The following is a 57,671-nucleotide window of genomic DNA, read 5'->3' on the forward strand; positions in this document are numbered from 1 at the left end:
ACGGGGGGTAGGGCGGGGGGGGGGGGCAGGGAAGTGGAGAAATCGCTGCGGGCAAAGAAGCTTCGAGCGTCCCGTGACAACTCGGCACGAGGGGCGGCGACGTATTCGTCGTAGGAGGTAATCCCTTTCATTGTGCCGTCGGGCAAACGGCTGACTTTGACATGGGTCTCCGGTTTGCCCATCGCCAGCTTCCTGAGGCTGTATCTGGCAGGTGCGTCGTATTTTGTGGCGGGTTTGCGCAGCGCGATTTGCGGCTGGGGTTGAGCGACCCCTGGCGACATTCCTTTCAGATTGTTGCCGCCACCCTTCAGGCCGGCGCGTGGTGCCAGCTCCCACTCACCTTGAGCGTTCAGGCGTACCGGCAATGAGCCTGAAAACGCGTTCGGGTTTTCAGGATCGATAATGGCCCACGTGCCGACACCGTTGGTGTCGGTTTCATAGCGCACGTACCAGGCCGTATCGTTGAGCATGATGGCTGTCGATGGATTGCCGTCGAGTCGATAGATGCCCTGGAATTTCCCGGGCGTTGTTTCCGGTGTTACCCCTTCCAGCAATTCGTTGGCTTGCCAGTGCTGGGGTAGGCTCGGCCGCTGGACTTCAGGTCGTACCCGGGCAAGCTCTTCGAGCTCCGATGCCGCACCCTCGGCCTCTCCAGCCACTGGCGGCCAACCCATCGGTTGCATGCCATTTTCAATCAGTGCCTGTTTCAGTTCTCCCAGGTTATCCACTGTCATGGAGTCATAGGCCGGCCCAAGCGGAGTATCCAGGTTGATCCTGCCACCGGGTGTCATTCTGATCACAGTGTCGGCCATTCGGTTCTCGGCATTGCGATAGACCACCAACAGGCTGCTTCTGTAGCGCTGAAAGGTGAACATCCCCGGTTCCGGCAACAGCGCTCGCAGCTCTTGTGGCGTCCGGTAGGCCCACGGGGTTTGCATTTGTACACGCCAGTCGCCCTGGATGCTGTCTCGGATGTGGTCGAAACCAGTGATACCGGACCCTTCCTCCTCGACAGGCGAGCCCGGATAGTCTGCATATTCCACCGCTAATCCCGGATCGGAACCAATGGGCAGTGCCTGGCCCGGTGTCACGTCTTCGATTCGTACACTCAAGGCGTCAGTCTGTTCACTGATGCCTTGATAGCCTCTGAAACTCGTCATGTGTTCCTGATCGACCAAGGCAATCCATTTGGCGGGTCCCTTCAATTCTTCATTGAGCTGAATGACCTCGCCAGCAAAGTAACTCCTCGCCATTTGGCTGTCCGGATGCCGGGAAAACGAGTCTTCGTTGATGTTGTAGGTCGTTGTCATATCGATGGCCTGCACCCGCACACGCTGGGTGTTGGCAGACCTCACCAGCGCCAGCAGGTTGAATCTGCCCTCGGGATCGTTGCCGGCCCTGATGTCGAGTTTTCTCAGGTAGGTCTCCAGCTCTTCGGGCATTTCGCCGGTTCTGGCAAACGTGTCCAGATCGAGCTGATTGACGTTGGCCAGCAGTTCCTGCAAGTACAACGTCTTCACGCCGCGGCGGGCCAGGGCGGGCATGTTTTCGATCAGGAACTGTTTACTGCCGATACTGCCGCGGCTCTCGCCAACGATCAGTCCCGGTTTTTCCGCGAATGCGACGTCGAGCAGTTCGGTCGATGCGTTTAACACTCGTGCAGGGACTGGAAGGCGAGGGGTTGGGGGATTGAGCTCGTAGTAGGCGTTTGCATCGCTGATCAGTTCATTGCGTGGCTCTTCCTGATCCAGCTGGAACTCGCTCAAGGACTCGGTGAATTCGTCGATAGGGGACATCAACTCACTGTGTACATCTATGCTGCCCATGGTCCGTAAACGTCTGTACAAATTACGTACATCGGGTCCACCGAGTGCCCAGGCCCTCATTTGCGGGTCTTCGAGGCCGGGCACATGAATGCCCGGTGTACGCGCCCATTCTTCGATGACGGGCTCGCTTGTCGCACCAGTGCTGGAAACCGGCGATACGATCATGCCGCCCCTCAGTCCCAGGCGCGGGGTGATTTCCCAGGTGCCAGCAGCATTTAAGCGCACGGGGATCGAACCGGAGAATGCATGGGGGTTGGCCGGGTCGATGATGGCCCAGGTGCCACGGCCATTGATATCGGATTCATAGCGCACGAAGTACGCGTTGTCGTTGAGCTTTATCGCGGACGAAGGGTTGGAAGCGAGCTGATAGGTGCCTTGAAACTTGCCCGGTTCGTGAACCAGTGTGTCGTCGCTGAGCGATACCTTGATCTTGAAAGATTCCGGCACCTTCACCGTAGGTCCGGCATTATCCGGTGTTCCAACGGCCACCTCGGTCGGTGCAGGTTTGGGGGCTTTGGGCGGTGGTGTTGTCTCCTTCAGCTCAGCCATTTCCTTCGCCTCGGCGGCGTCGATTTCGGGGCCGGCTTCCTCCAGCGAACCGGGACCTTTGAGGACGAGCAGGTTGAACAAGATGTCGATACCGCTGAGCACCGCGCCAAGCACACCGGCCTTGCGTTCCTCGGCGGTTTTGCCGTTGACCGCCTGATCGATGTTCAACCCCATGTTGGCGATGCTGGCGCCGATCACCGGCAGTGCGACCGGCCAGCCGACGACCGCCATCGGACCGAACACTTTCACGCCGGCGCTGAGGTAACCGATCCACAGTTTTTCCCGCAGATCGCCATTGGAGGTCAGTGACAGCGCGGCCTCGGCGGACATCGCGGCCCTGGTCGAGTCTCGCAACCAACTGAAAACGTCACCGTCAACGCCGCGGTTTTCCTGATTGATCAACTGATGGTCGTACGCACTCCAACTGCCCACCAGGCGGTTCATCAGGTCCGTGAGGTTGTCAGCGATGTCCTGGCGATCGGCCATGGAGAAGTGCGCCATGAATGCCTGGCGTCGCGCCTCGTCATTCATTTGCAGCAACACCCAGAAGTGCATGTCCGTTTCGGTTTCCAGCACCTTGAAGGCTTCGGCCTCTCCGGGAAGGTAGAGAATCTGCCGGCCTTTGGGCGCCTTGATGCGCACAATGTTGTTCGACAGGTAGCCGGCCACATCCAGCATTCGTACCTGGGCATGCGTATCGGCGTATTGCGTTTGCAACATCTGCAGGCTGACCGGCCAGGTGATGGGGCCCATGACGGCCGTGACGGCGACATTGAAGTCCGCGTCACTGAGCTTCTTACGGTCGCGGGCCCGCAAGGCGTTGATGAGAAAATTGCACTTGGCCAGGGTACGGAAGTCGGCGTCTGATTCGCTCCAGAAGCTCGTCAGCCGTTCGTTGTAGACCGCGCTGAAGTCGATGCTCCAGAAGTCTGTCAGCACGTCGTTGCCGTGCAGGCGCACTTCGTTGGTTTCATTGAAAGTCCCGGTGCGCGGTCCAGCGGTATAGAAACCCGCATACACATCCAGCAGATCGGCATTGTCCTGATCGGCGGCGCGGAAGCGGTGGATCACCAGTTGGGTCAGGGTCATGGACGACGTCGGGGTGGCGTTCACATGCTCCCATCCGGAGAAGGCCTTCGAGCTGCTTTGCGACGCGTCGAAGCGGTGGAAATACACCCGGTCCGGATCGAGGCCGGTGATGCCGTACTTCTTCAGCAGGTTAAGGGCGACGTCATGAGCGGTGTCTTGCAGGCTGGGGCAGGTCTTGATGATGCGGGTGGCGATGGCCTTGAGGGCGGCCTTGTCGTCTGCATTGGGCAGGGGCCGGTTTTGATTCGGATTCATGCAGTCTCACTCCTTGAGAAACGAGTATTGAGCATGACCCGTTCGTTCAGAGGAGGTGTACTACATAGTTATATGCATGGGCGATCCGGCATGCGTCACTGTATCGCCCTTACTGTTTCGCAGTTGCAGGTGTATCGTATTCGCCTTTTCCGGGTCGCTGGCCTGTCGTTGATTTGTGAGGTAGTTGAGTTCATGTCCTTTACCCGTCGCCAAATACTCGGTGGCCTGGCCGGTCTTGTTGTCGTTGGCGTGGGAGCCGGTGGTGCGTCGCGCTACTGGCTGGGCAAGATGGCCGATGCGGATGCCGGTCACGACTATGAGCTGATTGCGGCGCCGTTGGACGTGGAGTTGGTGGCCGGGCACAAGACCCAGGCCTGGGCCTTTGGCCCGTCGGCGCCGGGCACCGAGTTGCGGGTGCGCCAGGGTGAATGGCTGCGGGTGCGCTTCATCAATCACTTGCCGGTGGCGACCACCATTCACTGGCACGGCATCCGCCTGCCGCTGGAAATGGACGGCGTACCCTACGTCTCGCAATTGCCGGTGCTGCCGGGCGAGTACTTCGACTACAAATTCCGCGTACCGGATGCCGGCAGCTACTGGTACCACCCGCATGTGAACAGCAGCGAAGAACTCGGCCGTGGCCTGGTGGGCCCGCTGATCATCGAAGAGCGCGAGCCCACCGGTTTCATGTACGAAAAGACCTTGAGCCTCAAGAGCTGGCATGTCGACGAGGTCGGCAATTTCGTCGAGTTCAGCATCCCCCGGGAAGCGGCCCGTGGCGGCACGGCGGGACGCCTGGCGACCATCAACGGTGTGCCGCAGGCGGTGATCGACTTGCCGGCGGGGCAGATCACCCGGGTGCGCATTCTCAATCTCGATAACACCCTGACCTATCGCCTGAATATTCCCGGCGTCGAAGCGCAGATCTATGCGCTCGACGGCAACCCCGTCGAACCGCGCCCGCTGGGCAAGGAATACTGGCTCGGCCCCGGCATGCGCATCTGCCTGGCGATCAAGGCGCCGCCGGCCGGTGAAGAGTTGTCCTTGCGCAACGGCCCGGTGCGCCTGGGTACCTTGCGTTCAGTGGCCAATACCGACGCACCAAGCCAATGGCCGCCGGCACTGCCGGCCAACCCGATTGCCGAGCCGGACCTGGCTAATGCCGTGAAACTCAACTTCAATTTCGAATGGGTCGGCTCGGTGTCGGTCAACGTCGACAATGGCAAGCCGCCGAGCCTGTGGCAGATCAACGGCAAGGCCTGGGACATCACCGACAAGACCTGCGCCGACCGCCCGATTGCCAAGCTGGAAAAGGGCAAGAGCTACATTTTCGAATTGAAGAACATGACCCAGTATCAGCACCCGATTCACCTGCACGGCATGAGCTTCAAGGTCATCGCCTCGAACCGGCACAAGGTGATTCCGTACTTCACCGACACTTATCTGCTGGGCAAGAACGAGCGCGCGCAAGTGGCGCTGGTGGCGGATAATCCCGGGGTCTGGATGTTCCACTGCCATGTGATCGATCACATGGAAACCGGCCTGATGGCCGCCATCGAGGTGGCGTGATGCGTCAGATTCGTCCCGCCGCCATCATCGACCGCAGCCGTGATCGCGAATTCATGCGTGAAGCCCTGGCCCTGGCCGCCCAAGGCGCAGCCCTGGGCGAAGTGCCGGTGGGCGCGGTGCTGGTGCAGGACGGTGAAATCATCGGGCGTGGCTTCAATTGCCCGATCAGCACCAGCGATCCCAGTGCCCACGCCGAGATGGTCGCGATTCGCGCCGCCGCCGAGGCCGTCAGCAACTATCGCCTGCCCGGCAGTACGCTGTATGTGACGCTGGAGCCGTGCAGCATGTGCGCCGGGCTGATCGTGCATTCGCGGATAACGCGGGTGGTGTATGGCGCGCTGGAGCCCAAGGCGGGGATTGTGCAGAGCCAGGGGCAGTTCTTTACCCAGGGCTTTTTGAATCACCGGGTGTTGCATGAGGGTGGGGTGTTGGCGGAGGAGTGCGGGGCTGTTTTAAGTGAGTTCTTCAAGGCCCGAAGAGCAAAACCTTCCGACTAAACACTGACCCCCCTGTAGGAGCGAGCCTGCTCGCGATGGTCGTGAACGATTACGCGGGCAATCTGGTTCCCCGCGGTGTTCTTGAGTCCATCGCGAGCAGGCTCGCTCCTACAGGGGATCTTCAGTGGCTGTTATTTACGAGCCACAATCACCGCCCGCATCGGCGCCGGCAGCCCTTCAATCGTCTTGCTGTGATCTTCCGGATCGAGGAAGTCGCTCAGCGACTGATACTTCATCCACTCCGTCCCGCGCTGTTCTTCGACTGTGGTGGTGCTCACATCCACGCACTTCACATCAGTGAACCCGGCACGTCGCAACCACAACTCCAGCGCCGGCACCGACGGCAGGAACCACACGTTGCGCATCTGCGCGTAGCGGTCTTCCGGCACCAGCACCTGGTGCTTGTCGCCTTCGACCACCAGCGTTTCCAGCACCAGTTCACCGCCCTTGACCAGGCAGTCCTTCAGCGCCAGCAAATGCTCGATGGGCGAGCGGCGGTGGTAGAGCACGCCCATGGAAAACACCGTGTCGAAGCCTTCGAGGTTCGGCGGCAGGTCTTCGAACGGGAAGGGCAGGTGCCAGGCGTTCGGTTCGGACAGGTAGCGCTGCACCGCCTGGAACTGGCAGAAGAACAGCCAGTTCGGGTCGACACCGATCACGCTGTCGGCACCGGCGCCGAGCATGCGCCACATGTAATAGCCGTTGCCGCAGCCGACATCGAGGATGCGCTTGCCCGCAAGGTCCAGATGCGGGGCGACCCGCGACCACTTCCAGTCCGAGCGCCATTCGGTGTCGACGTGCACACCGAACAGGTCGAACGGGCCCTTGCGCCACGGCGACAGGCCCATCAACGCGGAACGCATTTGCGCGCGGGTCTCGTCGCTGCAATCGGTGTCCAGCTTCAGGCCGTTGAGCAAATCGACTTCGCTCGGCTGGATCCCTGGCAGGGCGTCCAGCGCGCTTTGCCAGCGCTCCAGGTCGCCATGGCCCTTTTCCATTTTCTTGTCGAGTTGCGCCTGCAGGGTGTTGGCCCATTCGGCCAGCGGCGTGCCGGCCAGACGGCGGGCGAGGGGAGACAGATCAATCATGGCAGGGCAATCAACGAGGCAAAGTTAAGACACTGGAACCACGGCACGACTTTCGAGAACCCGGCGGCCAGCAGGCGTTCGCGGTGTTCTTCGAGGCTGTCGGGCTTCATGACGTTTTCGATGGCGCTGCGCTTCTGGGCGATTTCCAGCTCGCTGTAGCCGTTGGCGCGTTTGAAGGCGATGTGCAGGTCGGTGAGCAACGCGTGTTCCTGCTCGTCTTCGAAGCGCAGTTTTTCCGAGAGGATCAGGGCACCGCCGGGCAACAGCGACTGACGGATACGCGTCAACAGCGCGGTGCGTTGGTCCGGGGCGATGAATTGCAGGGTGAAGTTCAACGCCACCACCGAAGCCGGCTGGAACTCCAGCGCCAGGATGTCGCCCTCGATCACCTCGACTGGCAGCAACTCCTGGAACATCGAGTTCTGGCCATTGAGGTATTCGCGGCAGCGCTCGACCATGGCCGCCGAGTTATCCACAGCGATCACCCGGCAACCATCGGTGCGCACATGCCGGCGCAGGGCCTGGGTCACGGCACCCAGCGACGAGCCCAGGTCGTAGAGCACGCTGCCCGGTTGGGCGAACTGCGCGGCGAGCACGCCGAGGTTTTCGACAATGGTCGGATAGCCCGGCACCGAGCGCTTGATCATGTCCGGGAACACCCGCACCACGTCCTCGTTGAAGGCGAAGTCAGGCACCTGGGCCAAAGGCTGGGCGAAAAGGCGATCGGGTTCTTTGCTCACGGCGGTTCCAGCGGTATCGGTGAAAAGGCCGGCATTTTAGCCAAGTTGGCGCGGGGATGCGCGGGTTGTCTGATAAAGCGGGTGGGTTGATGCAGTTCGAAAGCCGAGAGTGCTCTTGTGGCGAGGGGGCTTGCCCCCGTTCGGCGGCGCAGCCGTCGTAAATTCGGTTAGTCGGGTGTGTCTGAAACTACTCGGTTGAATGGTTTTGGGGCCGCTGCGCAGCCCAACGGGGGCAAGCCCCCTCGCCACAGGGGTCAGCGTTTGCTTTGGGAGAACGCCGATGCCGTGATACCCCACTGCCCCAGCCAATAGCTGAGGATGATCACATAGGGCGCCGCATCGAACGGCACCACAAAACGGCTGATGCCAATCACACTGTCCGAAAACACAAAGGCCACCGCACCACCGGCAGCCAGCAAGGCCGAACGCTTGGGCACATCACTGCCAAGCCGCGCCAGCGCGCGCCAGAGCATGGTGCTGATCGCCAGGCCGTAGACGATCACCGGAACCAGTAGTGGCCCCAGTCCATGAGACATCAGAATCCCCAACAGCACCGCACCCACGCCGAGGGCGATGATCAGGGGTAAAAGAGCCAGGCGCCGGCAATCGCTCAAGTAGGCTTTCAGATACGCCAGGTGGGCGACCAGAAATGCGCCGAGGCCGAACACGAACAAATCCCCCGGCCACGCCAGCAACACGTCGCCGAGCAAGGAGAAAATCAGGCCCAGGCTGATCCAGCGCCGGTATTCGCCGGGAGGTGCGTCGTGCAGCCAGCCGAGCAGGGCCAGTACCGGCAGCGGCTTGACCAGCAGGCACAGCAGCGAGGCATGCACGCTCAGGCCATAAAGGAAGGTCACTGCGCCCATCAGCGCCAGAATCAGCCAGCCCACGGTCAGTTAACCGAAATCGCGCAATCGAACGAGTCCACCGGCAGCACTTCCGGCGCCCACGGCTGTTGCGAGGTCAGGCGCAAACGTCCCGTGCCGGTCGCAAAAGCCTGGAAGCGCCAGGTCGAAACCCCGGCCGAACCGACGATGCCGGCATCTTCCGGATTTCGATACACCTCTGGCCCCAAGGCGTGCAGTACGCCGCCGGCCGAATCCTGGATCGCCCAGCGATAACCCGTGGTCGGATTGCTCGGCAGGGTCAGGATCAGGTTTTGTCCGTTGCTGAGCTGCACCGGGCATTCGCTCTGTTTTTCCACAGTCACGTTTTGCGCAGGTTGCGTGGCGCACGCGGCCAGCAAGGCGAGGGCGAGGGGGACAAACAGGCGAGTGGGGGACATGAGATCAGTGGCTCCGGCGTTGGCGACGAACGGCGAGCATAACTGAAGATGAGACAAAGTGTGACAGTCAGCCTGGACGGTGGTGTCAGGACTGACGCTTTCGCGGGCAAGCCCGCTCCCACAGGGATTGAGGGTGCACACAGGTTTTGTGACCGACTCAATTTCCTGTGGGAGCGGGCTTGCCCGCGAAGACGGCAGTACAGGCGCTACAAGAGCATCAGAACAACACCTTGGCCACATCCGCAAAGCGCTTGGCAAAGTGCACGGTAATGCCCTCCTTCAGGTACTCCGGCAGTTCTTCGAAATTACCCCGGTTGGCCTCCGGCAGGATCAGCTCGAAAATTTTCTGCCGCCGCGCTGCAATCACCTTCTCGCGCACCCCGCCAATCGGCAGTACATGCCCGGTCAACGTCAGTTCGCCAGTCATGGCCACGCCTTTTTTCGGTGGCTGGTTGCGTGCCAGCGACAGCAGGGCGCTGGCCATGGTCACGCCGGCGCTCGGGCCGTCCTTCGGCGTGGCGCCTTCCGGTACGTGCAGGTGGACGAAGGCTTCGTCGAAGAACTTCGGATCGCCGCCATAGGACTTCAGGTGCGAGCTGACGTAGCTGTAGGCGATCTCCGCCGACTCTTTCATCACGTCACCCAGTTGTCCGGTGAGCTTGAACCCGCGGTTGAGGGTGTGGATGCGCGTGGCTTCGATCGGCAGGGTTGCGCCGCCCATGCTGGTCCAGGCCAGGCCAGTGATCACGCCGACCCCCGCCAGCACCTGCTCGTTGCGGAACACCGGTTTGCCGAGCGACGCTTCGAGATCTTTCGGGCCGAGCTTGATCACCGCTTTCGGTTCGTCGAGCAGTTTCATCACCGCTTTGCGCACCAGTTTGCCGAGGTTTTTTTCCAGCTGGCGCACGCCGGCTTCACGGGCATAGCCGTCGACCAGCGCTTTGAGCGCGCTGTCGCTGATGCTCAGGCTGCCCTTGGACACGCCGGCTTTCTCAAGCTGCTTGGGCCACAGGTGACGCTTGGCGATGGCGACTTTTTCTTCGGTGATGTAGCCCGACAGGCGAATCACTTCCATGCGGTCGAGCAACGGGCCGGGGATCGAGTCCAGGGTGTTGGCGGTGCACACGAACAACACCTTGGACAGGTCCATCCGCAGGTCCAGATAGTGGTCGAGGAATTCGACGTTCTGTTCCGGATCGAGGGTTTCCAGCAAGGCCGAAGCCGGATCGCCCTGGTAGCTCTGGCCCATCTTGTCGATCTCGTCGAGCATGATCACCGGGTTCATCACTTCGACGTCTTTGAGTGCCTGCACCAGTTTGCCCGGCTGCGCGCCGATGTAGGTGCGGCGGTGGCCCTTGATCTCGGCTTCGTCGCGCATGCCGCCAAGGCTGAAACGGTAGAACGGCCGGCCCAGGGATTCGGCGATGGATTTGCCGACGCTGGTCTTGCCCACGCCCGGCGGGCCGACCAGCAGCACGATGGAGCCGCTGATCTCGCCTTTGTAGGCGCCGACTGCGAGAAATTCGAGGATGCGGTCCTTGATGTCGTCGAGGCCGGCGTGGTGTTTGTCCAGCACCTTGCGCGCGTGCTTGAGGTCGAGTTTGTCCTCGCCGTATACGCCCCACGGCACCGAGGTCGCCCAGTCGATGTAATTGCGGGTGACCGCATATTCCGGCGAACCGGTCTCGAGGATCGACAGCTTGTTCATTTCCTCTTCCAGGCGTTTCTGCACCTGCGCCGGCAGGACTTTGCCCACCAGCCGCTGTTCGAACTGTTCGAGGTCGGCGCTGCGGTCGTCCTTGGTCAGGCCCAGCTCCTGCTGGATGACCTTGAGTTGCTCCTTGAGGAAGAATTCACGCTGATGTTCACCGATCTTGCGGTTAACTTCGGCGGAAATCTCTTTTTGCAGGCGCGCGACCTCGACTTCCTTGCGCAGCATCGGCAGGACTTTTTCCATGCGCTTGAGCATTGGCACGCAGTCGAGCACTTCCTGCAGCTCACTACCGGTGGCCGAGGTGAGCGCGGCGGCGAAGTCGGTCAGCGGTGACGGGTCGTTGGGGCTGAAGCGGTTGAGGTAGTTCTTCAACTCTTCGCTGTACAGCGGGTTGAGCGGCAGCAGTTCCTTGATCGCATTGATCAGCGCCATGCCGTAGGCCTTGACCTCGTCGGTCGGCTCGGTGGGCTGGTGCGGGTATTCGACTTCCACCAGATACGGAGGGCGATGGTGCTTGAGCCAGGTTTTCAGACGCACACGGGTCAGGCCCTGGGCGACGAATTGCAGTTTGCCGTTTTCGCGGCTGGCGTGGTGCACCTTGACCAGGGTGCCGTAGAGCGGCAGGGCCGAGGTGTCGAAGTGGCGCGGATCTTCCTGGGGGCTGTCCATGTAGAACAGGGCCAGGGAGTGGTGTTCAGACTTGGCCACCAGGTCGAGGGTCTCGGCCCACGGCTCTTCGTTGACGATGACCGGCAGGACCTGGGCCGGGAAGAATGGCCGGTTGTGGATCGGGATGATGTAGACCTTGTCCGGCAGGTTCTGGCCGGGCAGGGCCAGGCCTTTGCCGGGTTTGTGCTGTGGAGCGCTTTGTGGATCGGCGTATTCGCTCGGGTCTTCGGGGAATTCTTGCTGGTCGCTCATGGGGGCACCTGCACAATGGGTATGGGTCTTAGATGGGGCAGGTTGGCGGTGGTTTCAACGGTCATTTTCTGCAACGCCGTGTTTCGAAGGCGTGTTCAGCGCAGAGACAGGTTAGCTGAACCATGGCAGTGCGAGGTCAATTGTGGGAGCGGGCTTGCTCGCGAAGAGGGCGTATCAGTCGATGTAAATGTTGCCTGACACACCGTATTCGCGAGCAAGCCCGCTCCCACAGGGGGCCTGTGGTGTTTTGAGATCTGCGGCCACAAAAAAGGCGACGTCCTCACGGGCGTCGCCTTTCGTTTTACTGCCGCTAAAACTTACTCGGACAGTTTGTACGCAATCACATAGTCACCCATTTTGGTGCCCAGTGAGCCGTGGCCACCGACGACCAACAGCACGTACTGCTTGCCGTCCTTGCCGGTGTAGGTCATCGGCGTAGCCTGACCGCCAGCCGGCAGGCGCGATTTCCAAAGCTCCTTGCCGGTATTGACGTCATAGGCGCGCAGGTACTGATCCAGCGTACCGCTGAGGAAGCCGACGCCGCCAGCGGTGACTATCGAACCGCCCATGCTTGGCACGCCGAGTGGCAGGCCGATAGGCAATGGCGAGCTGTCGCGGCTGGTGCCGTTCTTGCGTTTCCACACGACTTTGCCTGTGGTCAGGTCGATGCCGGCCACGTAGCCCCAGGCCGGCGCCTGGCACGGTACGCCGAGCGGCGACATGAACGGGTGCATGATCACCGCATAAGGTGCGCCGGTGTTCGGTTGCACGCCCGCTGTTTCGCTTTCGCGTTTGCTGTCGGCCGCGACTTCGGCGCGAGGCACCATTTTCGAGACGAAGGCCATGTAGTTCGGGCTGGTGAACAGCATCTGGCGAACCGGGTCGACCGAAACGCCGCCCCAGTTGAAGACGCCGACGTTACCCGGATAGATCAGGCTGCCTTGTTCCGACGGCGGGGTGTACTGGCCTTCGTAGCGCAACTCCTTGAACTGGATACGGCACAGCATCTGGTCGAACGGGCTGGCACCCCACATGGCTTTTTCGGTGAGTTCCGGGGCCAGCAGGTTCAGGTCCGAACGGGCCTGTGTCGGTGCGGTGTGGTCACCTTTCACGGCGCCTTGCGGAACCGGGATTTCCTTGATCGGGATGATCGGCGTGCCGTCACGACGGTCGAGGACGTACAGGCTGCCTTGCTTGGTCGGTTGGATCACCGCAGGCTTGATGCCGTCGGCGGTTTTCATGTCCAGCAAGGTTGGCTGGCTGCCGACGTCCATGTCCCACAGGTCATGGTGAGTGAACTGGTAGTTCCAGCGCACCTTGCCGGTAGCCAGGTCCAGCGCGACCAGGCCGGCACTGAACTTCTCGGCGCCCGGGGTGCGGTCTGCGCCCCACTGGTCAGGGGTCTGGTTGCCCAGTGGCAGGTAGACCATGCCGAGTTTTTCGTCGACGCTGGCCAGCGACCACATGTTCGCCGAGTTGCGGCTGTAGTGTTCGCCTTCTGGCAGCGGTTCGGTCGCGTCTGGATTGTTGCTGTCCCAGTTCCACACCAGGTGGCCGTCGTGTACGTCAAAGGCACGGATCACGCCGGATGGCTCGTTGGTCGACTCGTTGTCGGTGACGTGGCCGCCCATGATCACCAGGTCACGGGTGATCGCAGCCGGCGAGGTGGCGTAGTAGCCACCGGGGGTGAACGGGCCGATGCCCTGGGTCAGGTCAACCACACCGTTTTTACCGAAACCTTCGCAGACCTTGCCGGTGTCGGCGTTGAGTGCGATCAGGCGTGCATCGGCAGTTGGCAGGTACAGACGACGCGGGCAGGCCTGGGCGACGGCTTTGCCGGCTTCAGAGATGACGGCGGAGGCAGCGTTTTCAGACTGGGCGTAGGCCGCTTCGTCGTAGTACGACACGCCGCGGCAGGTCATGTGGGCGAAGCCCTTGAAGCCCACCGGGCTCTTGATCTGCGGGTCGAAACGCCACAGTTCCTTGCCGGTGTCCGGGTCCAGCGCCAGCACCTTGCTATGGGCGGTGCAGGCATAGAGCATGCCGTTGGCCTTGAGCGGGGTGTTTTCGTTGGTCAGTTCCACCGGGTCATCGGCGGTTGGCAGATCGCCGGTCTGGATACGCCAGGCTTCTTGCAGCTTGCCGACGTTGGCCGGGGTGATCTGCTTGAGTGGCGAGTAGCGGTCACCGAACTCGCTGCGGCCATAGGCCTGCCAGTCGCCTTCGGGCATCTGCGGCGCGGTGCTGGTCATGTCCGCGGTGTCGCGGCCCAGTTCGCCCAAGGTCTCGCCCGGGTGGGTGAACTGGCTGGCCACGGCGGTGACACCGGCCAGGACCACGGCCACGCTCAAGGCGCCAGTGCCCACAGGGGCAGGGCCGTTGATCAGCAATGGACGACGGAACCACGGCAGCAGCATCACCACACCGAGGGCGAACCACAGCGCCAGGCGCGGCACCAGTTGCCACCAGTCGAGGCCGACTTCCCACAGCGCCCAAACAGTACTGGCGAACAGCACCAGTGCGTACAGGCCCAGCGCCGCGCGGCGGGCGGCGATCAGCAACACGCCGCTCAGCACAATGCCAATGCCGGCCAGCAGGTAGTACAGCGAGCCGCCGAGCATGCTCAGCTTGATCCCCCCGGCCAGCATGGCCAGGCCCATTAGCAGAAGCAGTATGCCGAGCAGGGTCGGCAACAGACGGCTTCGACCCAAGGCACCATCAGTGCTCATAGTGTGATTCTCCGTGATGTTTCAAGTAGTCCCGCGCCAGTTCACTGTAGATGACGATCCGGCGCGGGCAGGGTTCATAAAACCGGTGTGGTTGACGCAATCCCTTGTGGGAGCGGGCTTGCTCGCGAAAGCGGTGGCTCAGGCAGCACAAATGTTGGCTGTGATGACGCCTTCGCGAGCAAGCCCGCTCCCACAGGTTTTTGTGTGGTTGCTCAGAACGACGACTGGACCTTGATCCCGCCGATCAGCGCGTCGTCGACCTCGTTCACGCCGCCGGGATGGCGGATGTATTGCAGGTTCGGGCGCACGGTCAGCCAGTTGGTCACGTGCACGCCGTAATAGAGTTCGGCGCTGTATTCGGTGTCCTGGGGTGGCAGGTAGGACGGATTGTCGTAGTCGAAAACGACATTGGCCTGGTTGGTCGCCTCGGCGTTCTTGCGATAGGCCGGGTTGACGTGGACGCGGGCCATGGAAAAACCGATGTCGTCCCTGGACCGGGCATCGAACAGACCTTTGTAGACGAGACCGGCCTGGACGTAGTTGTCGATGGCATTGGTCTTCTTGTCGTGCATCGTGCCGTTGGCAAACAGGCTCAGGCCGCGGGAATGATCGCTGGCCAGGCGGGTGACTTGCTGCTGGAGGCCCAGCCACATGCCGTGCTTGCTCGAGGCGCTGCGGTAGGCTTCGCCACTCAGGGCGGCAGGCTGGCCATTGCTGTCCTTGTAGACGTCGGTGGCGTTGGCGCTGCTGTAGTAGTAACCGGCGCGGTATTCACCCGGCAGGCCGTTGAGTTTAGGCGTCCACACCAGCTCCACCGGCAGGACTGCGCCCTGGGTGCCGCTGCCGCTGAGCTTGAAGCCATTGTCGCGATCCAGGTTCGACGGGTTCTGCTCGTACGCGCCGACCTGTGCATAAAGCTCTGGCGTCAGGTGATATTTGACCCGCAGTGCCCACTGGCTGACCGGCCAGTTGTACCAGATGTCGCCCGCCCAGTTGCCGACCTGGGAGCCGCAGAACGCCAGGTTCTGGAAGTCGCAAGGGAAGCTGTTGAAGTCTTCGCCTTCGCCGAAACGGCCGACCTTGATGTCGAGTTTTTCGTCGAAGAACTTCTGCTGATACCACATCTGCGTCAGGCGCCAGGTCTGGCCGCGGCCCCAGACTTCCTGGGCCGAGGTGAAGCCGCCGACACGCGGATCGTTGATGCGGTCGTTGCTGATGTTGTTGCCGCTGCGTTCGGTGATGGTCAGCTGGAACTCGGCGTCGTCCCAGCCGAGGATTTTCTGCAAGTCCAGATGGGTGCCCAGGCCGAACTGGTCGCTGTAGCGGGCGGTGCGGTCATGGTCGTAGCCGCCGTGCAGATTGCTGCCCATTTCACCGGTGTAATCGACTTTGAAGTCGTAGCCTTTTTCCGCAAGTTCGCTGCGAGTGCCGTTCCAGTCGCCGAGCATCCACGGCGAATCGCTATCGAAGGCCGGAGCCGAGTGAGCGCAAGTGGCAAGGCCCAAAGCGGTGAGTCCGCCTATCAGGTTCAAGGTGTTTCGGCAGGCAACAGGTTTGAAGACAGCGCTGTCTTTCGAAAGCTGGAAATCAGGCATAGAGAAGAAATTCTTGATCTTTTTCTGGGGATTAAACGGAAGAAATGGCTAGCAGAAGCGTTTCAGCTAAAGCGGGCGCAAGGATAATCATCTGTTACAAATAGAGAAAGGGCTTTTACTGACATGCAGCCTTTCGGATTTGGTAACAGTTGTAGGAGCGGGCTTGCTCGCGATGGTCGATAACGATAACGCGTTCATTCTGGGTTGACGCGTTTTCGTTCGAGTCCATCGCGAGCAAGCTCGCTCCTACATCAACAGATTCACCTACATTTGATAGATCGCTTCCACCCGACGAAACCCTCGGCTAAGGTGCGCGACTTCCAATTCCCACTCTGCTTGAAGGCCCGGCATGACCGAACACAACATCGACCCGCTGCACGGCGTGACGCTGGAGCAAATCCTCAACGCCCTGGTTGAACACTACGAATGGTCGGGGCTGGCCGAACGCATCGATATCCGCTGCTTCAAGAGCGACCCGAGCATCAAGTCGAGCCTGACGTTCCTGCGTAAAACCCCGTGGGCGCGGGAGAAGGTCGAACGTCTGTATGTGAAGTTGATGCGCACCAAACGACCGCTCTGAACATGGTCGATCCTTGCGCGATGCGCCGCCGTTTTGTAGTCGTGGCTGCCATGCTCGGCTGGGCGGGATTGAGCATCCAGATGTACCTGATTTTCTATTCGCGCTGGACGCTGGGGGCCAGTCTGATCGGTGGGCTGGTGAGTTTTTTCAGCTATTTCACCGTGCTGAGCAACACCCTGGTGGCGACGGTGCTGACCTGTGAACTGACGTCCCGCGAGTCCGCCGCTCGACGCTGGTTCTTGCAGCCCTGGGTCATTAGTGGGGTTGCTGTGAGCATCACTGTCGTCGGCCTGGCGTACAGCGTATTGCTTCGCCATCTATGGCATCCCGAAGGCTGGCAATGGCTGGCCGATGAGCTGATGCATGACGTCATGCCGCTGCTGTTCCTGGGGTACTGGTGGTTCTGTGTACCGAAAGGCTCGTTGCGCTGGGGGCATATCGCGTTGTGGGTGATTTATCCGTTGGTGTACTTCGCTTACTCGTTGCTGCGCGGGCATGTGCTGGCGACTTATCCGTACCCGTTCATTGACGTGGACAAACTGGGTTATCCACAGGTGTTCATCAACGCCGGGGGATTGTTGGCGGGGTTTGTGGTGATTGCATTGTGGGTGGTGGCGCTGGACCGGTGGCGCGCTCGGATGTAGGCACTTTTGTGGCGAGGGAGCTTGCTCCCGCTGCACTGCGCAGCAGTGCTGAAACCTGCAACCGGGTTGTGTCTGGATAACTTCGGTTGCTGATTTTGCGACTGCTTCGCAGCCGAGCGGGAGCAAGCTCCCTCGCCACAGGTACGGTGGTCACTCCTCGTCGCTGTCATCCAACCGCCAATAGCCCACCGCCTTGACGAACTGCTCGTTCAGCCCATGCTCATCGAGCAACACCCGACGAATCCGCCGCGACACCTTGCTCTCGGTCGCGACCCACGCGTACAGGCTGCCGCCGGGCACCTGGATCTGGCGCACGGTGGTCAGCAGATTGTCCTTGCCACCTTCGCGCAGCACCCAGATCACATTGACCTCGGCAGCGCTTTCCAGCACTTGCTGCTCCTTGCCGTTCTCCACTTCCACGATCACCAGCGCACGGCGGTTGGCCGCCAGGCTTTCGAGCCGCCGGGCGATGGCGGGCAGGGCGGTTTCGTCACCGATCAGCAAGTAGCTGTCGAACATGTCCGGCACGATCATCGAACCCCGCGGCCCGCCGATGTGCAGGAACTGCCCCGGTTTGGCCTGTTCGGCCCAGGTCGAGGCCGGGCCGTCGCCGTGCAGCACGAAGTCGATGTCCAGTTCCAGGGTGTTCAGGTCATAGCGGCGCGGCGTGTAGTCGCGCATCTCGGGCAGCGGGCCGTTGTCCTTGCCGGCGCCCAGCACCAGGGTTTCCAGTGCCGCAGCCTGCTCGGCGTTCTGCGGGAACAACAGTTTGACGTGATCGTCCGTACCCAGGCTGACGAACCCCGCCAACTCCGGCCCGCCCAGGGTAATCCGGCGCATGCGCGGGGTCAGGTCGACCACGCGCAACACCTCCAGGCGACGGCGTTTGATTTCGTGCATGACACGGTAAATGGTTTGCGCGATCACTTCAGTCATTCGTTTTTCTCCTGAATGGGTTGAACGGCAGGGCCGTCGACGATGGCTTTGGCGGTGTCGTTGAGCAGGGCCGCGACGCGCTGGATTTCTTCCGCGCTCCAGCGGCCGTGGTGCAATTGCAGGGCGTGGCGCAGGTTGTGCACTGCCTCGTGGATTTCGGCCGGGCGATCATGGCCGCGCAACGAACGCTTGCTGACATCGATGCGCACCCGCACACCTTCAAGGGCGACGGCTTGCTCGGTCAGGGACTGGCGTCCGGCGTCGGTCACGCTGTAGCGTTTTTTCCCGCCTTCGGCGTCGCCGGTAATCAATTCGCTTTCTTCAAGAAACGTCAGGGTCGGGTAGATCACGCCGGGGCTGGGACTGTAGGCGCCGTCGAACATGCCTTCGATCTGGCGGATCAGGTCGTAGCCGTGGCACGGCTGTTCGGCGATCAACGCCAGCAGCAGCAGTTTCAGGTCGCCGGGGGCAAATACTCGCGGGCCACGCCCACCGCGTTCGCGGCCAGGGCGTTTCTCGAAGCCATCGCGACCGTCGCCGTGTTCGCGGTGGGGGGAATGATGGTCTCTCATTTTTTGCGTTCTCTTTCGTCGTGTTTAGATACAACTTAAGATATATCTTAAGAGGTCCGCAAGCCCCCCCGACCAACGGCTGATCACCACGCCAGGCGAAACCGCCACTGAAAATGGCGTTTTTGCAGCTCCGAAAAAGGCTTTCAAGACGCGCGAACAAGTTGAAATTAGTGTTAACTCTCTAAATTGACGATTCACGCCTTAATACATTGGATTTGTAATATCCCTCCTACAGAAGTTACTGTGTCGTTGTCGACCTTAATGGCCTGTGTATTGGCTTTATGTAGTCTGGATCTGACAGCTGAACAGTGATTTTATAAATATTAAAGTATTTTTCATGCCACGGTCGTGGCCCTTTGGCTACGCGCTTTGAGGAACTTGCCTGCTTACTTTCCGGATTGTTTGAACGATCATCTTTCGGCGTTGAGAGTTGCGCTGGAACATCACTGCTCGTGACTGTTTTGCTTCAGCGAAACTTTCAATACTTAGATCCTTTTTTTAAACGACAGGTACTGAAAGATGTTCAAGAAAATCGCGTTCGCTGCTCCTCTGGCTGTTCTGGCACTGAGTTCCTCGATGGCGTTTGCCGCCACCGAAGCCAAACACTCCATCAGCATTGTGGCCCATGTTCCATCCGACGATTTCTACGCGGTGCCGGTTGATGCGGACCTGGTCAACAAAGACCAGGACATGAGCTACAACCCGGGCACTGACTCCATGAAGACCGTCGACGGGCACTTTGATGTGCTGCACACCGCCGGTAAAGTGAACGCCCGCCTGGAAGGCGTGCCGAAACTGATCGCCGGGAACAAGACCATCGACCTGAAAGTCGAGCTCAACGGTAAAACCCTGACCACCACTTCGCAGGAAGTTGTTGGCGAAGCTGAGTCCAATGTCCGCTATCGCGCACCGTTCAAGATCAGTGCGCTGGGCGGTAAACCTGATGCGGGTGATTACACCGGTGTCGTCATGCTGGTCGTTGAACCTTCCGTATAAGTAACAACTGCGACGGTAAGCGTTTACTTGCTCAAAGTAACGTAACCGGTCGGCAAACTATCAAGTTTGCCGACCGGGCTTTGACTTCCTTGTAATCAGAGTATTTGTTCATGTTCCCGATGACGCCCATCGCGGCAACGCTTGCGTTGCTGTTATGTAGCAGCGCATTTGCGGCGCCGACTTCCGTTGATAATACGCCTCGAAGTTTACTGGCCCAGGCCAAGGGGCTGCCGGCCGATTTCGAGGAACATTTCTTCGATGTGCCATTGGCCGTGCGGGTCGAGCTTGATCAACAACCCCTCGGCGAGGCGATGATCGTGTTGTCCCGCGATGACCGGGTCACCTTGCTCGATTTCACCGACACCAGCGACAGCCGTTTCAGCGCTGGCGAACGCGACACCTGGGCCAGCATTCTGAAACCCGGCGTGGCGTTGGGCACCTGCAGCGGCCAATGCCCCGAGCAGATGTTGGCGGTGCACTACAACCTGGAAAACTCATTGCTGTCGATCGTCACTGAAAATGCCGAGCGCGACACTGAGGCCAAGCGTTTCTACGACCAGCCCGAAGGCGGCAGCAGCGGCCTGATGGTGCGCAACCAACTCAACCTCAACGGCGGCCAGGATCAGAACCTCGGCGGGCGTTATGGCCTGGAGGCCAGCGGCAGCCTGGGCAACTGGAGCCAGACCTTCAACATGCAACTGGCGCGTCTGGGCGGGCCGGATGACAAGACCTATCACGCCGTACACGAGCTCTACACCCAGCGCGAACTGCAAGGCAGTTTTTTCCGCCTGGGCTACTTCACCCCCAATTCCGAAGGCTTGACCCGTCAGCCCCGTTCGTTCGGCACCAGCCCCGACACCGCCGTTGGCGTGATGTACGGCAGTTCCGACAGCCTGGCGATCGACAGCCCCAAACCCAGCGTTTATCCGATCTATGTCACCGCCAATCGCCAGGCGTCGGTGGAGATTTATCGCGATGGTCTGCTGCTCAACACCCAAGCGGTGCCCGCCGGTTTGCAAACCCTTGATACCCGCCCGTTGCCCGGCGGCATCTATGATGTGGAAGTGCGCTTGATAGAAGACGGCCAGGTCACCTCGACTACTCAGGAGTTGATCTACAAACCGACCAACTGGCGCAACGTTGAGGAGCGCTGGCGCTACAACCTGTTCGCCGGCCAGGAAAGCAAACTGCTGAGCAACTGGGATCAACAGGACAGTGGCGATGCGACGGCAGGCGCCGCGATCAACTACCTGCTGCATCCACGGATAATCCTCGGGCTGTCGGCGCGTCAGGTGCGTAACACGCTGCAGTACGGCAGTTCCATCGACTGGAGCCTGGCCAACAGCGTCAGCCTCTATGCCAATCTGTACCAGACCGAAGACCACGGCACCGGCGCCGATCTGCAAGCGCTCTACAACTATGGTTCCGGCAGTCTGGTGGTGAGCCATAACCGCAGTTGGCTCGACACCACCAACACCTTCGACACGCTGCCCGACGGCACCCGCGTGCGCCAACGCAATGTGTTCACCGGCGAGACCAGCAATTCATCGCTGGCGCTGAACCACCGCATCAGCCGCAAGAGTTCGCTCAACGCGCGGGTCTCCCACAGTGAGGGCAACGTCGAAGGCGTCGGCGTCGACCTGGGCTGGACGCAACGCACCATGCTGCTGGGCAGCGACGCCAACTGGCGGTTGTCACTGTTCGATCGTCCCGGCAGTTACAGCAGCGGTGACGCGCGCAATCGCGGGGTTGACCTGAGCATCAGCGTGGCGCTCGGCGGGCCGGGTCAACAGGTTTCCGGCAGCATCGGCAGCCGCACCGCCCGTGATGGCAGCCGCGACACCAACGCCTCGCTCGGTTATCGCAAAGACCTGCAAGACCACATCCTGCAGAGCGTCTCGGTGACTGCGTTGACCGACACCTACGGCGTCGGCCTGTCGAGCCTGGCGAACTTTCGCACCGACGCGATCAACGGCGACGGCTTTATTCAGCGTTCCTCGTTCAACGACAACTTCACCGGTGGCCTGAACCTGGACAGCACCGTGGTCGTCGGTGGCCAGCGCATGGCCCTGACCAGTCAGTATCAAGGACGAGGGGCCGGGATGATCGTCGATGTCGAGTCTGATATCGACGGCATCGCGTTACGCGCCGACGACCTCAGCGGCGGCAGCGCGGCATTGCGTCCAGGGCGCAATTTCATACCGCTGACGGCCTACAGGAACAGCTCCGTGAGCTTCGACTTCGAAGGCAATCACGCGCCAGCGGCCAGCATCGAGCCGGCACGCACCCGTTATCACCTGAACAAGGGCGGCGTGGAGTATCGCAAGGTCTACGTGATGAAAACCCTGACCGTGCTCGGGCGTCTGGTCGACCCACAAGGCCGGCCGCTCAAGGGCCACCACGTGATCAACCACGCCAGTCGTGGCGTGAGTGAAGTCGATGGCTTCTTCTCGATGGAAATGCATGCCGGTTCACCGACCCTCGAAGTGCGTTACGCCGACCAGTTGCTGTGCCAGTTCCGGCTCGATACCGACAAGCACCGCAGTGAAAACAACGTGTTGATGATCGGCGATCTGCGCTGTTCGCCGGACACCTTGGCGGATGCGTCATTGACTCGCCAGGAGGCCAGTTGAATGGTTAATTTCAAGACGTGTATGCCGCAGTGGCTGTGCTTGCTGGCGCTGTTTGTGGCGCCCACGGCCGAGGCGGTCAATCAGGAGATCAGGGCGTTGTTCCGGCCTGACCCGGCAAACCCGCAACGTAATACGTTCATCAACAAAACCCCGGTCAGTGGTTACTGCGCGGACTATCCCGATCAGTGCGAACAGAACGCGACCTTCAGCATCCGCCTGCCCATACGGTTCGATTCCGTAAGGGCCATGCAACCCCATGACTCGCAGCGCAACAGTTCGATGTTCACCGTGCCGGCGCAATGGCGTGCATTGACGGTTACGAATGCCGAAACCGGTGAGTCGGAACAGGTCGAGATGCGCATTGCCGGATTTGGATCGCGGTACGTGCTCGACGACAAGGTCACCAACCTTACAGGTGCACCCAATACGCTTGAAGGGCACCGGGCATTGTGGGGCGGCCCGTATGGCAGCTGGGTGAACCCCCCGTCGCCGTGTCAGTACAGCGGCGTCGGTTGGTACACCGATGATTTTTACCAGTTTTACTGGAAAACCCCGATTCAGGGCACCTGCGTAAAAACTGCCAGTTTCAGGATTCCGACCATGTACTACGAGTACCTGGATTTCGCCTATGAACTGCGTACGCCCAATCCGCTTGGTATGTCTTCAGGGCTCTACACCGGCGACCTGACTTATCGCATCGGGCCGGGCGGTGACTTTGACATGGGCGACGTGATGGTGCCCAACGATTCCGATCTGACCCTGAGTTTTGTGCTTGATGTTCAGCACACCCTCAAGGTCGATATCCCTCCAGGTGGCAACAAAATCCGATTGGAGCCGCAAGGCGGATGGCAAAGCTGGCTGCAAGCCGGACGCCGGCCGGTGCGACTGTTCCGTGACCAGACTTTCAATATATCGGCCTCGACGCGATTCAAGATACTGATGCAATGCGGGCCCGGAATAGGTGGCGAATGCGGACTGGAGAATAGTGCGGATAACGGTCGTCGAGTCGTCTTACACATCAGCGTAAGCCTGCCTAATGGCATAACCGACCTCTCAGGCCAACCCGTGAGACGCCTGCGATTGAGGACCGGTGCGGGGAATGAGCAGCAGTTCAAGCCCGGCTTCTATGTGGACCGGGCACCGGGAACCCTGCATTTCGAAGTTGAGCAATCGTACATGGAATCCATGCTGAGGCCCGGTGTTGCCGGCACCTATACCGGCATTGTCATTGTGATCTGGGACTCGGAAATCTGATGGCTAACGCATCGATCAGTCGTACCGGCAGTGTGTTCAATGACCAAGGACTAAAAGTTATGAAGCGTGTGTTTTTATTGATCGGTTTGAGCGGATTTTCCCTGGGCCTTCAAGCCGGGCCGCAAATCAACGTCGGAACGGTGTACGACTATCTGGATGGCGACAAAAGCACCTACCTCAAGCGCGTGTTCAACAGCGGTGACAGCACGGCCTTCGTCAAGGTCAACATCCTGGAAATCATCTACGACGCCGATGGCAACGCCACTGAAGTGCCGGTCAAAAGCGACCCTGGCGCGACATCGCGCGACGGGCTGATGGCCAGCCCCGCACGCCTGATCGTTCCGGCCAACGGCATGCAGGGCACGCGGCTGTTGTTCATGGGCGAGCGCGACACCGAGCGTTACTTTCGCGTGCGCTTCATCCCGGTGGTGCCGGAAAAAGAAGACGAATTCGCGGTGTCCAGCGACGAGCGCGAGGACTACAAAAAGAACCTCTCGGCCGGCGTCAACGTCATGACCGGCTTCGGCACGGTGTTCTTCGTCAGGCCGAACAACAGCCGGTACGACAGCCAGATCGAGAACGGCGCCAGCACTTATCGCATTCGCAACAACGGCAACACGTCGGTGGTGGTCGACGAATTCCGCAACTGCTCGATCAAGCAGGAAAACGAATGCGAGCCCACCACCAAACATCACATACGCGCGGGCAAAGAGTTCGCATTCGACAAGAAGCCGGGACGTGAGTACCGCTTCAACCTGGTCGAGGGCGCATCGAAAAAGGCCTTGCGAATTGCCAGCCAGTAACCACCGGCACGTGGCCGCCGTTGCCCGCCGCTTTTTTTGACGTAACAGGTACCTGAAATGATCAAGCTATCGGCCATCGCCCTGTGGACAGGCGCCGCGGCACTGATGAGTTCCCCGGTATTCGCCGCCCGAGAAGAGCACCGATTCGAGGTGTCGGTGGATATCCCAACCTTGGGTTTCTACGTGATACCGGCCGAGTCGGACTGGATTCATCGCGAGCAAGTTCTGCCGTGGAACATCCACACCCGGTCGCTGGAGGGGATGCGCAAGAACTTCGACGTCAAGCACGACACCAGCGCCATCCACGCGCGGCTCGAGAGCGAGCCCTATCTGTCCAACGGCCGCGACGAGCAGAACATCTACCTGCTCGTCAGCTTCAACGGCAAGACGTTGAGCCACGACCCGCAACCCCTTGAAGTGCTCTCGCGCGAGCAGGCTGTCGCGGGCGGGCGCTTTGCCCTGCAGATCCAGCCGAAGGTGCCCGCGGGCGGGTACAAGCCGGGCCGCTACTACGGCAACGTGAATCTGGTCTTCAGTGCGGCAGCGCCTTGAAGTCGGGTTTGCTCCAAAACGAACAGCATCACTGGAGTCGGGGAAAGATGAAGATTGCTCATTGGTTGTCGAGCGCTTGGCTGCTGGGGATGATCGCAGCACCGGTGCAGGCCGAGCAGGTGGACATCACCGCATTGTTCAAGCCGGATTCGGCGCGCCCGCATATGAACAAGTTCCTCAATACCACGCCGCTCAGTGGTTATTGCGCCAATTACCCTGGGCAATGCGAAGAACACCAGACCTTCAGTTTGCAGGTGCCGATTCAATTTGATTCACGCACCCCCATTCGCGCCAACCATGCCTCGCCTCGAGAGGGGGCGATGTTGAAAGTACCGGCGCAATGGCGAGAGCTGACGGTCGCGCACGAAACCACTGGCGAGCTGGAAACGGTTAGGGTTCGGATCGTGGGTATCGGCTCCCAGTACGTGACGGAGGATGTCATGCAATTGGTGGGGGGCGCCGAAGACTACCGGGTCGCGCACAATCTTTTATGGGGAACGAGCTGGGTGTATAGCCCGGCGCCCTGTGTTTACAGTGGTGTGGGTTGGTTTAACTCGATCGCCTACAGATTTTTCTGGAAAACACCGGCACCAGAGGTGTGCGCAAAACAGGCAAAGTTCGATATTCCCTGGCTGCGCCTGGACTACCTCGACTTTGCCTATGAACTGGAAACCCCAAATCCTTTGGGTATGTCCTCGGGGCATTACCTCGGCGCACTGACTTACACGGTCGGCCCGAACGGCGACTTCGATTTTGGTGACGTCATGCTGCCGAGCAGTTCAACGCTGACCATGAACTTCAACCTCGACGTTCAACACACGCTCAAGGTCGATATTCCGCCGGGTGGCAACAAGGTCCAACTGGTGCCGGTCGGTGGCTGGCCGAGCTGGCTGCAGGCAGGCCGCCGGCCAGTGAGCCTGTTTCGCGACCAGACCTTCAATATCTCGGCCTCATCGCGCTTCAAGATGCATATTGAATGTCAGTTCGGGGGCTTTCCCTACGAATGCATGTTGAATGATCCTGTCTCCAGGCGATCGGTCGAACTTCAGGTCAGCGTCAGTCTGCCCAATGGCCTGACGGACCTGTCCGGGCAACCGGTCAGGCGTCAGCGACTGCGAACCGGGCAAGCCCAATCGCAACAGTTTCAACCTGGTTTCTATGTCGATCGGGCACCAGGGACTCTGCATTTCGAAATTGCACAAAGCCAGATGGAATTCATGCTGCAGCCGGGCGTGGCCAGCCGCTATTCCGGCAATGTCACGGTAATCTGGGATTCGGATATCTGACGTGGTTGCGGCAAACCTGACCGCAACGAATGCCGTCAGGTTTGCCTCACGATGCAACCGCTATTACAACCCGGCCCTGCTCAACGCCGCGCGCGTCAAACGCCTGGACAGTTCTTTTTCGCCGTCCCCCAGATCGACGAGGAACCGGTCGAAGTTCGCTTCGCTTATCGGTTCATCGGCAAAGACAACCGTCTCGGGGACCGGCAGCTTGTTGGCCAGGTCTTTAAGCCTGTTGCGCAGTGCCGCTCGTTCCACATCCGTCAATTGCGTGGATTCGACCCATTCGCGCTGGGTGGATCGCAGGGTCTCCAGCAACTCGTATTTGTTCAGATACTCCCGTTTATTCGCCTCGATCTGAATCGGGTAAGTTTCACCCAGATAAGTTTCCCAGAATGCCTGCTCAAGCATTTTGTTCACCAGGCCATCACCTTCGCTCAACGCCAGAACTGTGTCGTAGGCCTGATCGATCATGGCGTCGGTGACACCGGATACTGGCCTGAACAGCATGCCTTTTGATTGCCAGGGCAGCTGCAAGCGATCCGCCAGACCCGTCTGATAGGCCAGATAGACCTCGACATCGTCCGGGTTGCCGCCACGACTGGCGACATCGGCGCGGGCGATCTCGTTGACGTGCTCCAGCCGCGCGGCACCTTGGGCCAGGGTGACCAGCTTGCGTTCCAGCTCCGCAGAGTCCGTGGAGTAGGAGTAAGCCTCGGATGCGAGCACCTGTATGCCCATGTTGTTGAACAACTGCGCCCCTGCATCGGCGCAATCGACCGGGGCGATGGCCATGGTGTAGAGCTTTTCCCGCAGTGCGGTGTCGATGTAGACGGCATCGAGCATGCGTACCACGCGTTGCATCAGTTGCCGGCGGGGTTCACCGCCGACGAGATAATCGGCAGAGTTTTTCGTTTCGTGCACCACGGTCAGGAACCGATGGGCCTGCGGGTCGTCGGTCAGTTCAAGCCAGTTTGCCGTCCGCTCCACTCCCCAGCCGGGCACATCGGTCCAGTTGTTCGGGTCGGTGGCGTGGATGACCACATTTATCAGACTGGTGGATGCCTCGAGGGGCGTCGGCGGCAAATTCACTGAGTGTCGGATTTGCTGGTATTGCAACTGATTCAGCTCCGACAGATCCGCGACATCCAGCAGGGTACGCGCGATCACCCAGGCTTTTGCCGAGCCGGGGACAACTTCGGGAATCAAGTCGAGGGGGTTTTCCCGCAGGTCCAGCAAGAAACCGCGTGGTCTGGTTTTCGCCAGCGTGCCCTCGGGCCATGTGGTCAGCCCGGTTTTGTTCAGGGCCACGACTTTCAGCCTCGGCATGCGGCTGATGTCTGGTGACAACCCCAGTGGATTACTGTCGAGCCTGAGGATTTCCAGGTAGGTCAGGTCCTTGAGTTGTTTGACGGCAGCGGCATCCAACACGATCGCGTTATCGCTCAGCTGCAGGCGTTCCAGTCGGTGCAGGGAACCGATGCTGTGTGGAAGACTGGTCAGGTCGCAACGCCGGGCGCTGAGTTCGCGAAGGTTCGGGAAGGCTTTGAGCAAGCCGTTCGCCTCGCTGGAAAACTGCGTATTGCCGAGTTTCAGAACCGTGATTTTGTCGAGGAACTTTTGCAGCTCCGGGGGGCGTTTTGACCACCAGGTTTCCAGGTTCAGGGGCAGCATCTCGGTGGAGAGATCCAGCGCGTAACTGTCCGGGTCGCTACGGTTGCCGATGTCCCTGTGCTTTCGCTCGAAGCTCTTGAGCAGGCATTCGGCGATATGTTGGCCGCCTTCATCACGAAAAGCCGTGCTGCCCGGTCCCCAGGTGGGTTCCTGCTGGTATTCCCAGCGATTGAGGATCACGCGCAGCTCATCGAGATCGTCTTCCCGCTGCTCGATGGCTTGCATCGGCTCACCTTTGGCGATCAGGGCATTGGCGAAGGCGTCGACTTCGCGGTCGCTGAAATCCTCGTGCAGGTCCAGGATTCGCTCGTGCAGGGTTTCGCCGGCGCGGCTGGTGAATGGGCCACGCACCAGCAGCAGTGTCTGATGCTCGGGCACGGCGCGGATGGGCGGTGCGGCGAGTATCGTTCGACGTTCGCCGAGAGGCTCGATCTTGACCATGGCCCACTGCCTGAGGCGTTCGGCGTCCCCCGGCTTGAAGCCCAGCGCGTTTTGCCCATTGTGCTGGGTCGCCTGCAGCAAGGCTTCGAAAAAGCCCTGCGCTGCATGGATTGGCTGATTCGACCCGTCACGCACCTCATATTTTCCCGCGTCATCATGAATCAATACCCGGACCCGTGCTGCGCTCTCGGGCCCGGCGTTGCAGCGCAGTTCACCGTCGAATGTGCCTTCCCTGATCTCGACGCGCAGCTCACCGAAGGTGTCGCTGTTGATGCGCAAGGTGCCCAGCACCAGGCGTTCCGTGTCGATGTTGATCAATGCGTCATCGAACAGACCGTGGGCGGCGCGTACTGATTGCGTCTCGAATTGCAGTTCCCGCGCCAGGCTTTTCAGGCGCAGTGGCAGGCGTTTTTTCTGCTCGATCTGTTGGCGTTCCGCGGCGCTGGCGTTGTCGAGAATGCCTTGCGCCACCGTGTCGGGCAGGTCGGGGAATTCGCTGAACAGCGCAACGCTGCCGGCGGGTAACGGGGTGCTGGTTGGCACGGGTGAACCCAGGCGTTGCAAGGTATCGGTCAGCAATGGCGGCGGTGCCGAGCTGTCCATGTGCATCCGCCGCAGTGCGGCTTCATGGGTACCGCTGATCTGGCGAATCTGTTCCAGTTGTTCATTGTTGAAACCATCGACGCTGTGACCAAGTCGCCGCATCAATGTCGAGCCTTCCCACTCGCGCGGGTTTTCCGTTTCGCAGACCCAGGCCCCGTGACCATTGTGGCGCAAGGTCGGTGCGTACGCATCGAAACGCTGTGGATGGCGGATGCGCTGTTGTCCGGTGACCGGATCGTCCAGCACTTCGAAGTGTTGATCGTTCAGGCGCAGGATGCGCCGGCCCTGATGCTGGTGAATACCCTGTCCATCAGGCCGGGCGTCCGCGGGTAAATCCACGTCGGTTCGTTGATAGGGGCTGAGGTCTGGGTTCCACAGGCGGGTCTCGCCGTTTGCCAACTGCACCGGTTTCAAGCTTTCGAAAAACGGCGAGAGTTTCGCCCTTGCGACGTTGCCGATCGCACCTCCCGCGGCGAACGCACCCAGTTGCACAACGCTTTGCAGCACGCCGATGGCTTGTTCGCCAGCCTCGGCGACGCGGCCTTCGGCCAGATCGACGAGGCCCTCGACCACCTCATCGGTCAGTTGATACGCGGTGTAGGCCAGCATCAATTCGCCCATGCCGGGCACCAGTGGCGTCACCACCAGCAACGCGGCATTGAGAATGCCCGAGAGCATTTTCTCCAGGTTGTCCCACCAGGCCCAGCGGGCCATGCGGTCGGCGTACTCGGTGGAAATCGCGATGTCCCATGCGTCGTTGAGTACCTTGTTGATTTTTTGTCGGTGGAAGTAGCCCCACAGGTCGCCGTTGAAAACAGTGTCCCGATCGTTCCTGACGCTCGACAGCTGAAATTGCAGGTTGGGGTTATCCACCGGCGTATCCCGCCAGCTCGGCAAGTTGGAACCGGCCGGGGCCGGTTGCCATTTGACCTTGCTCAATCGGGCGTTCAACCCGGCAAAAAAATGCCCGCGCTGCTGATGGGGCACGAACTGGCTGAAGAATTGTTGGTAGCTGCGAGGGGCGCTGGTATCGCGCAGTTGGCGTGTCAGTTCGGCCATGAACTCGAGCAACGACGGGTATTGCTTGAGCGGGTGCTGCGGGTCATGGGGAACATAGGCGATCACGGGCACGGTATCGGTCGCGGTGTTGGCATCAGGGGTGATCAGCACGATGCCGGTCAGGTGAATGTCCATCATCGACAGGTTGTAGCAGTCGACGGAGCGGCCCCTCCAGCGCAGGTTCTTGCGGTCATCGAGCAGTCCCTGCACCAGGTCAAAGGCATCCTGCCCGATGTCGTTTTTCATCAGCGCCATGTTCGCCGCGATGTTGAGCGCGGTCTTGTGGCTGAGGCTGACTTTGTGGCGCAGGACGTTGCTGGCCACCCGGTTATGCGGCAGCAGGAAATCTTTCAGGTGTTGTTGGTAACGGGAACCGATATCCAGCTCGCGGCACAGCGACTTGAACTGCTCGATACTCAGCTTGTGCTTGAGCTGTACCACGCTGAAATGCCCGCGTACGTCGGGGCGGGTGATGAATTCGGAGTCCTGGGTGAACACCTCCTTACTGGAAAAATTGTGCAGGGCGGCATCCAGCAGCGAGACGGTACGGCTGGTGGTTGCGCCGGTAAAGTTATGACCCCATGACGTTTGTGCTGGTGCATACAGCCGCAACCAGGTCTCTTCGACGTCATCTTCAACACCGAAACGTTCGTTCAGTGCCTGTTGCAACAAGGGTTTGGCGAAGGCGTAGACATCCTGCAGTTTGCTGAGCGCTCTATCGACATCGTTTTGCGCGTTCCAGCCGAGCTTGATCCCCTGTTTCAAACGCTCCTGTAACGCTTTTGCGGCGTCAGCCTGCCAGTCGGGAATGCTTACCCGGTCAGTTTTCAGTGCGTTGATACGGGGGAGTGAAGCCTCTGATAGCCAGGAGGGGATGGCCTTCCTGACCAGGTCGAAGTGGATGCTTTGATCCGGGTCTGAAATTCGATGTGGGTGGGGCATTGCCTGATCGTCCTTTGATCATGGATGGAGCGATCAGACTAGGCAGGCGGTAGCCCCAAAAAAAGCGCAAAAACCGGTTCGTAACGACGTCGATTGCGCCCCGAACCCGGTAAAAATCAGGAGTGAAAAATACATAGTTACAGCCACGCGGGCGTATCTGCCGATCCATGCCTAGCGGCGGGCGGTTGCCTCGGTTGCCGCCTTTGGCTGGCACATCGTGTGGGTGCCCGGTTGCAGGTATGGCGTCAGGATCGGCGCCATGCCCTTGAGCACCTGCACCGGCAACGCCGAGGTGAAGGTGAAGCTCTCCGCCGAGCGGCCCGGCACGAACGCCGTCAGTGTGCCGAAATGGTTATCGCCGATGTAGAACACGAACGTCGCCGTGCGGTTGAGCGATTTGGAGCTCAGGATCCGCCCGCCCGAACCGATGGCCTCGATGCGGTTGTCACCGGTGCCGGTCTTGCCGCCCATCGCCAGCGGGCTGCCGTCGGCCAGTTTGAAACTGCCGGACACGCGTTTGGCCGTACCGGCATCCACCACTTGCGAAAGGGCTTCGCGCATGGCCGTGGCGACTTCGGATGGCATCACCCGTTTGCCGACGTCGGGGTCATTGATCAGTTGGGTTTCATAGGGTGTGTGCGCGGCGAAATGCAGGCTGTCGATACGCAGGGTTGGCATGCGCACGCCATCGTTGAGGATGGTGCCGATCAATTCGGCCAGGGCTGCGGGACGGTCACCGGAGCTGCCGATGGCGGTGGCCAGCGACGGCACCAGGTGGTCGAACGGATAACCGACTTGCTGCCAGCGCTGGTGAATGTCGAGGAATGCCTCGATCTCCAGCATGGTGCGGATGCGACTGTCACGGGCGCCCTTGTGCCGGCTTTTGAACAGCCAGCTGTAGACCTCCTGGCGCTCGAACTGGCTGGCTTTGACGACGTCGGCCCACTTGGCGTCGGGGTGGTTGAGCAAGTAGCCCATCATCCACAGGTCCAATGGGTGAACCTTGGCGATGAAGCCCTGGTCCGGCAAGTCGTAGGCGCCGGGACCGTAGGCTTCGTAAAGCCGCACGAGACGTTCGTCAGTGAGTTTTTCCGTGAGCTTGGCACCCGTCAGGTGCGAGCGTACGAAGGCGTTGAAGCTTTCCTGGCTGGCCTGTGGCAACAGGTAGCGATGGACGGCGGCCATGCGGATCGGCGTAGGGCGCATACCGTCCAGGAAGGTTTCGAGCCGTTCCTGGGTGTCCTTGTTCCTGTACTTCTTCCAGAACTTGAGCAGGAACGAAGTGCCCTCGCGGTCGGCGAATTCGGCCAGGTATTCCTGGCGCCGCGGGTCGCGGTCGTCCTTGAGCAGTTCGGCACTGCTGTTGGGGCCGGAGTAGGTGGTGTAGCGCACCAGGTCCCGCATCAGGCGAATGAACGGCAGGTTGATCGACTCGCGCAGGGCGTCGCGCAGGGTCGGTATCCGGCCGTTGTCTTCCTTGCGGAAGTTGTTGAACACATGCAGGCCGCCCCCGGTGAAAAACGCCTCGCCGGGGCTGGCGGAATATTTGCGGTCCAGGGCTGCACCGAGCATTTTTTTCAGGTCGCGGTCCTTGTTTTCGACCAGGTAATCAACCGCCCAACGGCTCAGGCGGTCCTGATCCGGCACCTCGACTTTCTTCAGTTCCGCAACGGCCATGCCGGCGTATTTGTCGTGCAACTCGGCGATGATTTGCAGGTAGGTGGTCAGCACGCGCATTTTCGCGGTGGAACCCAGTTCCAGTTTGCTGCCTTCATTGATGTCGAAGGGCTGGTCGGTGCTGTCGGTCTGTACCCGAACCCGCGAGCCGTCCGGTGTCAGTTCGAACAAGGTGAAGCTGTAGCGCACCTGGGTGGTGCTGGTGGTGGTCAGCAGGCGTTCGCCGATCAGGCCGATTTGCGTGGCAAACTCAGGGTCGGCGAGCTTTTTCAGGTACTCGGTGGCCTCGGATTGCAACTCGCCTTGCAGGGTGCTGGTGGCGGAGAGGTCAAGGCGGTCGAGGTCATACAACGGACGATTGAGCATGCCGGCCAGGCGGCTGCGCGCCACGCTGATGCCCTTGTTGGTTTCGATCGGTTGCAGGGTCGGCTGGGTGGCCCAGTCGCGGTAGGTCACTTTGCTGGCCAGGGCGGCGGCGGCGAAATCGGCGTCGATCACATGGTTTTGCGCCAGCAGGCGAATATGGCTGTCGGTGAGGTCGGCCAGTTCATCATGGCCCTTGGTCAGGTAATGCGACGGGCGGCGCTGCGCAATCATCAACGACAGCACTTCACGCAAGGCCAGGCCTTTTTCCGCCATGGTCTTTGGATCCGTCGCGGTGCTGTTCAGTACCTTGTTGGCGCTATCGAAATCGGACCCGTACCACACACGCAAACCCTCAGCCATGCCATGCACTTCACCGTGGCCCGGTACGGCTGATAACGGCACGCTGTTTAGATAGTCGCGAACCACGTTCTGCCGCGCTTGCAGGGTTTGTGGCCCGGCCTGATAGGCGCGTACGGTGGCAGAAATCATCTGGCGAATTTTTTCCGCACCGTTGACCGTCAAACCATCGGGGGAGTGCCGGTACTTCTCCAGTTGCGTGGCCAGGGTACTGCCACCGGCGGACTGGCCGGGCATGTGCAACATCTTGGCCAGCTGGGACCACGCCGCCATGCCGAACCGCGGCCAGTCCACCGCCGGGTTGGCCAGCGGCTGCCTGGGATCGAGCAGGAAGCGGTTCTCGATGAACAGCAGGCTGTTGACCACCACCGGCGGGATCGAGGCAAAGGTTGAGTAAAGCTGTTGCGGGTAGTTGTACTGGTACAGCGGCGCTGCACGGCAATCGGTGATGGACAGCCCGGCCTGGATTTTCTCGGCATAAGGCACGAACAGACCCTTGTCGGTGTACTTCAACAGTTCCGGAGAAAAGCGGGTTTGTGCTTCAACGACGAAATTGCGCTTGATCAGGCGCGGCAGGAACTCATCCATAGAGCTGTAGCCCAGGCGCCGATCGAACGGGCCATCGCCTGGATAGCGAATCGCATCGCTGGGGCCGGGTTTGAGCTCATAGTTCAGTGACGCGGCATATTTGCTGACTTCCCGGGCCTGGAACTTGGAGGTGCGCATCTCCCTCATGGCGGCCAGCCCCACGGCAATCGCGATAATCAATAGCAATAGCCAGAACGCTCCCCATCCGTGTCTGGAACGACGGGGTTTTTCAGGTATAGGCGCTTCATCAACACTATCAGTCGGAACCACGGTTTTACTCGAATCGGTTTGCCACAAAGCGCCCATAGTCGATTGATCCATTCACGCAGATTGATCGGACTTGACTCAAGCTTAGACGGTGGTTGGCCAGGGTGAAAAAAATGTGAAGGGCAAAATGTCGGGTTATTGCCGTTTCCTGTGGCGAGGGAGCTTGCTCCCGCTGGGCTGCGAAGCGGCCCCCAGCCTGATAAATGCGATTCGTCCGGTTGATCTGGTTCTCTGGTTTTACGACTGCTGCGCAGTCGAGCGGGAGCAAGCTCCCTCGCCACAAAGAGGAGCAAACATCGGGAGCTTTATTCAGAGCCAGCACGCATCCCAGAGCGGGTAGTCGCCAATTTTGTCCACAAGCCCAGCCCTGAGTGGATTGGCAACAATGTAGCGGGCGAACGGCAGAAGATCTTCTCCATCGCGAATGGCCCGGTCGTGGTAGCCGGTTTGCCAGAAGGCTCCGCTTTCGTTCAATGCCCGGTTGATGGTGAGGGTGCTCCGGGATTTGATGGCTTGCATGAGTTGCGCCAGCGTTTGCTCCTCAAGTTGGATTAACCAGTGGAAGTGGTCCGGCATGATGACCCAAGCCATTGAATTGACCCATTTTTGATCATGGGCTTGCCTGAGTTCTTCAACCAAAAGGCGTCCAACCCGCCAGTTTGCGAATATTCGGCGGCGCTGATGTACGACTGCGGTTATCAGATAGCCCCGTCCTGGTTCTGAGTACCGTCCGAAACGCAGTCGATGAGAGTTTGGATGTGGGTGCATTCCGTTGCGTCCTTTAACTGTTGTCTAAGTACGCTAGCTCCTCGTTTTCCTGCTTGAACCTGTATTGGCTGAGTGAAATTTCCCAACTCATTGTGGAATTCGGATCCAGGTAGCGCTGTTGTGGCGAGGGAGCTTGCTCCCGCTGGGCTGCGAAGCGGCCCCACACCCTGCAACTGCAGTTACAGGTTTTGCGCCTGCTGCGCAGCCGAGCGGGAGCAAGCTCCCTCGCCACAGTAGGTGGCTGTCTGAAACACCTGAGTTAGAGCTTTCCAGGCTTTTGCAGGGGCATGACGATGCACCATTGTTGTGCAATACTCGGCGCCGCTTTTCCCACTGATCTTGCGGGTTTTTCCTACAGGACGGCGTTGCCCACGAGGCAGGGCCGGTTCGGGAAGCGATGGCTTATCGGCCTGCGCTTCGCCACTCGGTGGTCCTATCCAATAACAAGACGAGGTTGTTCCCCATGCCCGTAGGCAATCACCAGCCCCAAGGCGAGACCGCTCAGGGCGGTCCGCTCAAACGTGAACTCGGCGAGCGGCATATTCGCCTGATGGCACTCGGTGCCTGTATCGGCGTCGGCCTGTTCCTGGGCTCGGCCAAGGCCATCGAAATGGCCGGCCCGGCCATCATGCTGTCCTACATCATCGGCGGACTGGCGATCCTGGTGATCATGCGCGCCCTCGGCGAGATGGCCGTGCACAACCCGGTTGCCGGCTCGTTCAGCCGTTACGCCCAAGACTACCTGGGCCCGTTGGCGGGCTTCCTGACCGGCTGGAACTACTGGTTCCTGTGGCTGGTGACCTGCGTCGCGGAAATCACGGCCGTGGCGGTGTACATGGGTATCTGGTTTCCCGATGTACCGCGCTGGATCTGGGCGCTCGCTGCGCTGATCAGCATGGGCTCGATCAACCTGATCGCGGTCAAGGCTTTCGGTGAGTTCGAGTTCTGGTTTGCCTTGATCAAGATCGTCACCATCATTGCGATGGTGTTCGGCGGCATCGGCATCATTGCTTTCGGTTTCGGCAACGACGGCGTGGCCCTGGGGATTTCCAACCTGTGGACTCATGGCGGCTTCATGCCCAACGGCGTGCAAGGCGTGTTGATGTCCCTGCAGATGGTGATGTTCGCCTACCTGGGTGTGGAGATGATCGGCCTGACCGCCGGTGAGGCGAAGAACCCGCAAAAGACCATTCCGAACGCCATCGGCTCGGTGTTCTGGCGGATTCTGCTGTTCTACGTCGGCGCGTTGTTCGTGATCCTGTCGATCTACCCGTGGAATGAAATCGGCACCCAGGGCAGTCCGTTCGTGATGACCTTCGAGCGCCTGGGTATCAAGACCGCCGCCGGCATCATCAACTTCGTGGTGATCACGGCGGCGCTGTCGTCCTGCAACGGTGGCATCTTCAGCACCGGGCGCATGCTCTACAGCCTGGCGCAGAACGGCCAGGCCCCGGCCGGCTTTGCCAAGACCTCGAACAACGGCGTGCCGCGTCGTGCATTGCTGCTGTCGATTGGCGCGTTGCTGTTGGGCGTACTGCTGAACTATCTGGTGCCGGAAAAAGTGTTTGTCTGGGTGACGGCCATTGCCACCTTCGGCGCGATCTGGACCTGGGTGATGATCCTGCTGGCCCAGCTCAAGTTCCGCAAAGGCCTGAGCGCCAGCGAAGCGGCCGGCCTGAAATATCGCCTGTGGCTGTATCCGGTCAGTTCGTACCTGGCGCTGGCATTCCTGGTGCTGGTGGTCGGGCTGATGGCGTACTTCCCGGACACCCGCGTGGCGTTGTATGTGGGGCCAGCGTTCCTGGTGCTGCTGACGGTGCTGTTCTACGTGTTCAAGCTGCAACCGACCCATGTGTCGCAGGGGGCGGTGCGTTCGGTTTCCTGAGTCGTAACGCTGAAACTGTAGGAGCGAGCTTGCTCCGGGCGGCGTTCCGACGATGGTCGTTAACGATTACGCGTCTTTTCTGGCTAAACGCGGCGCTCTTGAGTCCATCGCGAGCAAGCTCGCTCCTACATAAGGCAGTCCAGTGACCGGGGCTTTTTCATCAGGCGGGCACAGTTTTCAGTGATTGATTCAAACGCTTGTTGAACTCAAGCCACATCGCCAGCAACGCCATCAACCCGGCACCCACCAGCGCCGTGAAGATCTGCATGGCAAACGCATCGTCGGTCAGGGCATTGACCATGTCCGCCAAGGGCGCCAGCAGAACGCCCAGGCAGAAAATCTCCAGCGAGAAACGGCCCATGCGGCAGCTTTGCTGCGCCAGCCAGTTTTGCGTCCATCCGCTGTCGGGAACCAGTTTCGCCGTGACGTAGGCCAGTGCGAGGAAGTGCAGCAGGCGCACGGGGGACAGGTTGGTCTTGCTGATGGGGTAGAGGAAGTTTTGCAGGCTCGCCGGCACCACGGCATCGTGCAGGTCCGGCCAACGCCACAGGACGGTCAACACCCCCGCGACCACGACATACAGCGCCGCACTCACAAACAAGGGCTGGCGTACCAATGGGCGGGTTTCGGGCAGGCGTGGGCGCTGGCTGTGAATCGCAGCGGCGCCGCCGAGCACGAACAGCAGCTGCCAGGCGACCGGGTTGAAATACCACACGCCGTCCTTGATGGCCGCCAGGTTCCAGCCCGCCAGTGGCACCATCAGGTACAGCGCCACCGACATCGCGACCACCACCCAGGCCTTGCGCACCAGTATCGGCAGCACCAGGGGCAGTCCGGCCAGCAGCACGATGTACAGCGGCAACGGGTCCATCAGGTTCGGCTTGAAGCGCAACAGCAGTTCATCGATCAGGGCCTGCTGTGGGTTGCTGATGAAATGATGCATGCCCATTTCCTCCACCAGATCCCGTGTTTCCACGTGACTGTTGGCGAAAAACACAATGCCCATCAGCATCGCCAGCAGGAAGATATGCACCACGTAGAGCACCCACGCCCGGCGCAGGATCTTCACGCAGGCGATCAGAAAGCCTTCGCGCGCCAGGACTTTGCCGTACGCCAGCACCGCCGCAAAACCTGCCAGAAACACGAAAACCTCGGCCGCATCGCTGAAACCGAAGTTACGCAGGGTGATTTGCCCCAAAGGGTTGTGGGGCACGTGATCCCAAAAGATGAAGATCAGTGCCAGGCCACGAAAAAAGTCGATCCGGTGATCGCGCGCTAACGTCATGACAGCAGGCTCGTATCAGCGAGTGAAAATGGGATTGGCTGCGGGCGCAAACGGCCGCGCGCCAAGTCGGCGGCGCGCAGGGTGGCGTGATTCGCAGTGAATTGCAAAACCGGGATATTACCGGATGTCTCGGGCGTTGCTCCAAGGCTCAACCGCTGGTCTGAAAGGTCTGTCAATCTGCGATTTCTGACAGCAGACAGGCTCAAATACTAATAAGTGCAACGTTCTTGAAACGGGAGCCTCACATGAGACTGTTGTGGAAAGGGCTGTCCAGCTACACGGTGATCGGGGTCGCCAACACCCTGATTCACTGGCAGGTCTTTTTTCTACTGAGCGTGGCGGCCGGCCTCAGTCAGGCACTCAGCAACCTGGCAGCCTTCTGCGTGGCTGCGTCATTTTCCTTCTACATGAACGCGCAATTTACCTTCGCCGCCAGTGCCACGATCGGCGGTTATCTGCTGTTTCTTCTGGGCATGGGGACACTGAGCCTGGGCATCGGTCACCTGGGTGATGTGTGGCGCCTGCATGGCCTGCTCACCGTCGTGCTGTTTTCGGCGTTGAGCCTGGTGTTTGGTTTCCTGTATTCCAAATACGTGGTGTTTCGCGAGCGTGATCAATGAAAATCTCGCTCATCGTCCCGGTATTCAACGAGGAGCAGTCGATCAACCTGTTTTACCAGGCGGTGCGTCGCGAGTTGAAACTGGGCGATGCCGAGGTTGAAATCGTCTTCATCAACGACGGCAGCTCCGACCGCACAGCCGAGCAGGTGACGGCGCTGGCCGAAGCCGATGAGCAGGTGCTGCTGATCAATTTCTCGCGCAACTTCGGCAAGGAACCGGCCCTGTTTGCCGGCCTGGAGCATGCCAGCGGCGATGCCGTGATTCCCATGGATGTCGACCTGCAGGACCCGATCAGCGTCATCCCGCTGTTGGTCGAGCAATGGCAGAAGGGGGCCGATGTGGTGCTCGCCAAGCGCCGCAATCGTGACGTCGACGGCTACCTCAGGCGGCACAGCGCGTCGATTTTCTACCACGTGCTCAATCGCATCGCCTACACCCGGATCGAGGAAAACGTCGGGGATTTCCGGTTGATGGATCGCAAGGTGGTCGACGTGATCCGTTCCCTGCCCGAGCATCAGTTGTTCATGAAAGGTGTGTTGTCGTGGGCTGGCTTCAACACTGTGGTGGTGGAGTACGAGCGGGCCGGGCGGGTGGCGGGGAGCAGCAAGTTCAATGGCTGGAAGCTGTGGAACCTGGCACTGGAAGGCGTGACCTCGTTCAGCACGGTGCCGCTGCGCTTGTGGACCTATGTGGGTGGCGGCATCTCGATGTTCGCGGTGTTTTACGCGGTGTACATGGTGCTGGACAAGATTTTCTTCGGCAACAGCGTCCCCGGGTATCCGTCGTTGATGACCGCGATCCTGTTTCTCGGCGGTGTGCAACTGATCGGCATCGGCATCCTCGGCGAGTACATCGGTCGCATCTACATCGAGGCCAAGCACCGTCCGCGTTATGTGATCAAGGACATCGTCGGCGGCAAAGACCGGGGCGGGCACTAGCATGGGCCGGTTCAGCGACTTTTTTGTTCGCGAGCTCAGCCGGCATCAGGTCTGGCGGTTTTTTCTGCTTGCCACCCTGGTGTACGTCCTGCCGTTGATCCTCGCGGATTATCCCTACATCGATGACAACTGGCGCTCGCTGGCGGCGGGCATGGCCTGGTCCGAACAGGGCCGACTCTTCGCCCAGCTGTTCTACAACGCGCTGACCTTCAGCCATGCCGCGCCGAACATCTTTCCCTTGCCCTTGCTGATCGCCACGCTGGCCATGACGGCCGCGCTGACGAGTCTGACCTTCCATTATTTTCGCCAGCCGACCATTGCTTGCTGCCTGGTGCTGTTGCCGCTCTGGTACAACCCGTTCTTCCTGCAGAACCTGTCCTATCAATACGACGGTCCCACCACGACCCTGAGCCTGGTGGCGGTGATCTACGCGATCACCTTTCGTCACCCGTGGCGCAGCGTGCAATGGCTGGTGCCCTCGTTTCTGATTGCACTGGCGCTGGGGTTGTATCAGATCAGTCTGAATGTGTTCCTGGGCCTGTGTTGCCTGGAGTTGCTCAGGGCCGCCAACGATAAAACCGTCCCGGTGCCATGGCGCGACCTGCTGGGCTGGAAAGCCGCCCAGGTCATCCTCGGCGGGTTGATCTACAGCGCCAGCGCTTATCCGTTCATGGACTCCAATCGCACATTGCTGCTGGACTGGACGGCGCATCCTTTATTGCAGATCCAGATCAATATGGCCCGGGTCCTGGAAAAAGTCGTGCTGCTGTTCCATGGCGGATGGCTCTGGGTGTTCGGCGGGTTGCTGTTGCTCGCGATAGCCGGGGCGGTGCGGTTGGGACTGAACGTAGCGGCGCGTCAGGACGACGGGCCGAAGAAACTGTTGATCGGTTTGATGTGCTTGCTGACAGTGCCGGTGGTGACACTGTTGGTGTCCGGTGTCGCGCTGTTTTTCCGCGACTTCAACGAGGGCGCCCGCACTTTGATGGGCTTCGCCGTGCTGCTGGTGTTGCTGTGCTATTTGAGCCATCTGGCGCTGGCGTCGATTCATGAGCGACTGCCACTGTTGTTGATCATTGCGCTGCTGGCGATGCTGTCGTTGTCGTTCGCCTATGGCCGGGTACTGACGCTGCAGAAAACCTTTGCGTCCACGGCACTGGCCAGCCTTGCGTACGACATCGCCAGCCATCAGTCGCTGCGCGAGGCCAGGCGGATCTACCTCTCGGTGACTTACTCCGACTATTGGTTGGTGGCGGCGGCAGGCACGTTCAAGCAGATGCCGGTGCTGCACTACCTGCTCAATACCGATTTTTACATGCTGGCCGAGAATCTGCCGAAAGCGGGCATCACCAATGTGGTGGCGGAGCGCGAGCGCCGCAACGCGACGCGGGTTGGCTATCAGGGCTATCCGCCGTTGGTGGACAGGCAGTTCTACCGGATTTACCTGATTGGCGATTACGGTTTTATCGTGATGAAGGAGCCGGCCCCGAGCAAATCGCTGCGTTGGTGACGGGCGAAGATCAAAAGATCGCAGCTCCTACAGGGTGGCTCAGGCGGCGGCTACATCGTTGGGCTCGAAACTGTCGGCCCGGGCCATCTGCCACATCCGCGAGTAGAACTCGCCGTTCACTTCGCCGGTCAGCAATTCCCCCGGCTTGAGGAACACGTGCAGCTGCGAGAACAGCTTGATCTCGGTCGCCGACATGCGTCGCACCAGATGCTTGGCCGACAACTGCGACGGATGTTCGAGGCCGGCGGCGGCGAGCATTTCCGCCAGGGCCTTGAGGGTGTTGCGGTGGAAGTTGAATACGCGCTGGGCCTTGTCCGGCACCACCAGCGCGCGTTGGCGCAGGGTGTCCTGGGTGGCGACGCCGGTCGGGCATTTGTTGGTGTGGCAGCTCTGCGACTGGATGCAACCGATGGCGAACATGAAGCCGCGCGCCGAGTTGGCCCAGTCGGCACCGATGGCCAGCACGCTGGCGATGTCGAAGGCGCTGACGATCTTGCCGCTGGCGCCGAGCTTGATCTTGTCCCGCAGGTTCAGGCCCACCAGGGTGTTGTGCACGAACAGCAAGCCCTCGCGCATCGGCACGCCGATGTGGTCGGTGAACTCCACGGGCGCGGCGCCGGTGCCGCCTTCCTTGCCATCGACCACGATGAAGTCCGGGAGGATGCCCGTCTCCAGCATGGCCTTGGCAATGCCCATGAACTCCCACGGATGGCCAAGGCAGAACTTGAAGCCCACCGGTTTACCGCCGGACAACTCACGCAGTTGTGCGATGAAATGCATCATTTCGATCGGCGTCGAAAACGCCGTGTGGCGCGAGGGTGACACGCAATCTTCGCCCATGAGGATGCCGCGGGTTTCGGCGATTTCTTTGGTGACCTTGTGCTTGGGCAGGATGCCGCCGTGGCCGGGCTTGGCGCCCTGGCTCATCTTGATTTCGATCATCCGCACCTGTGGCGTGCGGGCTTGCGCGGCGAAGCGTTCCGGGTCGAAGCGACCGTCGCTGGTGCGGCAGCCGAAGTAACCGCTGCCCAGCTCCCAGGTCAGGTCACCGCCGTGTTCCCGGTGATAGGGGCTGATGCTGCCCTCGCCGGTGTCATGGGCGAAATTGCCCAGCCTGGCACCCTGGTTCAACGCGCGGATGGCGTTGGCGCTGAGAGAGCCGAAACTCATGGCTGAAATGTTGAACACCGACGCCGAATACGGCTGGGTGCACTGCGGGCCGCCGACGGTGACACGAAAACTGCTCGGGTCGCTCAACGGCGCCGGGCGCATGGAATGGCCGATGAACTCGAAACCCGACTGATACACATCGATCAGGGTGCCGAAGGGTTTGTCGGCGGTTTCGTTCTTGGCCCGGGAATAAACCAGCGAGCGCTGGGCTCGGGAGAAGGGCAGGGCTTCACTGTCGGATTCGAGCAGGTACTGGCGGATTTCCGGGCGGATGCCTTCGACCAGATAACGGATATTGCCCAGGATCGGGTAGTTGCGGCGCACCGCGTGAGGGCTTTGCAGCAGATCGAACAGGCCGATCAGGCTGAGGACGCCGGTGACGGCGGTGATCGGCCAGAGCCAGTCATAGTCAAGAAAGGGCAGGCTGGCGAGGGTGAATATCACGCAGACGGCAAAGAAGGCGTAGCGGCTCAGGAGTGACAGGCTCATACGGTTTCCTTGGGTTCGGACTCAATGAATTTGGCTAAACACAAAACACTGTGGGAGTGGGCTTGCCCGCGAAGACGGTGTGTCAGCCACTATCAATGTTGAATGTAATGGCCTCTTCGCGGGCAAGCCCGCTCCCACAGAAAGGCAAAGCGTTCCACAGGCCATTCAGGCATTTTGTGCCTGGAGAAAAATCGAAAACAGCTCGGACTGGGATTTGATCCCCAGTTTGCTGTACATGTGTTTCTTGTGGACTTTCACGGTTTCGACAGAAATTTCCAGCTTACGGGCGATTTCTTTGCTGGAGCAACCGCTGAGCATCAGGCGCCCGACATCCAGCTCCCGGGCGGTCAACTGCGCGCCTTTGAGCTGCAGTACCGACGCCTCCAGTTGCACCCGCCAGTCGGCTTGCGGCGGTGCGGGAGCGAGGGCCACCACTTCGTTGATTTCATAGGGTAGACGCTGGCGCAACAGGCCGAGCACCCACGGCTGGATCAACGACAACAAGGCGATCTGCTGGCCGCTGAAACGCTGCGTGCTGCCCAGGGACAGGCACAGCGTGCGGTCGCCTTCGAGCTGACAATTGAACTGGATTTCGTCGGCCACCACATTCAGACGAAAGTAGCGCTGGTAATACTCTGTCAGCTCGAAGTGCTCCGGGGCCACTTCCGACAGACGATACAGCCCGGTGCGCGACTGCTCGCGGCAGGCGATGTAGAAGGGGTCGAGCAGGTACAGGCCGCGCAGGTAGTCCTGGAATAACTGGTCAGGGCTGCCGTCCTCGCCTGGGCATTCGGCGAACACCTGCGGGCGCTGATCGGCGCTGAAAAGCAGGGCCACCCAACTGTCGAAGGGCACGTACTGATCCAGCAAACGCACCAGTTGGGTCCAGAAATTGGGTTTGTCCAGGGCGTCGATCAGTTGCCCCACCGAGCGGTGCCAGGCGATGTCGTCCAACGAGAGTGTCATGCATCTACCCCTATCGTGTTACCCCAGCGGCGTAATTCCCCGCCCGGTTGCTTGCTGCGCATACTGGCGCACAGACACCGACCGGGCAATCTTTCTGCCGCCCGGGCCACAACAAGGAATACCCATGAAGGTCGAACTCGCCCAATTGGCAGGCCGTGACAACGACACGGCCTGCAACCTCGAACGCACCCTGGCGGCCATCGCCGCGTGTGCAGCCGACACGCTGCTGATCATGTTCCCTGAAGGTCATTTGATGGGCTTCCCTTCGGCGGAGTCCGTGGCTGATGTCGCCGAACCAGTGGACGGTCCGTCCGTCAGTGCGGTGCTCGACGCCGCCCGCCAGCGCAAAATCGCCGTGGCCATCGGCATGGCCGAAATCGACAACGGCCGCTTCTACAACACCACGCTGCTGATCACCCCTGAAGGCATCGCGCTGAAATACCGCAAGACGCACTTGTGGGCCTCGGATCGCGGTGTGTACGAGGCGGGTGATCGCTACGCCACTTGCCTGTGGAACGGCGTGCGCGTGGGCCTGCTGATTTGCTACGACATCGAATTCCCTGAGAGCGCCCGCGCCTTGGCGCAACTGGGCGCCGAGCTGTTGATCGTCACCAACGGCAACATGGACCCCTATGGCCCGACCCACCGCACCGCCATCATGGCCCGCGCCCAGGAAAACCAGGCGTTTGCGCTGATGGTCAACCGGGTGGAAGAGGGGGATGGCGGTTTGTTGTTTGCCGGTGGCAGTGCGCTGGTCGATCCGCTGGGCACGCTGCTGTTCGAGGCCGGACGCGAGGAAGGGCAGTTTGCCGTTGAACTGGACCTGAGCCAGTTGACGGCGGCGCGTCAGGATTATCGGTATCTGGATGATCAGCGGCTGAAGTTGCCGGGGGAGGTGGTCGAGCATGTATCTGGATTGCTGGAGCTGCTGATTCCCAAGGGCTGATCCAGATTCTGTGTGGCTGGCGCTGGCCCCTTCGCGAGCAAGCCCGCTCCCACATTTGATCTCGGGCATTCACAAAACCAATGTGGGAGCGGGCTTGCTCGCGAAGAGGCCCTCCAAACGACATACCTGCTTGATCATTCACCGAAGAACAACAACGCAACACCCGTAATTTGCGCCGAACTCGGCTCTGCCATAAATCCAATAAAATTCGGAGTGGCCGCTCATGGCTCGTTTGCAACGCACCCTGTCACTGGGGGTGGTGGTGCTTTTTGGCATCGCCTGCATGACGCCGATCATTGTGATCGGCACCTTTGGCATCCTCGCTCAATCTACCGTCGGCATGGTACCGGCCGCGTACCTCGCGGCGTTGGTGGCGATGTTCTTCACCGCAATGAGCTACGGCCGCATGGCCTCGGCCTTCCCGGTGGCCGGCTCGGCCTATAGCTATGTGCGCAAGGCCATTAGCCCGAAACTCGGGTTCATCGCCGGTTGGGCCGTGCTTTCCCGTTCATCGGCCTGGCAGCGGATTTGTGGTTGATGGTCAGCCTCGATCACCTGGCGGTTTATCTGGGGTTGAGCTGGCTGGCGATTGGCGTGGTGTACCTGGCGGTCTTGACCGGCGGTTTCCGTCGGCAGCCGCCGGAGATGGATTTCCAGGAAGCCACGTAAAGGAAACTGTAGGAGCGAGCTTGCTCGCGATAAACCTGAGGGCGCCGATGGGCAACTGGTTCTACGCGTTTTCGTTCACGACCATCGCGAGCAAGCTCGCTCCTACAGGGCGGACATGTGATCCTTAGCGCTTTTGAGTCAAAGGCCTTTTGTTTATGACGACGTTTTCCATACCTGCCTCCCGGACCATCCGCATCGCCGCAGCCCTGCTGATCGGTCCTGACGGCCGCACGTTGCTGGTGCGCAAGCGCGGTACCACGGCGTTCATGCAGCCCGGTGGCAAGATCGAACCCCATGAATTGCCGGTTCATGCGCTGGCCCGGGAGTTGGAGGAAGAATTGGGTCTGGACATCGACCCGGCGCAGGCCGTTTACCTCGGTCACTTTTCGGCACCGGCGGCCAATGAGCCGGGTTTTGTCGTACACGCCGAGCTGTTTCAGCTGAGGATTGATTCAGACGTCACCCCGGCGGCGGAGATCGAAGAGGTGATCTGGATTGACCCGGTGACCGACGGCGGTGTCTGTCTGGCGCCATTGACAAGGGACCTGATCCTGCCGTTTTATCGTGCATCGCTGACTGCGATCGCCTGACCATCACGCAAAGGACCTTGCCCATGATCCCGCTTCAAGACCTGCTGATTTTTGCTGCTGCCGCGTTGCTGATGGTACTGACCCCGGGGCCGAACATGATCTACCTGATCTCCCGTTCGATCTGCCAGGGGCGCAAGGCCGGGGTGATCTCCTTGCTCGGCGTGGTCGCGGGTTTTTTCGTGCACCTGTTTGCTGCGGCCGCCGGTCTGACTGCGGTGTTCCTGGCAGTACCGATGGCCTATGAGGTGTTGAAGTGGGCCGGTGCGTTGTACCTGTTGTGGCTGGCCTGGCAGGCGGTCAAACCCGGTGCGCGCTCGCCGTTCGAGGCGCAGCAGTTGCCCCCGGATTCGTCGCGCAAGCTGATCACGATGGGCTTTCTGACCAGTGCCCTGAACCCGAAAATCGCGGTGTTCTATCTGTCGGTGTTTCCGCAGTTCATTACGCCGGAGCATGGCTCAGTGTTCAGCCAGAGCATCATCCTGGGCCTGACCCAGATCAGCGTCAGTTTCAGCGTCAACCTGCTGATCGCCATGTTTGCCGCGGGTATTGCCTCGTGGTTCGTCAACAATCCGACCTGGCTGGCGATGCAGCGCTATTTCATGGGCTTCGTGTTGTCGGCACTGGCGCTGCGGCTGATGCTTGAGCAAAAACGGATGGCCTGAGCATGTGGATCGAGCGACTGGATGCCAGCCATGCCCTGGACTATCGGGCGCTGATGCTCGAGGCTTTCGATCTGCATCCGCAGGCCTTTACCTCGAGTGTGCGTGAGCGGGCGGCGATGCCGCTGGGCTGGTGGGAGTCGCGCCTGACGGGCAAGCTGGACGTGGTGCTCGGGGCATTCGAGGACGGCCGGTTGGCCGGCATTGTCGGCCTCGCGTTCGAGCCTCGGGAAAAGGCCCGGCACAAGGTGACGCTGTTTGGCATGTACGTCTCGCCAACGGTTCGCCAGCGCGGGCTCGGCTATCAACTGGTTCAGGCGGCATTGGCCGAGGCGCAGCACCATGCGGGTTTGCGCCTGATCCAGTTGACCGTCACCGCCGGCAACGATGCCGCGTTCAATCTCTACCGGCGCTGCGGTTTCGTCCAGTTCGGCCTGGAACCGATGGCCGTGCGGGTTGGGGAGGATTACTTCGACAAAATCCACATGTGGCGCGAGCTCTGAAGTCACCGCAGATCCCCTGTGGGAGCGGGCTTGCTCGCGAAAGCGGTGTGTCAGGCAACATCAATCTTGAATGTTATGCCGCTTTCGCGAGCAAGCCCGCTCCCACATTTGATCGCATTTCAGCGAACCGCACTAACGCCGTCCAGCGTCGAAAACGACGTGTCCTTGGCCGTCAGCAAGAAGTCGCGCATGTACGGTGCATCGAGCATGTCGGCGCGGATCGCCGCATACAGCGTGGCGAACAAGCCCTTCTCACCCAGCCGCTTGGCTTTCACATAACCCCGCGAACTGTATTCATGCAGCGCCCAATGGGGCATGCCGCACACGCCACGACCGCTGGCCACCAGCTGCATCATCATCACCGTCAGTTCCGAGGTGCGGACCTGAGCCGGTTCGATGTCGGCGGGTTCGAGGAAGCGGGTGAAGATGTCCAGCCGGTCCCGTTCCACGGGGTAGGTGATCAGGGTTTCCGGGAGCAAGTCTTCGGGGACGATATAGGCTTTGCCCGCCAGGCGGTGCTGGTTGGCCACCGCGAGCATCGCTTCATAAGTGAACAGCGGTACATAGGTGATCCCGGCCAGATCCAGCGGATCGGAGGTCACCACCAGGTCCAGGTCACCACGGGCCAGGGCCGGCAGCGGAGCGAAGGAGAAGCCCGAGGCCAGGTCCAGCTCGACTTCCGGCCAGGCATCGCGGAACTGGTCGATGGTTGGCATCAGCCACTGGAAGCAACTGTGGCATTCAATGGCCATGTGCAGGCGCCCGGCGGTGCCCCCGGCCAGGCGACTGATGTCGCGTTCGGCGGCGCGCAGCAATGGCAAGGTGGCGTCGGCCAATTGCAGCAGGCGCAAACCGGCGCTGGTGAAGCGCACCGGTTTGGTCTTGCGCACGAACAACGGCATGCCCATGCGCTCTTCCAGCTCCTTGAACTGGTGAGACAGGGCCGACTGGGTCAGGTGCAGGCGATCGGCCGCATCCACCAGGCTATCGGCTTCGCGCAAGGCGTGCAGGGTCTTGAGGTGACGGATTTCAAGCACCGGAGGCTCCATGAGTAAAACTTGTAGATAAGCCGAAAAGGTTGAGTTTGTCTCATGTTGGTGCTGCTGTCCACGACGGGGCACATTGCGTGCCCCGTCGTTGTCATTTTACAGCGTGGAAAAGTGCTTGTTGCCCAGCGGCTTGCCGATGTCGCCGCGCCAGATCGCGTCGACCGTACCGCCACTGGCGACCACGGCCTGCTGCCATTTCAGGCCGAGGTTGCGTTGTTCCGGCAGTTTCAGATGGCCTTTGACGAAGTCACCGAATGCCGGCTGGGCCGAAGTGTAGTGGAAGTGGGCGTACCATAGGGTTTGCGCCGGTTCGCTGCGCAGGTCGCGCACCTCGTACTCTTGCAGGAAATCCCGTCGTCCGTCGGCGCGTTTGCCCAGGTCGCGCAAGCCACCCTCCTTGCGGATGTCCACCACTTGTTGTTCGCGCAGATAGTCCAGATAACCTTCAGTCGGGGTTTTACTGCTCATGCTCTGATTGATGCGCAAGGTACGCCCCGTGCGCAACATTTCATCTGCCCGATTGCGCAGTTGCAGCGCTACGGCATCGGTGGGGGACAAGCGTTCGATGGCCCGGGCACGCATGGTCAATTCGGTGGCCTCGCTGCCCATCATGTGCTCAAGGTCGACCGGTCGCATGTCCCGCCGTGCATAGCCTTCGACTTTGCGGGTATAGGCATTTGCCGCCTCCAGCCTGTTCCTGGCTTCTGTCAGCAGTGGCCCGACATCGGTGGGCAGTTCCGGCTGCACGGAGCCCGTTGGCTCGCTGAGGTGATATTTGCCGCTTGAGCGCGGCAGCCAGGTTTCCGTGTGGCCATCGACCCCTTCGATGGTGATTCGCTTTTGTCGGGTGACGGCGTCGGTGCTGGCGATGCCGATCAGCAACTGGTTGTCTTCGGTCTCGAACAGTTGCTGTCCGGACCGGCCTTTTTTAGGTACCACCGAAGGGGGCGTCTTGGTGGCCCGGCGTGCAAAATCTTCAACCTTGTCCAGGTTGTCCAGAAACGCGGTGACCTGTTCCAGGTCCAAATGCTGCGGATAGCCGAGGGTCCAGGCGCCCAGCTGACGCCGGAACTCGGTATAGGTGGCCAGGCAGTCTTTGAGGACTTTACTGCGCTGACTGACGCTGGCGCTCACCTGGGGTAGCTGATGTTGCGTCAGCAGCGCGCGGCCGACCTTGTTGCGGGCTGTTTTCAACTGTACGTGGAAGTACATCCAGGACAGGTCGGTCACCGCGTCATAACGGGTGATGATTTCCAGGGTGTGCGCCGTTTTCAGGTAGTAGTGATTGGCCTCGCTGAGTTTCTCATTCACGTTCGTCATGGCCTTCGCAATCTCCTTTTTTTGCGCCGGGTTAGTGATACGGCGGTTCCAGCGATTGGCTTCCTCGACCGTCGTATGCAGCTGATCGAAATCTTTGAGAAAGTTTTTGCGGATCTCCTTGCGTTGCGCCATGAACTGCAAGTGCGCGGCGGTATCGGTGATCGCTGTGGCATCTGACCGGGCGATCAGCTGATCGATACGATTGAGGTGTTCCACCAGCCGTTCCTTGGCCAGGTTGATCCGCCGCACCGAACGGTCGACGATGATCCAGGCGCAGCGGCTTTGGATGCCTTCGATCTGCACGCGTTTGCGGCCATGGCTATACAGCATCAACTCATCGAGATTCAGGTATTGGGCCTGGGCAAGGTCGATATCGTTCGCGCAGGCGACATCGGCACGGGTGCGAAGGGCTGGGCGCTGCTGGAGTTCGAGGCCGAAATAGTGCTCAAGCAGGGCGTTGTTGCTGCGGGTCTGGGTATCGAGCCGCGCCCTGTAGGCCTCGGCGGTATTGGTCAGGGTCAATTGCCGGCGCAAGGCGCGGTCGGTCCACCAGCGCGGCAGCCAGCGGCGAATGGCGGCCGGCCAGAGTGGGTCCAATCCATCGGCCATGTGCCCGAGCACCGCGCCACCGCCCACGCCGCCGCCTTCGATCACGGTGCCGTACACCGCGAAGTGGGTGTTCCAGTGGCCTGACTCATCGAGGGCGACTGGCTGTTTGTAGGTCCGGCTGCTGGTGCCACTCAAGCGCCAGCGGGGTGGTTCGCCTTCCAGTTCGATGCGATAGATTCTTCCCTGGCTGAGCATGAAGTCGCCGTCGGCGTGGCGATACACGTTGCGATAAATGCCTTCGCTGCCCGGTTGCAGGTCCGCGAGGGAAATCGGTTTTTCATATTCATAACCCTTGAAGCGCTCCAGCGACCGCCGCGCCTGGGGTTGCGTCGATAGCTGCAGGGCTCGCGGACTTTTGCCCAGCGCCCGCCACTGACGACTGCGCGTGGCGACGCGGGCAGTAGCAGGGGTGGCAGAGGTGCCGGGGAGAATGTCCATGGCCGCGTCGATCAGCGACAACAGCACCGCCTCCACCTCGGCCAGGCCATGGCCGACATCACCGCGCAGAAAGGCCGCCACCGCCAGGTTGGCGCTGTTCCAGGCGTCGTACAGGGCGATGGTCGTACCGATGAAGGGCAGCATGCCCACGGCCATTTTCAGGTAGTTGAACATTGCGCCGGACTTCAAGGCGACCTGTTCCAGGTACAACGCATCATTGGAGCGCGACGTCGCCCGATGGGCCTCCAGCAAACGGCCCATGTGTACATTCAGCAGATGCGCTGCCAGGGAGGTGCTGGCTGGCCAGGGTGTACCGACGCCGATCAGCCCGTCGAAGTTTTTCAATAGGGCCTGGTTGATCCGACTGATGTGGTGGGCGACATCACCCGTCAAGGCGCGGCCGGCCAGGTAGTTGACCATCGGACTGCGCAGGCAATCGTTGAACAGGCGCATCCGTGCCTGTTCAAGGCTGTCGAACTGGCGCAGATAAACGCCGTCGGGGCTGTCGGGCAGATACAGCAGGGTCAGGCCGCTGACGTGCTCCACGATAAAGGTGACGCCGGTCAAGGTGCTCGGTCCCTGGGCGTGGGTGTCCTTGCCGCCCACGGTCAGGTGCGCGGGCAGCAACTCGATGCGCTTGCCGTCGCTGGCAAAGGCTTCACGGCTGTTGGCGTCGATGGCGATTTCCAGCACTTGCCGGCCGCTGGCATCGATGTCCTTTGCCAACTCGGCGAATTCGCCTTGCAGGCGAAGCATAAGGCGCCACGGCTCACTCAGGCATTCGCGTCGATATTCATTACTGAAGGTCGATGCCGTCGAGGTGCCGAGGAACGTCTCACGGATCAGCCTTTCATATTGCCCGGCCAGATCCAGCTCGGTGACCAGCTTGCGCAGCCAGGACGTCGTGATGGCGCTTTTCAGTTTCTGCTGTTGTGTGGCGTCGGCACCGCTGACCTCGACCTGCATGAACGACAGTCGCCACCACATTTCCTGATCGATGTTGCCCAGCGCCAGTTCACCCAGTGACAGCTTGCTGCGCTGCTCGCTGGCGACCAGCACATTTTGTTGAGGGGTGCCCGGAGCGGCGCCTTCAGTCACCACTTTCTGCCACAGCGTGGAATCGGGAACGTCGAGCTGCACCTCCACCCGTTGACTGAGGTCGAATTCCACGCGCAGCCGGGCGTCGACAGCCTTGATGGCGAAGGCTTCCCGTGGCGGCAGTTCGCGTTCCAGCCACGCGTGGGAGCGCTGCATTGCGGCGATCCAGGATTTGAACAGCGTCTTGAGCCGGTCACGCTGCACGGCAGGCAGTTCGCGATGCCACGTCGGCAATTGAGCGGCCAGTGCACTGCTCTGGTTTTGCTCGACGATGCGTGCGTACACCCAGTCCCGGGCGGCGGATTGGGGGACGGTCAGGCAGGCGAGGGTCTGCTCGCGCAGTTTTTCCAGTTCGGCCGCACGCTGGCTGGTACGAAGCGGAACAGGATTGGCTGCAATGATCCGGGCCGCTTGTTGTTCACAGCTGTGGAGCTGGATTTGCAGGGCGTATTTAAACGGCGAGCCGCTCAGCGGTAAAACGTGCACTGCCAGGGCAGGGTCGTTGACCGGGCGTTTGAACAGCGATTGTTCCAGCAGCTGTCGAGAGGCAAACCGTTGCAGTCCACCGAAGCGTCCGGGCCAGTACAGCAACAGGCTGTCGGTCGAATTCGCCAGCAGCGCCGAGGGTTTGGCAAACAGCAGAACGCCGTCCAGTTCCTCGGTTTGCGTGCGGCGGGTGTCGCCTTCGGTGTCGGTTGCCGACAGTTCCAGCCGCGCGACCACCAGGTCGACCGTGCGGGGCTGATCGGGGGCATCCAGCACACTGATGAGCCATTGATGCTCCTCACTGTTGATCTGATTCAGGCTCAATTGCAGTTCGGCTTCGGCGCGCAAGCCGTTTTGGCGTGCCTGGAGCAGGGCTGCGTAATGCGGGCCCGGCTGGTGGCGCAGCTCCAGCCATTTGAGGCCATCGGCGGCGTCCAGTAGCGCCGTCGCGGCGGCGTTGCTGGCCTGCTCGGCAGCGCTGAGGGTCTCGAGTTGCTGTTGCAGGCGTTGCAGACGTGGATCCTTGGCATCACCGGAAAAGTCATCGCCGAGCAGACTCTCCAGGGCCGTGCGTTGTTGTGCCAGTGCGCGGTGACGCACGCCCAAGGGAATATCGGGGCTGAGCTGGCCGAACAGGGCCGCGTTGTCGTCTGTCTCCACCCGTGGCAGGTCGGGGGGCGCGGCCAGCACGGCAGCATTGCCGGGCCGGTCCGCGGGGGCGACGGACAAGCGCGACAACAGGGCTTCGGCGCCAGTGCGCAGCACAGCCTTGTCGAGGACCGTGTAATCGACGCTGCCCTTGTCCATCGACAGTCGGGGCTGGTCGAACCGCTGTGGTTGATGCTCGGTCAACCAGCGCTCCAGTTCAATCCGGCTTTGAAAGGTCATCCAGGCGGATGAGTGCGACGGCAGGTACAACAGCTGAGCGACCGGTTGATCGGTATCCCGGGTGATGACCAGCGCGCCCGACAGTGGGGCAGACAGGCCATTGTCATCTTTGAGGTTCAGCTGTTCGACGTACACGGGGTGCTGGTCAGGCATTGGTGTTTGCGCTGGCGGGTCGATGAGCGCCAGTAAGGTTTTGATCTGTCCGGCATCGAGGATGCCTTGGGCAAACGCCCATTGGCTCGACACCTCGAAATGCTGGCGATACAAGCGGATGGCTTGTTCCCGACGCGAGCGATCGGTGCCGAGCGCACGTGCGCTCCACCAAGCGGTGTCGAGGTGGGCTTGCGAGCTTTGCGCCATGAGGCTGAGCCACTGCTCGCAGCATTCTTCCCAGCGTGCCGAGGCGCTCAGGCTCAGGCCCTGGTCCGGGTTGGCGGGCAATGGGTGGATGAGGCCGAAATCGGCCGTAAGGGGGGTAGTTTGTTCAACCATGACGATGAGTCTCCAGAAGGCCGGGCCGTGCCGGCGGTACGGGCATTAGGCGGCGTTCGACAGGAGGAGGGGCGGTACATAGTTATCGCCAAACCGGCTGTGACGCCGGATGACCGCCCGGCGCTCTTCATCAAACTGTCATGGAACTGTGGCAGCGCGCTTGAACAAACTTCATCAGACTCGCGCTCTACTGGGGTTCTGCGTTTTGGTGTTTTTTCATGGGTGCTGCATTCTTTTCACGAATCATGTTTCTGGCCGCGCTGTTGTTCGGCCTGCCGTCGTTGGCGGCCTCGCGTTGTGACGTCAATGTTCCGACCGAACGGGTGGATCTGGCCCAGGTAAGCCTGGCGTACCAGAGCATCGGCCGTGCGTCGGATCCGGCCTTGCTGCTGGTGATGGGCCTGGGCGGGCAGTTGATCCACTGGCCGGACGAGGTGGTGGTCGCCCTGTGCCAGCAAGGGTTCCGGGTGATTCGCTATGACAATCGCGATGTCGGCCTGTCGACCTGGCGGCAAGCACCGGCCGAAGCCAACCTGACATTCGAAGTGCTGCGCTACAAACTCGGATTGCCGGTGTCGTCGCCGTACTCGCTGACCGACATGGCCGACGATGGCCTGGGCTTGATGGATGCCTTGCACATCGATCAATTCCACGTGTTGGGCGCCAGCATGGGCGGGATGATCGCCCAGCACATGGCGGCCATGGCCCCGCAGCGGGTCGAGAGCCTGACCCTGATCATGACCAGCTCCGGGGCCGAAGGCTTGCCGGCACCGAGTGCGGCGCTGGTGCAATTGCTGGCCCGGCGGGGTGCACCGAACCGCGAGGTGGCCCTGGAACAACAGGCCGACTTGCTGGCGGCGCTGGGCAGCCCGATGGTGAGCGATGATCGTCAGGTGCTGTTGCATCAGGCGGCGCAGTCCTATGACCGGGCGTTCAATCCCGAGGGCGTGAAACGCCAGATCATGGCCATTCTCGCCGAGCCGAGCCGGGTCGCGCTGCTCAACCGGTTGCGGGTGCCGGCGCTGGTGGTGCATGGCACGGCCGACCCCTTGCTGCCGGTGATGCACGGGGTGCATCTGGCGGCGCATCTGCGGGGCAGTCAGTTGGTCTTGATTCCGGGCCTGGCCCATCGTTTCCAGGAGGCATTCAAGGTGCCGTTGCTGGCGGCGGTGTTGCCGTACTTGCGCGAGCACCGTGAAGACACTTCGCACTGGGCGCAGATCGAGCCTGTGGCCGATCACAATCTTCTCTAGCTCCCTCGGTCCAGTGTGGGAGCGGGCTTGCTCGCGAAGAGGGAGTATCAGTTGGCATTTGAGTTGACGGACACACCGCTTTCGCGAGCAAGCCCGCTCCCACAGGAGAATGTATTTCTCTGTGAAAGCGTAGTCAGGCCAGCGAGGGGGCTCACCACCACCGCCGCGCCCAGGGTCGTTTTGAGAATCAGGTCCACACAGCTCAATGGCTCAGGCCGTACTTTTTCACTTTGTCGAACAGCGTGGTCTTGGCCATGCCCAGTTCCTGGCTGGCCTGGGTCAGGTTGCCGCCGCTGCGTTGCAAGGCATCGCTGAGCAGGTTGCGCTCGAAGGCTTCCACCGCTTCGGCAAACGCCAGGCCTTGATTGCTGCCGCCGGCACCGGTTTTCTTGAACGCCGGCAGGCCCAGGGCAAAGCGCTCGGCAACGTTGCGCAATTCACGCACGTTGCCCGGCCAGTCGTGGCTCATCAGGTTGGAAACGGTCTGGTTGTCCAGCTCCGGCACCGCGCGATCGAAGCGCAGGGACGACTGCTGCAGAAAGTGTTCGAACAGTTGCAGGATGTCCTCGCGGCGCTCGCGCAGCGGCGGCAGTTCCAGGGTCACCACGTTGAGGCGGTAGTACAGGTCGCTGCGGAATTCGCCGGCCTTGCTCGACTCGACGAGGTCGGACTTGGTCGCTGCGATGACGCGGCAATCCACCGCCACGCTCTGGTTCGAACCGAGGCGTTCGAGGGTGCGTTCCTGCAATACCCGCAGCAGCTTGATCTGCAAGGGCAGGGGCATGCTTTCCACTTCGTCGAGGAACAGCGTGCCGCCGTCGGCGTGTTCGATCTTGCCGATCCGCCGCTTGCCCGCACCGGTAAAGGCGTTGGCTTCGTGGCCGAAGATTTCGCTTTCGAAGAGGTTTTCCGGCAGGCCGCCGCAGTTCAAGGCGACGAACTGCTTGGTGTGCCGCCGACTGAAATCATGCAGGCAGCGAGCGACCAGTTCCTTGCCGGTGCCGGTCTCGCCTTCGATCAACACGTTGGCCGACGTATCGGCGACGTTGGCGATCAGTTCCCGCAGGTTCTGCATGGCCGGCGAGCGCCCGATGATCCGCCCTTCGAGGGAGTCGCGCTCGGCCAGTTGCCGGCGCAGCGACGACACTTCCCGCGCCAGGCTGCGTTGCTCGAGGGCGCGGCGGGCTACGTCCACCAGGCGCTCAGGGGAAAACGGCTTTTCCATGAAGTCGTAGGCGCCTTTCTGCATCGCACCGACGGCCATGGAGATGTCGCCGTGACCGGTGATCAGCACCACCGGCAGGCTGCGGTCGCGCTCCTTGAGCCGGGTCAGCAACTCCAGGCCATCGATGCCCGGCAGGCGAATATCGCTGATGACGATGCCGGCGAAGTTGTCGCCGACCCGCACCAGGGCTTCTTCGGCGCTGCCCACGCCAATGCAGGGAATGTCTTCCAGGGTCAGCGCCTGTTGGCAGCCGAGCAGCACATGGGGGTCGTCTTCGACGATCAATACACTAAGGTCGTTGTTCATATTGGCTCGGCGGGAGTGGGGCTTACCAACGGTAAACTGAGGACGAATGCGGTACCACCGCTGGCCGGGTGCTCGACACCCAGGTGACCGCCGGTGGCGGCGGCCAGGCTGGCGGAAAGGGTCAGGCCAAGGCCCAGGCCCTGTTCGCCGGGTTTGGTGGTGAAGAAGGGTTCGAACAGGTGCTTGCGCGCTTCGGCGTCGATGCCGTGGCCGTTGTCACGCACGCGCAGCCGGTATTTGCCATCGAAAGTTTCGCCTTCGAGCCACAGCTCGGGTTGCGGCTGCGCTTGCATGGCATCGAGGGCGTTGCCGATCAGGTTGACCAGAATCTGTTCCAGGCGGGTCTGGTCGATCTGCACCTGCACCGCGTCAAAATGGCGGTGCAATTGCAGAGGCGTGTTTTCCACCCGTGCGCCGTGCAATTGCAAGGCCGCGTCCACCGCTTTGCCAAGGCAGGCCTGACCCTTGTCGTCACCGCGCCGGGCGAACGAGCGCAGGCTGGCAGTGATGCGGCCCATGCGGTCGATCAGTTCGTTGATGGTCTTGAGGTTGGTGCTGGCGACATCGAGCTGGCCGCGTTCGAGGAAGCGCACGGTATTGCCGGACAAGGTGCGTAGCGCCGCCAGCGGCTGGTTCAGTTCGTGGGCGATGCTGGTGGACATCTGGCCGATGGCCGCGAGTTTTCCGGCCTGTACCAGTTCATCCTGGGCGCGGCGCAAGGTCTCTTCGGCGTGCCGGCGTTCGCGGATCTGCCCCTTGAGCCGTTCGTTGCTGGCGCGCAGGTCGGTGGTGCGTTCGGTAATCCGACGTTCCAGCTGGTTGTTGGCTTCCTGCAAGGCTTCCCGGGCCGCGAGGCGGGTGGCGATCACCTTGCGCCGCTCGTTCCAGGCGATCAACAGAAAGGCGCAGAGGGCAAACGCCACGGCCACCAGAATCCCCTGGTTGATCGCTTCGCGGCGCAAGTCCTGAAGCGGCGTGAGCAGGGTGAAATTCCACGGCGTATCGCTCAAGGGCCGGGTTTGCGACAGGTAGCTGATGTTTTCATCGTCGCGATCTTGTTGGAGCAGCAGTTCACTGTTGGCCGGGAACGTGAGTTTTTCCACGCCTTCGGACAGGGTTTCCCGGGCCAGCGGTTGCAATTCGTTGAGCGGGAACCAGTAGTACTGAAGGCTGCGGGCAAGTTTTTCCTTGGTTTCTTCGCTCAGCGGCACCACCGATTTCAAGCGTCGAGCCGGATCGCTGGAGAGAATGATGATGCCGTTCTCGTCGCTGACGAAAGCTTCCAGCCGCGCGCGCTGCCAGCGCTCTTCCATGGCTTCCAGACGCACCTTGACCACCGCGACGCCGATGATCTTGCCGTGTTCTTCAAGGCCATGGGCCAGGTAGTAACCGGGTTCGCCGTTGGTGCTGCCGATGCCGTAGAAA

Annotated in this window: 40 protein-coding genes and 1 pseudogene (1 of these 41 running past the window's edge); 21 read left to right on the forward strand and 20 right to left on the reverse strand. The window is 60.8% G+C overall.

All coding sequences use genetic code 11. The features are described 5' to 3' along the window. Positions 1–3,719, reverse strand: a 3,719-nt coding sequence (locus tag AC3WN7_RS20545; protein WP_102674825.1) for a membrane-targeted effector domain-containing toxin, incomplete at its 3' end; no start/stop codon positions are given. Positions 3,720–3,911: 192 nt separating this feature from the next. On the opposite strand from AC3WN7_RS20545, the gene AC3WN7_RS20550 reads away from it, so the two are divergent. Then, positions 3,912–5,288, forward strand: a complete 1,377-nt coding sequence (locus AC3WN7_RS20550; protein WP_102674824.1) for a multicopper oxidase family protein — start codon at positions 3,912–3,914, stop codon at positions 5,286–5,288. After that, positions 5,288–5,785 (forward strand): tRNA adenosine(34) deaminase TadA, encoded by a 498-nt coding sequence (gene tadA / locus AC3WN7_RS20555; protein ID WP_007973921.1) that lies wholly within the window; start codon positions 5,288–5,290, stop codon positions 5,783–5,785. Before AC3WN7_RS20550 ends, tadA begins: the two co-directional genes overlap by 1 nt. A gap of 131 nt (positions 5,786–5,916) precedes the next feature. Here the strand turns inward: tadA and cmoB are convergent, their stop codons facing one another. The 7 genes from cmoB to AC3WN7_RS20590 all read right to left on the reverse strand — a co-directional run bounded on the left by cmoB (position 5,917) and on the right by AC3WN7_RS20590 (position 15,857). Continuing rightward, positions 5,917–6,873, reverse strand: coding sequence for a tRNA 5-methoxyuridine(34)/uridine 5-oxyacetic acid(34) synthase CmoB (gene cmoB, locus AC3WN7_RS20560; protein WP_102674823.1), 957 nt, complete (start codon positions 6,871–6,873; stop codon positions 5,917–5,919). Then, the gene (gene cmoA / locus AC3WN7_RS20565; protein WP_102674822.1) at positions 6,870–7,613 is read right to left on the reverse strand and encodes a carboxy-S-adenosyl-L-methionine synthase CmoA; all 744 of its coding nucleotides are present in this window, start codon (positions 7,611–7,613) and stop codon (positions 6,870–6,872) included. Before cmoA ends, cmoB begins: the two co-directional genes overlap by 4 nt. Before the next feature lie 254 nt (positions 7,614–7,867). Beyond that, complete coding sequence (locus AC3WN7_RS20570; protein WP_102674821.1) at positions 7,868–8,503, reverse strand: lysoplasmalogenase; 636 nt, start codon at positions 8,501–8,503, stop codon at positions 7,868–7,870. Between the two features lie 2 nt (positions 8,504–8,505). Further along, positions 8,506–8,898: a protease inhibitor I42 family protein gene (locus tag AC3WN7_RS20575; protein WP_095964856.1), complete on the reverse strand. Its 393-nt coding sequence runs from the start codon at positions 8,896–8,898 to the stop codon at positions 8,506–8,508. 217 nt (positions 8,899–9,115) lie between these two features. Further along, entirely contained in the window at positions 9,116–11,533 is a 2,418-nt protein-coding gene (gene lon / locus AC3WN7_RS20580; protein WP_095964857.1) for an endopeptidase La, read from the reverse strand. Positions 11,534–11,850: 317 nt separating this feature from the next. Next, the gene (locus AC3WN7_RS20585) at positions 11,851–14,262 is read right to left on the reverse strand and encodes a glucose/quinate/shikimate family membrane-bound PQQ-dependent dehydrogenase (RefSeq protein ID WP_102674820.1); all 2,412 of its coding nucleotides are present in this window, start codon (positions 14,260–14,262) and stop codon (positions 11,851–11,853) included. 212 nt (positions 14,263–14,474) lie between these two features. After that, positions 14,475–15,857, reverse strand: a complete 1,383-nt coding sequence (locus AC3WN7_RS20590; protein WP_102674819.1) for a carbohydrate porin — start codon at positions 15,855–15,857, stop codon at positions 14,475–14,477. 349 nt (positions 15,858–16,206) lie between these two features. Between AC3WN7_RS20590 and AC3WN7_RS20595 the strand changes: the two genes are divergently transcribed. Both AC3WN7_RS20595 and AC3WN7_RS20600 read left to right on the forward strand, forming a co-directional pair. Then, the gene (locus AC3WN7_RS20595; RefSeq protein ID WP_007975135.1) at positions 16,207–16,437 is read left to right on the forward strand and encodes a VF530 family protein; all 231 of its coding nucleotides are present in this window, start codon (positions 16,207–16,209) and stop codon (positions 16,435–16,437) included. Positions 16,438–16,439: 2 nt separating this feature from the next. Next, positions 16,440–17,081: a Pr6Pr family membrane protein gene (locus AC3WN7_RS20600; RefSeq protein ID WP_102674818.1), complete on the forward strand. Its 642-nt coding sequence runs from the start codon at positions 16,440–16,442 to the stop codon at positions 17,079–17,081. 150 nt (positions 17,082–17,231) lie between these two features. Here the strand turns inward: AC3WN7_RS20600 and AC3WN7_RS20605 are convergent, their stop codons facing one another. Then, positions 17,232–18,017 (reverse strand): siderophore-interacting protein, encoded by a 786-nt coding sequence (locus tag AC3WN7_RS20605; protein WP_102674817.1) that lies wholly within the window; start codon positions 18,015–18,017, stop codon positions 17,232–17,234. Next, positions 18,014–18,589: a PadR family transcriptional regulator gene (locus tag AC3WN7_RS20610; RefSeq protein WP_102674816.1), complete on the reverse strand. Its 576-nt coding sequence runs from the start codon at positions 18,587–18,589 to the stop codon at positions 18,014–18,016. Before AC3WN7_RS20610 ends, AC3WN7_RS20605 begins: the two co-directional genes overlap by 4 nt. 519 nt (positions 18,590–19,108) lie before the next feature. Between AC3WN7_RS20610 and AC3WN7_RS20615 the strand changes: the two genes are divergently transcribed. The 6 genes from AC3WN7_RS20615 to AC3WN7_RS20640 all read left to right on the forward strand — a co-directional run bounded on the left by AC3WN7_RS20615 (position 19,109) and on the right by AC3WN7_RS20640 (position 26,113). Beyond that, positions 19,109–19,585: a CS1 type fimbrial major subunit gene (locus tag AC3WN7_RS20615; RefSeq protein WP_015093674.1), complete on the forward strand. Its 477-nt coding sequence runs from the start codon at positions 19,109–19,111 to the stop codon at positions 19,583–19,585. Between the two features lie 110 nt (positions 19,586–19,695). Then, positions 19,696–22,218, forward strand: a complete 2,523-nt coding sequence (locus AC3WN7_RS20620; protein ID WP_102674815.1) for a CS1-pili formation C-terminal domain-containing protein — start codon at positions 19,696–19,698, stop codon at positions 22,216–22,218. Continuing rightward, complete coding sequence (locus tag AC3WN7_RS20625; protein WP_102674814.1) at positions 22,219–23,472, forward strand: hypothetical protein; 1,254 nt, start codon at positions 22,219–22,221, stop codon at positions 23,470–23,472. A 59-nt stretch (positions 23,473–23,531) separates the two neighbouring features. Further along, entirely contained in the window at positions 23,532–24,275 is a 744-nt protein-coding gene (locus AC3WN7_RS20630) for a pilus assembly protein (RefSeq protein ID WP_102674813.1), read from the forward strand. A 57-nt stretch (positions 24,276–24,332) separates the two neighbouring features. After that, entirely contained in the window at positions 24,333–24,827 is a 495-nt protein-coding gene (locus tag AC3WN7_RS20635; RefSeq protein ID WP_102674812.1) for a CS1 type fimbrial major subunit, read from the forward strand. A 47-nt stretch (positions 24,828–24,874) separates the two neighbouring features. Beyond that, positions 24,875–26,113: a hypothetical protein gene (locus AC3WN7_RS20640; protein ID WP_102674811.1), complete on the forward strand. Its 1,239-nt coding sequence runs from the start codon at positions 24,875–24,877 to the stop codon at positions 26,111–26,113. A gap of 63 nt (positions 26,114–26,176) precedes the next feature. Here the strand turns inward: AC3WN7_RS20640 and AC3WN7_RS20645 are convergent, their stop codons facing one another. The 3 genes from AC3WN7_RS20645 to AC3WN7_RS20655 form a co-directional block, all read right to left on the reverse strand. Beyond that, positions 26,177–30,829, reverse strand: coding sequence for a dermonecrotic toxin domain-containing protein (locus AC3WN7_RS20645; protein WP_102674810.1), 4,653 nt, complete (start codon positions 30,827–30,829; stop codon positions 26,177–26,179). A 171-nt stretch (positions 30,830–31,000) separates the two neighbouring features. Beyond that, positions 31,001–34,123 (reverse strand): transglycosylase domain-containing protein, encoded by a 3,123-nt coding sequence (locus AC3WN7_RS20650; protein ID WP_102674809.1) that lies wholly within the window; start codon positions 34,121–34,123, stop codon positions 31,001–31,003. Positions 34,124–34,393: 270 nt separating this feature from the next. Further along, a complete protein-coding gene (locus AC3WN7_RS20655; protein WP_095964869.1) occupies positions 34,394–34,852 on the reverse strand; it encodes an REP-associated tyrosine transposase in 459 nt (152 codons plus the stop codon). 463 nt (positions 34,853–35,315) lie between these two features. Here AC3WN7_RS20655 and AC3WN7_RS20660 point away from each other — a divergent pair, with 463 nt between their 5' ends. Beyond that, positions 35,316–36,737 (forward strand): amino acid permease, encoded by a 1,422-nt coding sequence (locus tag AC3WN7_RS20660; RefSeq protein WP_095964871.1) that lies wholly within the window; start codon positions 35,316–35,318, stop codon positions 36,735–36,737. 160 nt (positions 36,738–36,897) lie between these two features. On the opposite strand, the gene AC3WN7_RS20665 is transcribed toward AC3WN7_RS20660, so the two are convergent. Then, on the reverse strand, positions 36,898–38,022 hold the full coding sequence (locus AC3WN7_RS20665; RefSeq protein ID WP_095964872.1) for an OpgC family protein: 1,125 nt from the start codon (positions 38,020–38,022) through the stop codon (positions 36,898–36,900). A 245-nt stretch (positions 38,023–38,267) separates the two neighbouring features. On the opposite strand from AC3WN7_RS20665, the gene AC3WN7_RS20670 reads away from it, so the two are divergent. Genes AC3WN7_RS20670 through AC3WN7_RS20680 form a run of 3 tightly spaced genes read left to right on the forward strand, consistent with a single transcriptional unit; the run spans position 38,268 to position 41,090 of the window. Continuing rightward, on the forward strand, positions 38,268–38,642 hold the full coding sequence (locus AC3WN7_RS20670) for a GtrA family protein (RefSeq protein ID WP_095964873.1): 375 nt from the start codon (positions 38,268–38,270) through the stop codon (positions 38,640–38,642). Further along, on the forward strand, positions 38,639–39,580 hold the full coding sequence (locus AC3WN7_RS20675; protein WP_095964874.1) for a glycosyltransferase family 2 protein: 942 nt from the start codon (positions 38,639–38,641) through the stop codon (positions 39,578–39,580). The genes AC3WN7_RS20670 and AC3WN7_RS20675 overlap by 4 nt, the downstream gene beginning before the upstream one ends. A 1-nt stretch (position 39,581) precedes the next feature. Further along, positions 39,582–41,090 (forward strand): glucosyltransferase domain-containing protein, encoded by a 1,509-nt coding sequence (locus AC3WN7_RS20680; RefSeq protein WP_102674808.1) that lies wholly within the window; start codon positions 39,582–39,584, stop codon positions 41,088–41,090. A gap of 39 nt (positions 41,091–41,129) precedes the next feature. Here the strand turns inward: AC3WN7_RS20680 and AC3WN7_RS20685 are convergent, their stop codons facing one another. Together AC3WN7_RS20685 and AC3WN7_RS20690 are read right to left on the reverse strand one after the other, a co-directional pair. Further along, positions 41,130–42,749, reverse strand: a complete 1,620-nt coding sequence (locus tag AC3WN7_RS20685) for an FMN-binding glutamate synthase family protein (RefSeq protein WP_102674807.1) — start codon at positions 42,747–42,749, stop codon at positions 41,130–41,132. A gap of 165 nt (positions 42,750–42,914) precedes the next feature. Next, positions 42,915–43,715 (reverse strand): helix-turn-helix transcriptional regulator, encoded by an 801-nt coding sequence (locus AC3WN7_RS20690; RefSeq protein WP_095964877.1) that lies wholly within the window; start codon positions 43,713–43,715, stop codon positions 42,915–42,917. Between the two features lie 124 nt (positions 43,716–43,839). Between AC3WN7_RS20690 and AC3WN7_RS20695 the strand changes: the two genes are divergently transcribed. The 6 genes and pseudogenes from AC3WN7_RS20695 (at position 43,840) to AC3WN7_RS20720 (ending at position 47,082) form a co-directional block, all read left to right on the forward strand. After that, complete coding sequence (locus AC3WN7_RS20695; protein WP_102674806.1) at positions 43,840–44,661, forward strand: carbon-nitrogen hydrolase family protein; 822 nt, start codon at positions 43,840–43,842, stop codon at positions 44,659–44,661. 223 nt (positions 44,662–44,884) lie between these two features. Then, positions 44,885–45,163, forward strand: a pseudogene (locus AC3WN7_RS20700) (amino acid permease); the annotation flags it as partial. Between the two features lie 35 nt (positions 45,164–45,198). Continuing rightward, entirely contained in the window at positions 45,199–45,330 is a 132-nt protein-coding gene (locus tag AC3WN7_RS20705) for a hypothetical protein (RefSeq protein ID WP_409077323.1), read from the forward strand. Between the two features lie 155 nt (positions 45,331–45,485). Continuing rightward, entirely contained in the window at positions 45,486–45,920 is a 435-nt protein-coding gene (locus AC3WN7_RS20710; RefSeq protein WP_102674805.1) for an NUDIX hydrolase, read from the forward strand. Between the two features lie 23 nt (positions 45,921–45,943). Next, positions 45,944–46,582: a LysE family translocator gene (locus tag AC3WN7_RS20715; RefSeq protein WP_095964880.1), complete on the forward strand. Its 639-nt coding sequence runs from the start codon at positions 45,944–45,946 to the stop codon at positions 46,580–46,582. A gap of 2 nt (positions 46,583–46,584) precedes the next feature. Beyond that, positions 46,585–47,082: a GNAT family N-acetyltransferase gene (locus AC3WN7_RS20720; RefSeq protein ID WP_102674804.1), complete on the forward strand. Its 498-nt coding sequence runs from the start codon at positions 46,585–46,587 to the stop codon at positions 47,080–47,082. Positions 47,083–47,201: 119 nt separating this feature from the next. Here the strand turns inward: AC3WN7_RS20720 and metR are convergent, their stop codons facing one another. Together metR and AC3WN7_RS20730 are read right to left on the reverse strand one after the other, a co-directional pair. Then, a complete protein-coding gene (gene metR, locus AC3WN7_RS20725) occupies positions 47,202–48,119 on the reverse strand; it encodes a transcriptional regulator MetR (RefSeq protein ID WP_015093694.1) in 918 nt (305 codons plus the stop codon). Positions 48,120–48,227: 108 nt separating this feature from the next. Then, positions 48,228–53,462, reverse strand: a complete 5,235-nt coding sequence (locus AC3WN7_RS20730) for a dermonecrotic toxin domain-containing protein (RefSeq protein WP_102674803.1) — start codon at positions 53,460–53,462, stop codon at positions 48,228–48,230. 218 nt (positions 53,463–53,680) lie between these two features. On the opposite strand from AC3WN7_RS20730, the gene AC3WN7_RS20735 reads away from it, so the two are divergent. Next, complete coding sequence (locus AC3WN7_RS20735) at positions 53,681–54,715, forward strand: alpha/beta fold hydrolase (RefSeq protein WP_102674802.1); 1,035 nt, start codon at positions 53,681–53,683, stop codon at positions 54,713–54,715. A 202-nt stretch (positions 54,716–54,917) separates the two neighbouring features. On the opposite strand, the gene aauR is transcribed toward AC3WN7_RS20735, so the two are convergent. Continuing rightward, entirely contained in the window at positions 54,918–56,246 is a 1,329-nt protein-coding gene (gene aauR, locus AC3WN7_RS20740) for a two-component response regulator AauR (protein ID WP_095964884.1), read from the reverse strand. Further along, positions 56,243–57,671: the 3' portion of a two-component sensor histidine kinase AauS gene (gene aauS / locus AC3WN7_RS20745; RefSeq protein ID WP_015093698.1), read on the reverse strand. The gene runs 485 nt beyond the window's last position; the window shows 1,429 of its 1,914 coding nt (coding positions 486–1,914); the start codon falls outside the window, past its right edge — the gene reads right to left on this strand; the stop codon is at positions 56,243–56,245. Before aauS ends, aauR begins: the two co-directional genes overlap by 4 nt.

It is taken from the genome of Pseudomonas sp. FW305-70 (assembly GCF_058783925.1).

Excerpts from the sequence above, each read along its gene's own strand:
- AC3WN7_RS20705 (WP_409077323.1), top strand. The coding sequence starts at position 45,199 with ATGGTCAGCCTCGATCACCTGGCGGTTTATCTGGGGTTGAGCTGGCTG.
- AC3WN7_RS20650 (WP_102674809.1), bottom strand. The coding sequence starts at position 34,123 with ATGGGCGCTTTGTGGCAAACCGATTCGAGTAAAACCGTGGTTCCGACT.
- AC3WN7_RS20610 (WP_102674816.1), bottom strand. The coding sequence starts at position 18,589 with ATGAGAGACCATCATTCCCCCCACCGCGAACACGGCGACGGTCGCGAT.
- AC3WN7_RS20605 (WP_102674817.1), bottom strand. The coding sequence starts at position 18,017 with ATGACTGAAGTGATCGCGCAAACCATTTACCGTGTCATGCACGAAATC.
- AC3WN7_RS20660 (WP_095964871.1), top strand. The coding sequence starts at position 35,316 with ATGCCCGTAGGCAATCACCAGCCCCAAGGCGAGACCGCTCAGGGCGGT.
- tadA (WP_007973921.1), top strand. The coding sequence starts at position 5,288 with ATGCGTCAGATTCGTCCCGCCGCCATCATCGACCGCAGCCGTGATCGC.
- AC3WN7_RS20670 (WP_095964873.1), top strand. The coding sequence starts at position 38,268 with ATGAGACTGTTGTGGAAAGGGCTGTCCAGCTACACGGTGATCGGGGTC.
- AC3WN7_RS20630 (WP_102674813.1), top strand. The coding sequence starts at position 23,532 with ATGAAGCGTGTGTTTTTATTGATCGGTTTGAGCGGATTTTCCCTGGGC.
- AC3WN7_RS20655 (WP_095964869.1), bottom strand. The coding sequence starts at position 34,852 with ATGCACCCACATCCAAACTCTCATCGACTGCGTTTCGGACGGTACTCA.
- AC3WN7_RS20595 (WP_007975135.1), top strand. The coding sequence starts at position 16,207 with ATGACCGAACACAACATCGACCCGCTGCACGGCGTGACGCTGGAGCAA.
- AC3WN7_RS20575 (WP_095964856.1), bottom strand. The coding sequence starts at position 8,898 with ATGTCCCCCACTCGCCTGTTTGTCCCCCTCGCCCTCGCCTTGCTGGCC.
- cmoB (WP_102674823.1), bottom strand. The coding sequence starts at position 6,873 with ATGATTGATCTGTCTCCCCTCGCCCGCCGTCTGGCCGGCACGCCGCTG.
- AC3WN7_RS20625 (WP_102674814.1), top strand. The coding sequence starts at position 22,219 with ATGGTTAATTTCAAGACGTGTATGCCGCAGTGGCTGTGCTTGCTGGCG.
- AC3WN7_RS20675 (WP_095964874.1), top strand. The coding sequence starts at position 38,639 with ATGAAAATCTCGCTCATCGTCCCGGTATTCAACGAGGAGCAGTCGATC.
- AC3WN7_RS20635 (WP_102674812.1), top strand. The coding sequence starts at position 24,333 with ATGATCAAGCTATCGGCCATCGCCCTGTGGACAGGCGCCGCGGCACTG.
- AC3WN7_RS20665 (WP_095964872.1), bottom strand. The coding sequence starts at position 38,022 with ATGACGTTAGCGCGCGATCACCGGATCGACTTTTTTCGTGGCCTGGCA.
- AC3WN7_RS20645 (WP_102674810.1), bottom strand. The coding sequence starts at position 30,829 with ATGCCCCACCCACATCGAATTTCAGACCCGGATCAAAGCATCCACTTC.
- AC3WN7_RS20600 (WP_102674818.1), top strand. The coding sequence starts at position 16,440 with ATGGTCGATCCTTGCGCGATGCGCCGCCGTTTTGTAGTCGTGGCTGCC.
- AC3WN7_RS20690 (WP_095964877.1), bottom strand. The coding sequence starts at position 43,715 with ATGACACTCTCGTTGGACGACATCGCCTGGCACCGCTCGGTGGGGCAA.
- AC3WN7_RS20550 (WP_102674824.1), top strand. The coding sequence starts at position 3,912 with ATGTCCTTTACCCGTCGCCAAATACTCGGTGGCCTGGCCGGTCTTGTT.
- AC3WN7_RS20710 (WP_102674805.1), top strand. The coding sequence starts at position 45,486 with ATGACGACGTTTTCCATACCTGCCTCCCGGACCATCCGCATCGCCGCA.
- AC3WN7_RS20715 (WP_095964880.1), top strand. The coding sequence starts at position 45,944 with ATGATCCCGCTTCAAGACCTGCTGATTTTTGCTGCTGCCGCGTTGCTG.
- AC3WN7_RS20590 (WP_102674819.1), bottom strand. The coding sequence starts at position 15,857 with ATGCCTGATTTCCAGCTTTCGAAAGACAGCGCTGTCTTCAAACCTGTT.
- AC3WN7_RS20735 (WP_102674802.1), top strand. The coding sequence starts at position 53,681 with ATGGGTGCTGCATTCTTTTCACGAATCATGTTTCTGGCCGCGCTGTTG.
- lon (WP_095964857.1), bottom strand. The coding sequence starts at position 11,533 with ATGAGCGACCAGCAAGAATTCCCCGAAGACCCGAGCGAATACGCCGAT.
- AC3WN7_RS20585 (WP_102674820.1), bottom strand. The coding sequence starts at position 14,262 with ATGAGCACTGATGGTGCCTTGGGTCGAAGCCGTCTGTTGCCGACCCTG.
- AC3WN7_RS20615 (WP_015093674.1), top strand. The coding sequence starts at position 19,109 with ATGTTCAAGAAAATCGCGTTCGCTGCTCCTCTGGCTGTTCTGGCACTG.
- AC3WN7_RS20640 (WP_102674811.1), top strand. The coding sequence starts at position 24,875 with ATGAAGATTGCTCATTGGTTGTCGAGCGCTTGGCTGCTGGGGATGATC.
- AC3WN7_RS20685 (WP_102674807.1), bottom strand. The coding sequence starts at position 42,749 with ATGAGCCTGTCACTCCTGAGCCGCTACGCCTTCTTTGCCGTCTGCGTG.
- aauR (WP_095964884.1), bottom strand. The coding sequence starts at position 56,246 with ATGAACAACGACCTTAGTGTATTGATCGTCGAAGACGACCCCCATGTG.
- AC3WN7_RS20730 (WP_102674803.1), bottom strand. The coding sequence starts at position 53,462 with ATGGTTGAACAAACTACCCCCCTTACGGCCGATTTCGGCCTCATCCAC.
- AC3WN7_RS20680 (WP_102674808.1), top strand. The coding sequence starts at position 39,582 with ATGGGCCGGTTCAGCGACTTTTTTGTTCGCGAGCTCAGCCGGCATCAG.
- AC3WN7_RS20720 (WP_102674804.1), top strand. The coding sequence starts at position 46,585 with ATGTGGATCGAGCGACTGGATGCCAGCCATGCCCTGGACTATCGGGCG.
- AC3WN7_RS20620 (WP_102674815.1), top strand. The coding sequence starts at position 19,696 with ATGTTCCCGATGACGCCCATCGCGGCAACGCTTGCGTTGCTGTTATGT.
- AC3WN7_RS20695 (WP_102674806.1), top strand. The coding sequence starts at position 43,840 with ATGAAGGTCGAACTCGCCCAATTGGCAGGCCGTGACAACGACACGGCC.